General features: G+C 43.8%; 44 protein-coding genes and 1 rRNA gene (1 of these 45 running past the window's edge). 6 read left to right on the top strand and 39 right to left on the bottom strand.

Annotated features, from left to right (window positions below):
* Together SATMO3_RS00225 and gyrA are read right to left on the bottom strand one after the other, a co-directional pair.
* Nucleotides 1-805: ribosomal RNA gene (locus SATMO3_RS00225) — 16S ribosomal RNA — on the bottom strand; it reaches 852 nt to the left of the window's first position.
* A 523-nt stretch (nucleotides 806-1,328) separates the two neighbouring features.
* Nucleotides 1,329-3,782: a DNA gyrase subunit A gene (gyrA, locus tag SATMO3_RS00220; RefSeq protein ID WP_371375862.1), complete on the bottom strand. Its 2,454-nt coding sequence runs from the start codon at nucleotides 3,780-3,782 to the stop codon at nucleotides 1,329-1,331.
* Nucleotides 3,783-4,019: 237 nt separating this feature from the next.
* Between gyrA and SATMO3_RS00215 the strand changes: the two genes are divergently transcribed.
* The 3 genes from SATMO3_RS00215 (at nucleotide 4,020) to buk (ending at nucleotide 6,467) form a co-directional block, all read left to right on the top strand.
* Complete coding sequence (locus SATMO3_RS00215; protein ID WP_371375860.1) at nucleotides 4,020-4,658, top strand: manganese efflux pump; 639 nt, start codon at nucleotides 4,020-4,022, stop codon at nucleotides 4,656-4,658.
* Nucleotides 4,659-4,682: 24 nt separating this feature from the next.
* Entirely contained in the window at nucleotides 4,683-5,306 is a 624-nt protein-coding gene (gene ytaF / locus SATMO3_RS00210) for a sporulation membrane protein YtaF (RefSeq protein WP_371375857.1), read from the top strand.
* Between the two features lie 90 nt (nucleotides 5,307-5,396).
* Nucleotides 5,397-6,467, top strand: a complete 1,071-nt coding sequence (gene buk, locus SATMO3_RS00205) for a butyrate kinase (protein WP_371375855.1) — start codon at nucleotides 5,397-5,399, stop codon at nucleotides 6,465-6,467.
* 117 nt (nucleotides 6,468-6,584) lie between these two features.
* Here the strand turns inward: buk and SATMO3_RS00200 are convergent, their stop codons facing one another.
* The 4 genes from SATMO3_RS00200 to SATMO3_RS00185 form a co-directional block, all read right to left on the bottom strand.
* The gene (locus SATMO3_RS00200; protein ID WP_371375853.1) at nucleotides 6,585-7,886 is read right to left on the bottom strand and encodes a SpoVR family protein; all 1,302 of its coding nucleotides are present in this window, start codon (nucleotides 7,884-7,886) and stop codon (nucleotides 6,585-6,587) included.
* Nucleotides 7,886-9,103: a sporulation protein YhbH gene (yhbH, locus tag SATMO3_RS00195; protein ID WP_371375851.1), complete on the bottom strand. Its 1,218-nt coding sequence runs from the start codon at nucleotides 9,101-9,103 to the stop codon at nucleotides 7,886-7,888. The genes SATMO3_RS00200 and yhbH overlap by 1 nt, the downstream gene beginning before the upstream one ends.
* A 20-nt stretch (nucleotides 9,104-9,123) precedes the next feature.
* Complete coding sequence (locus tag SATMO3_RS00190; RefSeq protein ID WP_371375848.1) at nucleotides 9,124-11,049, bottom strand: serine protein kinase; 1,926 nt, start codon at nucleotides 11,047-11,049, stop codon at nucleotides 9,124-9,126.
* A 198-nt stretch (nucleotides 11,050-11,247) separates the two neighbouring features.
* The gene (locus SATMO3_RS00185) at nucleotides 11,248-12,942 is read right to left on the bottom strand and encodes a methyl-accepting chemotaxis protein (RefSeq protein ID WP_371375845.1); all 1,695 of its coding nucleotides are present in this window, start codon (nucleotides 12,940-12,942) and stop codon (nucleotides 11,248-11,250) included.
* Between the two features lie 216 nt (nucleotides 12,943-13,158).
* On the opposite strand from SATMO3_RS00185, the gene SATMO3_RS00180 reads away from it, so the two are divergent.
* Nucleotides 13,159-13,497, top strand: coding sequence for a L,D-transpeptidase (locus tag SATMO3_RS00180; RefSeq protein ID WP_371375842.1), 339 nt, complete (start codon nucleotides 13,159-13,161; stop codon nucleotides 13,495-13,497).
* Here SATMO3_RS00180 and SATMO3_RS00175 read toward each other — a convergent pair.
* From SATMO3_RS00175 to SATMO3_RS00110, 14 genes are all read right to left on the bottom strand, one after another.
* On the bottom strand, nucleotides 13,494-14,030 hold the full coding sequence (locus tag SATMO3_RS00175) for a hypothetical protein (RefSeq protein ID WP_371375839.1): 537 nt from the start codon (nucleotides 14,028-14,030) through the stop codon (nucleotides 13,494-13,496). The two genes, SATMO3_RS00180 and SATMO3_RS00175, sit on opposite strands and share 4 nt — an antisense overlap.
* 181 nt (nucleotides 14,031-14,211) lie before the next feature.
* Entirely contained in the window at nucleotides 14,212-14,913 is a 702-nt protein-coding gene (locus SATMO3_RS00170; RefSeq protein ID WP_371375836.1) for a diguanylate cyclase, read from the bottom strand.
* Between the two features lie 224 nt (nucleotides 14,914-15,137).
* Nucleotides 15,138-15,842 (bottom strand): Ni/Fe-hydrogenase, b-type cytochrome subunit, encoded by a 705-nt coding sequence (gene cybH, locus SATMO3_RS00165; protein ID WP_371375834.1) that lies wholly within the window; start codon nucleotides 15,840-15,842, stop codon nucleotides 15,138-15,140.
* A 17-nt stretch (nucleotides 15,843-15,859) separates the two neighbouring features.
* On the bottom strand, nucleotides 15,860-17,737 hold the full coding sequence (locus SATMO3_RS00160; RefSeq protein WP_371375831.1) for a nickel-dependent hydrogenase large subunit: 1,878 nt from the start codon (nucleotides 17,735-17,737) through the stop codon (nucleotides 15,860-15,862).
* Nucleotides 17,738-17,739: 2 nt separating this feature from the next.
* Nucleotides 17,740-18,858: a hydrogenase small subunit gene (locus SATMO3_RS00155; protein ID WP_371375828.1), complete on the bottom strand. Its 1,119-nt coding sequence runs from the start codon at nucleotides 18,856-18,858 to the stop codon at nucleotides 17,740-17,742.
* Between the two features lie 300 nt (nucleotides 18,859-19,158).
* On the bottom strand, nucleotides 19,159-20,172 hold the full coding sequence (locus tag SATMO3_RS00150) for a chemotaxis response regulator protein-glutamate methylesterase (RefSeq protein ID WP_371375825.1): 1,014 nt from the start codon (nucleotides 20,170-20,172) through the stop codon (nucleotides 19,159-19,161).
* Nucleotides 20,169-20,993: a protein-glutamate O-methyltransferase CheR gene (locus tag SATMO3_RS00145; protein WP_371375822.1), complete on the bottom strand. Its 825-nt coding sequence runs from the start codon at nucleotides 20,991-20,993 to the stop codon at nucleotides 20,169-20,171. The genes SATMO3_RS00150 and SATMO3_RS00145 overlap by 4 nt, the downstream gene beginning before the upstream one ends.
* Nucleotides 20,994-21,055: 62 nt before the next feature.
* Nucleotides 21,056-22,768 carry a methyl-accepting chemotaxis protein gene (locus SATMO3_RS00140; protein WP_371375819.1) on the bottom strand — a complete coding sequence of 571 codons (1,713 nt, stop codon included), beginning with the start codon at nucleotides 22,766-22,768 and terminating at the stop codon, nucleotides 21,056-21,058.
* A gap of 29 nt (nucleotides 22,769-22,797) precedes the next feature.
* The gene (locus SATMO3_RS00135) at nucleotides 22,798-23,265 is read right to left on the bottom strand and encodes a chemotaxis protein CheW (RefSeq protein ID WP_371381830.1); all 468 of its coding nucleotides are present in this window, start codon (nucleotides 23,263-23,265) and stop codon (nucleotides 22,798-22,800) included.
* 45 nt (nucleotides 23,266-23,310) lie between these two features.
* The gene (locus SATMO3_RS00130) at nucleotides 23,311-25,377 is read right to left on the bottom strand and encodes a chemotaxis protein CheW (RefSeq protein ID WP_371375816.1); all 2,067 of its coding nucleotides are present in this window, start codon (nucleotides 25,375-25,377) and stop codon (nucleotides 23,311-23,313) included.
* Nucleotides 25,378-25,442: 65 nt separating this feature from the next.
* Nucleotides 25,443-25,841: a response regulator gene (locus tag SATMO3_RS00125; protein ID WP_371375813.1), complete on the bottom strand. Its 399-nt coding sequence runs from the start codon at nucleotides 25,839-25,841 to the stop codon at nucleotides 25,443-25,445.
* A gap of 364 nt (nucleotides 25,842-26,205) precedes the next feature.
* Entirely contained in the window at nucleotides 26,206-26,547 is a 342-nt protein-coding gene (locus tag SATMO3_RS00120; protein ID WP_371375810.1) for a hypothetical protein, read from the bottom strand.
* A gap of 132 nt (nucleotides 26,548-26,679) precedes the next feature.
* Nucleotides 26,680-29,355, bottom strand: a complete 2,676-nt coding sequence (locus SATMO3_RS00115) for a PAS domain S-box protein (RefSeq protein WP_371375808.1) — start codon at nucleotides 29,353-29,355, stop codon at nucleotides 26,680-26,682.
* Nucleotides 29,356-29,357: 2 nt separating this feature from the next.
* Entirely contained in the window at nucleotides 29,358-29,882 is a 525-nt protein-coding gene (locus SATMO3_RS00110; protein ID WP_371375805.1) for a response regulator, read from the bottom strand.
* A 427-nt stretch (nucleotides 29,883-30,309) separates the two neighbouring features.
* Here SATMO3_RS00110 and SATMO3_RS00105 point away from each other — a divergent pair, with 427 nt between their 5' ends.
* Entirely contained in the window at nucleotides 30,310-31,008 is a 699-nt protein-coding gene (locus SATMO3_RS00105; protein WP_371375802.1) for a response regulator transcription factor, read from the top strand.
* 55 nt (nucleotides 31,009-31,063) lie between these two features.
* Here the strand turns inward: SATMO3_RS00105 and SATMO3_RS00100 are convergent, their stop codons facing one another.
* The 12 genes from SATMO3_RS00100 to SATMO3_RS00045 all read right to left on the bottom strand — a co-directional run bounded on the left by SATMO3_RS00100 (nucleotide 31,064) and on the right by SATMO3_RS00045 (nucleotide 48,914).
* Nucleotides 31,064-31,276 (bottom strand): hypothetical protein, encoded by a 213-nt coding sequence (locus tag SATMO3_RS00100; RefSeq protein ID WP_371375799.1) that lies wholly within the window; start codon nucleotides 31,274-31,276, stop codon nucleotides 31,064-31,066.
* A gap of 128 nt (nucleotides 31,277-31,404) precedes the next feature.
* Nucleotides 31,405-33,312 (bottom strand): ATP-binding protein, encoded by a 1,908-nt coding sequence (locus SATMO3_RS00095; protein WP_371375796.1) that lies wholly within the window; start codon nucleotides 33,310-33,312, stop codon nucleotides 31,405-31,407.
* Between the two features lie 153 nt (nucleotides 33,313-33,465).
* Nucleotides 33,466-36,741, bottom strand: coding sequence for an MASE3 domain-containing protein (locus SATMO3_RS00090; protein WP_371375792.1), 3,276 nt, complete (start codon nucleotides 36,739-36,741; stop codon nucleotides 33,466-33,468).
* 265 nt (nucleotides 36,742-37,006) lie between these two features.
* Nucleotides 37,007-37,864, bottom strand: coding sequence for a UbiA-like polyprenyltransferase (locus tag SATMO3_RS00085; RefSeq protein ID WP_371375789.1), 858 nt, complete (start codon nucleotides 37,862-37,864; stop codon nucleotides 37,007-37,009).
* Between the two features lie 327 nt (nucleotides 37,865-38,191).
* The gene (locus tag SATMO3_RS00080) at nucleotides 38,192-38,494 is read right to left on the bottom strand and encodes an STAS domain-containing protein (RefSeq protein ID WP_371375786.1); all 303 of its coding nucleotides are present in this window, start codon (nucleotides 38,492-38,494) and stop codon (nucleotides 38,192-38,194) included.
* A 150-nt stretch (nucleotides 38,495-38,644) separates the two neighbouring features.
* Nucleotides 38,645-41,398 carry a SpoIIE family protein phosphatase gene (locus tag SATMO3_RS00075; RefSeq protein WP_371375783.1) on the bottom strand — a complete coding sequence of 918 codons (2,754 nt, stop codon included), beginning with the start codon at nucleotides 41,396-41,398 and terminating at the stop codon, nucleotides 38,645-38,647.
* A gap of 88 nt (nucleotides 41,399-41,486) precedes the next feature.
* Entirely contained in the window at nucleotides 41,487-44,156 is a 2,670-nt protein-coding gene (locus tag SATMO3_RS00070) for a PAS domain S-box protein (protein ID WP_371375780.1), read from the bottom strand.
* A 25-nt stretch (nucleotides 44,157-44,181) separates the two neighbouring features.
* Nucleotides 44,182-44,661: an ATP-binding protein gene (locus tag SATMO3_RS00065; RefSeq protein ID WP_371375777.1), complete on the bottom strand. Its 480-nt coding sequence runs from the start codon at nucleotides 44,659-44,661 to the stop codon at nucleotides 44,182-44,184.
* Nucleotides 44,662-44,693: 32 nt separating this feature from the next.
* Nucleotides 44,694-45,014 carry an STAS domain-containing protein gene (locus SATMO3_RS00060; protein ID WP_371375774.1) on the bottom strand — a complete coding sequence of 107 codons (321 nt, stop codon included), beginning with the start codon at nucleotides 45,012-45,014 and terminating at the stop codon, nucleotides 44,694-44,696.
* A 662-nt stretch (nucleotides 45,015-45,676) separates the two neighbouring features.
* Nucleotides 45,677-47,383 carry a methyl-accepting chemotaxis protein gene (locus SATMO3_RS00055; RefSeq protein WP_371375771.1) on the bottom strand — a complete coding sequence of 569 codons (1,707 nt, stop codon included), beginning with the start codon at nucleotides 47,381-47,383 and terminating at the stop codon, nucleotides 45,677-45,679.
* A 205-nt stretch (nucleotides 47,384-47,588) separates the two neighbouring features.
* Nucleotides 47,589-48,581 carry a beta-ketoacyl-ACP synthase III gene (locus SATMO3_RS00050; RefSeq protein ID WP_371375768.1) on the bottom strand — a complete coding sequence of 331 codons (993 nt, stop codon included), beginning with the start codon at nucleotides 48,579-48,581 and terminating at the stop codon, nucleotides 47,589-47,591.
* A 144-nt stretch (nucleotides 48,582-48,725) separates the two neighbouring features.
* Entirely contained in the window at nucleotides 48,726-48,914 is a 189-nt protein-coding gene (locus SATMO3_RS00045; protein WP_371375766.1) for a hypothetical protein, read from the bottom strand.
* 226 nt (nucleotides 48,915-49,140) lie between these two features.
* Here SATMO3_RS00045 and SATMO3_RS00040 point away from each other — a divergent pair, with 226 nt between their 5' ends.
* A complete protein-coding gene (locus SATMO3_RS00040) occupies nucleotides 49,141-50,250 on the top strand; it encodes an aromatic acid exporter family protein (RefSeq protein ID WP_371375763.1) in 1,110 nt (369 codons plus the stop codon).
* A gap of 29 nt (nucleotides 50,251-50,279) precedes the next feature.
* On the opposite strand, the gene gyrB is transcribed toward SATMO3_RS00040, so the two are convergent.
* The 7 genes from gyrB to dnaA form a co-directional block, all read right to left on the bottom strand.
* Nucleotides 50,280-52,196 (bottom strand): DNA topoisomerase (ATP-hydrolyzing) subunit B, encoded by a 1,917-nt coding sequence (gene gyrB, locus SATMO3_RS00035; protein WP_371375760.1) that lies wholly within the window; start codon nucleotides 52,194-52,196, stop codon nucleotides 50,280-50,282.
* A gap of 15 nt (nucleotides 52,197-52,211) precedes the next feature.
* On the bottom strand, nucleotides 52,212-52,466 hold the full coding sequence (remB, locus tag SATMO3_RS00030; RefSeq protein ID WP_371375758.1) for an extracellular matrix regulator RemB: 255 nt from the start codon (nucleotides 52,464-52,466) through the stop codon (nucleotides 52,212-52,214).
* Nucleotides 52,444-53,310, bottom strand: coding sequence for a DciA family protein (locus SATMO3_RS00025; protein WP_371375755.1), 867 nt, complete (start codon nucleotides 53,308-53,310; stop codon nucleotides 52,444-52,446). Before SATMO3_RS00025 ends, remB begins: the two co-directional genes overlap by 23 nt.
* Before the next feature lie 5 nt (nucleotides 53,311-53,315).
* Nucleotides 53,316-54,413, bottom strand: coding sequence for a DNA replication/repair protein RecF (gene recF / locus SATMO3_RS00020; protein WP_371375752.1), 1,098 nt, complete (start codon nucleotides 54,411-54,413; stop codon nucleotides 53,316-53,318).
* Complete coding sequence (locus tag SATMO3_RS00015; protein ID WP_371375749.1) at nucleotides 54,410-54,631, bottom strand: RNA-binding S4 domain-containing protein; 222 nt, start codon at nucleotides 54,629-54,631, stop codon at nucleotides 54,410-54,412. Before SATMO3_RS00015 ends, recF begins: the two co-directional genes overlap by 4 nt.
* Before the next feature lie 37 nt (nucleotides 54,632-54,668).
* On the bottom strand, nucleotides 54,669-55,796 hold the full coding sequence (gene dnaN, locus SATMO3_RS00010) for a DNA polymerase III subunit beta (RefSeq protein ID WP_371375746.1): 1,128 nt from the start codon (nucleotides 55,794-55,796) through the stop codon (nucleotides 54,669-54,671).
* Between the two features lie 288 nt (nucleotides 55,797-56,084).
* Nucleotides 56,085-57,671 (bottom strand): chromosomal replication initiator protein DnaA, encoded by a 1,587-nt coding sequence (gene dnaA, locus SATMO3_RS00005; RefSeq protein WP_371375743.1) that lies wholly within the window; start codon nucleotides 57,669-57,671, stop codon nucleotides 56,085-56,087.

The following is a 57,671-nucleotide window of genomic DNA, read 5'->3' as shown; positions in this document are numbered from 1 at the left end:
CACCGCTACACTGGGAATTCCACTTTCCTCTCCTGCACTCAAGATCCCCAGTTTCCTGCGCCCATACGGAGTTGAGCTCCGCACTTAGACACAAGACTTAAAAATCCACCTACACGCCCTTTACGCCCAATAATTCCGGACAACGCTTGCCACCTACGTATTACCGCGGCTGCTGGCACGTAGTTAGCCGTGGCTTCCTCCTTTGGTACCGTCATTACCTTGCATTATTTACACAAGATACGTTCGTCCCAAACGACAGAGCTTTACGATCCGAAAACCTTCTTCACTCACGCGGCGTTGCTCCGTCAGACTTTCGTCCATTGCGGAAGATTCCCCACTGCTGCCTCCCGTAGGAGTCTGGGCCGTGTCTCAGTCCCAGTGTGGCCGTTCATCCTCTCAGACCGGCTACTGATCGTCGCCTTGGTGAGCCATTACCTCACCAACTAGCTAATCAGACGCAGACCCATCTCTAAACGGTAGCTTATATATAGAGGCCACCTTTCTTAACTCAGTCATGCAACCAAGTTACCACATTCGGTATTAGCACCACTTTCGCGGTGTTGTCCCCAGTTTAGAGGCAGGTTGTCTACGCGTTACTCACCCGTTCGCCACTATCTGCTGTCCAACACCGAAGGCTCTTGTGTTGGCACTTGTTTTTGCGTGAAGCGCTCTCTATCGTTCGCGCTTGACACTGTCGGAGTTCACATCACCAAAACTCTCGGTGTTGAACAGCAGACCGTTCGACTTGCATGTGTTAGGCACGCCGCCAGCGTTCGTCCTGAGCCAGGATCAAACTCTCCATAAAAGTTATATTTATGGAGCCTTTTGTTGGCTCATAAAATTTAAAAGAAATTATTTAATGTGCTCAAACGAGCACCGCACATCTGGCTTTTAACATTTTATATGTTATTGATGCATTACTTACATTGTTCAGTTTTCAGGGAACAGTTCTGTTTGTTTGTCATTGCCTTGCAGCGCTGACGTTTCTATATGTTATCACGTATCTTTCTCCGTGTCAACATCTTTATTTTTGGTACTTTTTGTCGTTGTTATGCATGTTATATTTCAAGAACAGCATTTTTGGACGACTTGCTTATATTATCACAAGCCTACTTGTTATGTCAATAACTATTTATCGTATTTTATTAATTAAAAAAGAAATCCCGGCTGACGCCCTGCCTTAAGGCGAATGTCATTATCCTAACATAAAGAAAGCACGGCTTGCGCCGAGCCTTTGGCGAAAGGGAAGCCGATGTTGCCCTTATCCAGGCGAAAGTTATAGTTTCTATCAGGATAAAAAAAAGCGCCCTATCAAGGGCGCGATAACGTTAATCGTTATTTGCTTTCTTTTCAACAACGGCAAGTGCCACAACCTGATCATCCGCATCGGTACGCATAAGTTTTACACCCTGGGTACTGCGGCTGGTAACAGATATCGTATCAATCTCCATCCGGATTATAATACCGTCACTAGTTATCAACATCAATTCCTGACCAGGCCGAACGACCTTAATGCCAACTACCTGGCCAATCTTCTCAGCCGAATTAGGCTTAATGTTAATAACCCCTTTGCCGCCCCGCCCGGTTATGCGATAATCCACAACCGGCGTCCGCTTACCATAACCCTCCGAGGTTACCGTCAACACTTCACCGTCTCTTTTAACTACGTCCATGCCAATAACCTGATCGCCTGATTCCAGGTTTATCCCTCTTACACCATGAGCCGTCCGCCCCATAACTCTTACGTCAGCTTCATGGAAAACGATAGCCTTACCATCCCGGGTACCCATAATAATATCATGCTCACCGGTAGTAAGTTTTACGCCAATCAAATCATCATCTTCATCAAGGGAAATGGCAATTAAACCACCTTTACGGGCCGTATCAAACTCCAACAGTTCGGATTTTTTGACGGTGCCTTTTTGGGTAGCCATGAACAAAAATCGTTTACCGCTAAACTCTTTAATAGGTATTACAGCGGTAATTTTTTCGTCCTTCTCCACCTGGAGAAGGTTAACAATGGCTGTCCCTTTAGCTGTGCGCCCTGCTTCAGGCAATTCATAGCCTTTGAGGCGGTATACCCTGCCTCTGCTGGTGAAGAACAAGAGATTATGATGAGTTGTCGCAACAAATAAATGCTCGACGAAATCTTCTTCTTTTGTTCCCATGCCGGTGACACCTCTGCCGCCCCGCCGCTGACTGCGGTAAGTATCAACAGGCAGCCGCTTAATATAGCCTTGATGCGTCAGGGTAATGACGATATCTTCCTCGGCAATGAGGTCCTCAACATCCAGTTTGGAAACATCACTGGTGATGACCGTCCGCCGTTCGTCGGCAAACCGCTTCCTGACATCGAGAAGTTCTTCTTTAATGATATTTAATACTTTACCTTCGTCTGCCAATACACTTTCCAGCCATTCGATGGTTTCCAGGATGTCCTTGTATTCCATCTCAATTTTCTCGCGTTCAAGACCGGTCAGGCGCTGGAGGCGCATATCCAGGATAGCCTGGGATTGCTTCTCACTTAAGCTAAACTTGTCCATTAACGCATTTTTGGCAATCTCCGGTGTTTGTGATTGCCTGATGGTAGTGATAACGGCATCCAAATGGTCAAGTGCTATTTTTAAGCCCTCTAAAATATGAGCCCGGGCCTTGGCTTTAGCCAGTTCAAACTGTGTACGGCGAACTATTACTTCTTTTTGATGCTCAATATAATAATGCAACACTTCGTGCAGATTAAGCACTCGGGGATGACCATTGACCAGAGCCAGCATGTTAACGCCAAAAGTTTCCTGCATCTGGGTATGTTTATAAAGCTGATTTAAAATGATGTCGGCGTTGGCATCCCGTCTAAGCTCAATGACAATCCGCATACCATTCCGGTCACTCTCGTCCCGAAGATCAGTAATACCATCAATGCTTTTGTCGCGAACCAGCGCTGCGATGTTTTCAATCAGTTTGGCTTTGTTAACCTGATAAGGCAGTTCGGACACCAAAATGCGCTGTTTGCCGCCGGACATATTTTCTACTCTGGCCTGAGCCCGCATGCGGACACTGCCCCGCCCGGTAGAATAAGCCTGTCTAATGCCTTCCCGTCCCAGTATCAAAGCACCTGTCGGAAAATCAGGCCCTTTGATGGCCATCATTAATTCATTGATGGTTACTTCAGGATTATCAATCATCATGATAAGGCCATCAACGACTTCCCCTAAATTATGCGGCGGAATGTTGGTAGCCATACCGACGGCGATCCCGGAAGAACCGTTTATTAAGAGATTAGGCACTTTAGCCGGCAGGACTGCTGGTTCTTTCAAAGATTCGTCATAGTTAGGGACAAAGTTAACGGTATCTTTTTCAATATCGGCCAACATCTCTTCCGCAATGCGCGACATACGTACTTCGGTATAACGCATGGCAGCCGCCGAGTCACCGTCGACCGAACCAAAGTTACCATGACCATCCACCTGCATATAGCGGGTGGAGAAATTCTGTGCCATTCTGACAATGGCATCATATACTGAACTGTCACCATGGGGATGGTATTTACCTAAAACTTCGCCGACAATACGCGCTGATTTTTTATACGGCTTATTGGCCGCCATCCCAGCTTCATGCATAGCGTAGAGTATTCGGCGATGCACCGGCTTGAGCCCGTCACGGACATCAGGCAATGCTCTCGTAACAATTACACTCATGGCGTAGTCAATATAAGAATTTTTCATTTCGTCTTCAATTTTGATAGGCAGTACTTTACCTAACCCAAAATCTAAACCATCTTGCACAAAACCACCTCAATAATTCTACATTCTACTATATTTTCCCCATATGTGCAAAAAAATCCTGCAAATATCTGCCTGCCTGCAAAACTATCTGCCGGGATGAGTTCACAGGCACCTGTAAATCCTCTAAGCGACAAGATAGTAGTCCCTCCCATAATAGCATCAGTAACCGAAATTCCCCCCTAACCATATACTATCGTAAAAAGACCACTACGGCATCACACAGGAGGCGTATGGTTCATGAGTATCTTTTATGTATTACTGCTCGGCATAGCCGTTAGTATCGACGGCTTTGTCGCCGGTGTCGCATATGGCTTAAAAAATATTCGGATGCCGCTTGCTTCCTTAGGCATTGTCGGCATTGTAGCCTGTCTTTGTACTGCGCTCGCCATGGGCATGGCCTATATGATCGGACGGTTTATCCATACAGATATCGCTATAGCCCTGGGCTCACTGCTACTTATACTGCTAGGATTATGGAGCTTATTTCAACAATATTTAACCAAAAATGTCGTGTCATATGAAATGGATGGCGAGATTACCGCCCGCAAACTAACCTTTTCCTTGGGCCGGTTGGTAATCAGTATTATGGCTAAACCGGAGACAGCCGATGTTGACAAACTGGGGGTAATTAGTCCACTGGAGGCCGTCTTTCTGGGGTTAGCGGTAGGCGCTGATGCAATGGTAGGCACCTTTGCTGCAGCCTTGATGGGACCGCTGCCACTGTATACGCCTTTTGTTATTGGGATTATACATATGGTGTGCATTGCCGGCGGTTACCACTCTACCAGGAAATATGTGCCGGAGAAACTAAAAAGAAAATTCCCTTACCTACCCGGAACACTGTTAATTATTCTTGGCCTAATCCGTTTAGGATAATGTAATGAATTATAGGAGGCAACTATGTTATATGTAATCTTATTAGGCTTTGCTGTCAGCCTGGATGCTTTTGCCGCCGGTACGGCCTACGGCCTTAAAGCAATAAAAGTTCCGCCCCTGTCGTTGGCGGTGGTTGGTCTCATTACCGCCGTCTGCACAGGCTTAGCCATGGCCCTATCCGGCTACTTAGGCTCCTTTCTTAACACCCACTGGGCCGTTGCCGCTGGCTCACTGCTCTTAATTGCGATCGGCACCTGGAATATCTTCCAGGAGTATATCACTAAAAGAAGCTTGTCTCTGACCGGTACGGAGGATCACCGCCTTACCTTTCGGCTGGGGCGGATAGTAATCAGCATTATGTCCGACCCGGAAACAGCAGATATCGATCATTCCCATTCCATAAGCCCTGCTGAGAGTATCCTGCTGGGTTTGGCCTTGGGTGTCGACAATATGGTTGCCACATTCGCAGCCGCTTTAATAAAACCACTGCCGCTTTACACGCCGGCGATAATGGCCTTCATTCAGATGTTTTTAATTTACGCCGGTATCCATGCCGCCTCCCGTCTGGCTACCGAAGATATAAAAAAACGGTTTCCCTATGTTCCCGGGGCCATCTTAATTATCTTGGGGCTATTGCGCTTGGTATAACCAAGTGCTTATTATTTACTTAACAATTCTTACAAATAATACTAAAATAGAATTAATATTTAAAGCCTGTAAAATGATGGAGGTCGTTTCATGCCGTATACTATTATAACCCTTAACCCCGGTTCAACTTCCACGAAAATAGCCTTATACCAGGATACTAATGAAAAACTTGTCGCCAATATCAGCCACAACGCGCAAACCATCGCAAGCTTTGCCACTATCGCCGATCAGTATGAATACCGTTTGGCGAAAATCACCGAATTCCTTGTCAGTCAGAATGTGGATATCTGTGACTTAGACGCCGTCGTTGGCCGCGGCGGCCTCTTAAAGCCAATCAATAGCGGAACTTATCTAGTAAATGAACTAATGCTGGATGATTTAAAGCATAATCGCTATGGTGCTCATGCCTCTAATTTTGGCGCCATTCTTGCGGATTCGCTGGCCAAACAAAGCGGCTGCCCAGCCTATATTGTTGATCCGGTAGTTGTGGACGAGCTGATGCCCGTTGCCCGGCTCACCGGCCGGCCCGAGATTACCCGCCGCAGTATTTTTCATGCCCTTAACCAAAAAGCTACCGCTAAACGTTTTGCCAAAAGTATCAACCGCGACTATGACCAGCTAAACTTAATTATAGCTCATTTAGGCGGAGGCATATCCATAGGGTGCCACGTCTGCGGCAAAGTAGTTGATGTCAACAATGCCTTTGACGGCGATGGTCCATTCTCGCCGGAGCGGGCCGGTACCGTACCGGCGGGACAATTTGCCGAACAGGTAATTAATAAAAACTTAGATTATGCCACCGTCAGCAAGTTGTTGGCCGGCAGGGGCGGCCTGGTAGCCTATTTAGGCACGAACGATGTCCGCGAGGTCGAGCAACGGGCTGCGACCGGCGATAGTGAGGCAGCCCTTGTCTATCAGGCCATGATTTATACCATCGCCAAAAGCATTGCCGCCGCCGCAGTGCCTGTTTGCGGCAAAGTGGATCATATTATCCTGACAGGCGGTATTGCCGCTTCCAAGCAACTGACTGCCAAGCTTGAGGAGTATATTGGTTTTATTGGCCCCATTACCGTTATACCCGGCGAAAACGAACTGCAGTCGCTGGCTGAGGGTGCCTACCGTGTGCTCACCGGCGAGGAAATTCCTCAGGAATATAAGTGACTAAACAGGGAGAGGCGGTCTTCGCCTAGCCTTCCAAGTTATGCGCCGCATTGGATTAACATACTTTATCTAAACGAAAGAGTCCCTGGAGAGGCATATCTCCAGGGGCTCTTTTTTCTATATATCCCAAACCGACACAATCTTATCCTCGGTACACCGGATAATTTTATCCCGGTCATTCAGTTTAGTTTTGAGGTCCACCCTGCCGCCCCATAATTCGGCGATATACTTAATAGTTTCTTTGGCATAGTTCATCTCGAGTTCCCGCCCGTCATAGATATGCTCCAGCACCAGCACACCGTCCTCTACGCCGCGCGGGCAGATTTCCGGCGCCATTCCCAACCCGACTGCAGTAACCAAGTCATCCCTAATGCTTTTCCATCCTTCTTCGTCAGCAACTTCGGCCACCACGATATCTACGCCGCGAATTTTGTATTTAAATAAACACAACTCTTCACATAGTTCCTGATTCAGATAGCGCCTGAGGAACGACTGATCCCGCTCTTGCTGACGGATTTCAAATATCTTCTCCTGCCCGTACTTCTTTTGCAGATACTCAAACATTTTAAAACCTATAAAGTAAGGATTAAGCTGCCCCTCATGCGGTCTGACAACCAGATTATGCCGCTGTAAAAACTCAAAGTGCAGGTTTTGCGGTAAGTTTAATTCATTGAGCAAGGTATAATGCCAGTAGCTGGCCCACCCTTCATTCATAATCTTGGTTTCTACCTGGGGCATGAAGTAAAAAGTTTCTTCACGGACAATGCTGATCAAATCCCGCTCCCAGTAGGCCAGCTTGCCCCGCTCGCTTAGAAACCACAGTAAATCGGATTGCAGGCGATCCGGAATTTCATCCGGCGATTCTTTCGCCAAATCTGCCTTTCCCGGCGGTTTGCCCTCTCCCTGCCGCCGCACCTGGAACCGTAAAGCATGGGCAGCGTCTAGTATCCGCTCGACCTTTTTCGGTCCGATACTGGGATCGGCCATATAATCCCGAACCCGGCCGGCGTGGGTTTTAAACATCTCCACAGTCAGCTCAGCCCGGGTATTCTCCTTAAACATCCGGTTATTTTTAAAAAAGTCATTATGCCCGTACACGTGGGCAATTGTCAGTATTTGCAGCAACAATGTATTGTCCCGCATCAAATACGCGATGCAGGGATCGGAATTGATCACCATTTCATAGGGTAAACCGGTCAGGTTATAACTGTAGAAAGTCTTTTGCCGCTCGTAAGCTTTGCCGTAACTCCAGTGAGGATAATGCGCGGGCATACCTACATAGGCCTCATAGCATAGCATATCCTCATAACTGCATATTTCAAATTGCTGTTCGTAGCAGGAGAGCCCTTTTTGAACAATAAGAGCTTCAATTTGTTCACTCCATTTTTCCAGATCGGACAGAACATACTCGCCTGCCATTAACTGTCACCTCCGGTATCTGCGCCTGCGTTTTCTTCAACTTCTGATTCTTTTTCCAATATCCGTTTAAGTGCAGGCCAAACATCTTCTTTACGGGCCATCGTCACAACAACAAAATTCTTATCTTTTATTTTTTGCTCAAGTTCGCGGCGTATGGTAATGCCATACCCGTAATTAGCCAGTATCTCCACATATCCCATCAGATTACTAATGCCTACCAGTTCCTGCGCTTTCTCTACAGTGCGCTGGTTATCCTCAGTCCAGTTGTCGCCGTCTGTACAGTGGAAAGCATAGATATTCCATACCGACGGGTTATAACGCTGCTCAATGATTTCCAAGGCCTTGGCATAGCCACTGGAAATCATTGTACCACCGGACTCGCCATGATGAAAAAACTCCCGCTCATTAACTTCCTTGGCTTCGGTGGTATGGGCCACAAATACTACATCCACCCGTTCATACTTCCAGCGCAGGAACTGATACAACAAAAAGTAAAAGGTCCGGGCCAAATATTTTTTACTCTGGTCCATAGAACCGGACACATCCATAATACAAAAAACCACAGCGTTTGAATGACGGCGAATGTCTTCCTTCACCCGAAAATAACGTAAGTCATCTTCGCGGAAAGGTACCCGTTCCCGTATCCGGCGGCCATCTTCGTCCCGGGTCTCAGTGCATACTTTTTCTCTGATGAGTCCCTGCTGGCGCTTAAGCTTTTCCATTACCGTACGTTTCTTGGCAAGTCTTGGCGGGATGCCTTTACGCTGGTACCCGGATTTTTTATATTTATACTCTGTTTCCTGTACGGCAAATTTCTTTCGCTCCAAATCAGGCAGACTGATGTCTTCAAACATATAACTGATAATTTCATCCATAGTGATTTCTGTTTCGTAAATGTCTTCTCCCTGCTCATTGCCCGCCTGACCAGGCCCTTTATCCTGCTGGGAATTGGTGCGGCCGACTACCTGGCCCCGCTGCTCCTCACCGGTCCCGCTGGCCGTACCGCCGTTGTTTTTTCCGTAAATAAACTGATATTCTTTCAGTCCGCGAATAGGTATCTTGATTTTCTTGTTTTTATTTTGGCCGATAATGCTTTCCTCGGCAATAATATCACCCAGATTGCGTTTAATAGCATCTTCCACAAGCTCCCGGTGGCGTTTACGGTCATATTGTGAACGGTCCGACTGGCCGGTGCGCCCTTCCTTAAATATTGCCATAGGTCACCTCCGCTCCCGCACTAATCCTTCCACAAATTATTGGCGGCGTATTTTAGTATCACATTGCAGCAATGCGGGCAGTAGCCGTTGTCTTTCATGGCTTCTACCATGGCGTTAAACTTGGTGTCCTGCTCTTTGTCACGCACTCTGGCCTGCGTAATAACCCGGGAAAGCTCTTTGACCGACGCCGTTAGCTTCTTTTCGATGGCTTCTTTGAGTGGCTCATAGCTCGAATATTCAATTTTTCCTCCATTACGCATAACAGTGAACATATAGGAGGTAACATCCTGGCGAAACCCCTGGGCGGCCGTGCCGATAATACCAATCTGCTCTTCAATGGACTGGAGAAACTTGATATCAGGCTCTAGCTCCTCGCCGGTATTTTTGTCTTTGAGCTTAGTGGCGTTTACATAGGCTTCGGCATGATCCAGATAATTGTTAAACAGGCTTTCGGCCTGCTCCTTATATCCATGAATAAAAGCCTTGGTCACTTCTTTTTCCAGTATCTTGTTGTACTCTTTCTTGATCGTATCCTGCAGGAAACCCAGATACCGTTTTTTCTCATCTTCGGCGATGGCCAGCTCTTTGGTGGCCTTGACCATGGTCTCAATGACGGCAATGGGATTGATACAATTGAATTCTGATTCTGATAACGCCGTATCCAGCACTTTCATAATAAAACGGGTGGAAATGCCTGTCATGCCTTCCCTTGGCGCTTCTTCGCGCAGTTCAAAGATATCAATCTTTTTGGTAGAGCCTTTCTCGACGATTTCCTCACCATTATATATTTTAAGCTTGGTAAACGAATCTACCTTGGAAGAAAACGACAGGCGGGTAAGAATAGCAAACATGGATGCGACCTCAATGGTATGGGGCGCAATATGAGCATTAAAGCTGCTGCTCTTTAGCACCTTGCGGTAGATCTTGACTTCTTCATCAAGTTCCAGGCAATATGGCACCTCTACTTTGACAATTCTGTCAAGAATGGCCTCATTGGTATGGTCGGATTTGAATTTATTCCACTCAGCTTCATTAGAGTGAGCCAGAATAATCCCGTCAAAATAAATCATTGCTCCCTTGCCGGGAGACGGGATAGATTTTTCCTGGGTAGCCGTAATCATGGTATGCAGGTATTCTACGTCATTTTTAAAGACCTCGATAAACTCTACTACTCCCCGGTTGCCAACATTGAAAGCGCCGTTGAGGGATAATACCCGCGGGTCATCCTCCGGGTACATATCAAGCTTGGAAATATCCACAGACCCGGATAATACCGAAGTATCCTGATTATTGGGATCAACCGGCGGCACAACACCGATGCCTTTTCGCGAGCGAATGGAAAATTCAGAAGTTGTAACCGGGAAGCGCTCAAATTCACCGTTATATTCCGTCTTCAGCCGGTAGCGGCAGATAGGGCACAAATCGCCCTCAATCTTTACGCCCAGCATTTCTTCAAACTGCGGGCGCAAATGTTTGGGAATAAGATGGAGTGGCTCTTCGCGCATCGGGCAGTCTTTGAGCATATAAATCGGCGGACTCGTTTCCAGCGCCTGTTTTAAAGCCTCCATAATGGATGATTTACCGGCCCCCACCGGCCCAACCAGGTATAACACTTGCCGGGATTCTTCGCCTTTCATGGCTGCCGAGTGAAAATACCGCATAATTTTCATGATACTCTTGTCAATACCGAAAAACTTACTCAGAAAGAAGCTATACCGTTTAAGGGTATCATTGCCATAAATCCTCTTAAGCCGCGGGTGTTCTTCGGTCTTTAATGTCTCTACGCCGGATTTGACGAGTAGCTCGTGCATCCGCTGATGAGCTAACACCGCAATCCCGGGAGACGCTTTTACGATCGTCAGGTAATCTAACATAGTACCATCAAACTTATATTGTTTATGTTCGTCACGGTCTTGCTTAATTAGCTTTTCAAAGTCATAGGACATAAAAATTGCCTCCCTTTCCTTTGTGAACTCATTAAAAAATTCCTCAATATTTAAATATGCGTATATCTTATGTCACAAAAGGCCAATAGACCTTTTTACTAATTTATTACCATGATTCAAAAATTGGGCCTGTCTGAAATAAAAAAACGCAGCAAATGTTTAAACAAACATTTGCTGCATTGGACCTGTTCGCCAGTATTATTTACTTTCACTCAGTTTTTCGCCTGCAAACAACATACCGATAATGCGGCCATTCTTATCCTTGAGCGATTCATAATTGACTATATACCATTGGCGCATAACAGTGGCCCGGCCAATATAGGCGTTATCCCGCCCAATTACGGTTTTCTCTACATAGTTGGCGGCCGTTGTGCCTGTTGCCCGGCGGCCAGCCTTAGTAGTAACCGTTGTTGCCACACGGGTATTGCCCTGAAATACCGTAAAAGCGGCGCCCACCTGCCTGGATATCTCATCAACCAACCGCTCATTGTTATTAATAACTTGATCGCCGGCCATTAACTGATTATTGCTGTTAATACAAATAGGGCCGTAGGCATTCAGTAACCCCCGCGCCTTGTCTAATTTCTCCTTAATCCGCTGTTTAGTTGCATCATCCAATGCGACAAACTGCGCCGTCATTTCCTCCATGCCTTGCGCCATACGGTCAAGTTCCTGGGCAGAGGCTGCGATTTTTTCAATTGTTGCAAACACTTCTTCGCTGGCGGCGTTGATCTCTTGGCTGGAGCCGGAAAACTGCCGGGCGATACCAGTTATCTCATCAACGTTGCCGGCTATATTTTGAATATCAGCAGATATACCGGCTGTACCGTGAGCCATAATATCAACCTGCTCGTTAAGCTTTTGACTAATAGTAATAATCCGGTTTAATGCCGTTTCCGAGCCACTGGCCATCTCTGCCCCCAGCTGGGCTTTATGCAAAGCGTCTTCAATCGCAGTTACGGTTTCGCTCGTCTCCTGCCGGACTCCCATAACCAGATTGGTTATTTCCTCAGCCGATTGCCGTGAACTTTCGGCGAGCTTACGCACTTCATCGGCCACCACTGCAAATCCCCGCCCCTGTTCACCTGCCCTGGCGGCTTCGATAGCGGCATTTAAGGCTAAGAGATTAGTCTGAGCAGCAATAGCAGTAATAACTTCAACAATCTGCCCGATTTGACTTATTCGCTCTGCCAGGCCATGAATGGCTTTGACTGACACGTCCATTTGGCTTTTTACCCCTGTTATTGTGACGATGGCTTCTTTAACCTGTGTTGCCCCCTCCACAGCGGTAACATTGGCCTGGTTGGCCAACTCGGCCGTTTGTGCCGCCAGCGTATTGATATCATACACCTGGGTACTGGCATGGGCTGTTGACCGACTGCACTGCTCAAGATCATGTACTTGCCGGGTAGAACCTGCGGTTATTTCACCTATATTTTCGGTAGTCTGTCGCATGGCTTCGGTCGTTTGAGCCGTGTATTCAGACAGATAGTGGCTGGCCTCTGATACCTTGCGGCTTATTCCGGTAATCTCGCCAACCAGGTCGGAAATTTTCTCCATGACATTATTGGTGTTTTGGGCAAGCATCCCAACTTCGTCACTGGTCTCAACCTTCAGCTTCTTTGACAGGTCCCCGCCTCCGGCCGCCATTTCCTGCATACTGACAAGCAGCTTATGTATGGGACCGGCGATACATCGGGCAATCGCCGCAGACCAAAATAGTAGAACCAGCATTGAAAATAATATATAACGTAAAATAAGTTCTTCCATACGGCCGGAGGAAAAAAACATACTAAAAAAAACTAAGCCTCCCAGAGGCACTATACCGGTAACAAACAGACAAATTGCCAGTTTCCCGTTAATTCCCTTTAGGTAGCCTACGATTTGTGTCATCAAAAATTACTCCTTTCCAGTCAACTTTGGCCGCCGGCATAATCTATTTTATAATTCGTGAAATTTCTGTCAATTCCTCCTTATATTGGTAACATTGTAAAATATAATATAATAGTGCAACACAAAAAAAGAGCTATGTCACTTTATTGCGTACATTGCTCTCATTTGCATCATATTGACTTTTTTTAGCATAGTATGGTAGCGGAGGTGATACCTATGGCATATCTGATTAAAGTCTCACTGGCCAAACGTCTTTTGTTTCTGATCAACGGTAAGACAATAATCCGGACATATCCTGTCGGCGTTGGCAAATCAGCTACCACCACACCCACAGGTACCTATCACATAGTAAGTAAAGTCCGTAACCCCGGCGGGCCGTTTGGTGCTATATGGATGGGCCTCAGTCAGCCGCATTATGGCATCCACGGTACAAATAACCCCGCTTCCATAGGCGGGGCAGTATCTAAAGGCTGTGTTCGCATGTATAATCATGATGCCCTTGAGCTGGCAAGCCTGATTGACGTCGGCACCCCGGTTTACATTCAGGCTACTTAGTCGTCTTCCTTTGCCTCTTTTTGCTCTTCCTGCGTACGCTTAAAAAAACGAGCATCAGCAGTTAATTGCTCAAAAAAATTCACATTAAATGTGCCGGGAACAGTGCCATTGGTAGTACGGTTGCTATGATAGCCGATTACTACCCCCTGAATAATGGCTTTATTTTTGCTATTTGGCAAGGGAATTCCCACCAGCGGATTAAAATCAAGCGGCGCAATATAGTAATTCAGGATACCCTCTACATTAACGACCAGCCTGTTTGGGTCATAGCCGTCTGCAGTATACACAGCATCGGTAGGGGCAGCCGGACGAAGTCCCCGGTCAGTAGAAAACCAAACTGTATAAACCCCCAGGTGAAGAAGTCCTTCTGCCGAAATGGAGATACTGCCACAGTTATCATAGCCGCAAATCTCGCCGCTGGCTGTAGCCTGTACCCAAAACCCCGCATCAATGGCTGGCGGCCGATTGGCAGGCAATATATTAAATCTCAACTGGCAACACCCTTGGCTTTTATCAATTCCTCTATAGTCCATCAAACATCCCCCTTTTCCGCAAGGTTACGTTAATTTGTATATTATATGTCGGTAGTATTAGAGGAGTTCCTTGCGGAAAGGGACATCTGCATAAGTTTGCAATAACCTTAGCAGCCCGCACAGCAATTATTCTCTTTTCTCCGGCTGCAGGCTGTAATAGGATCAAATACAGTATAATTCTTTACATAATTACCGGTACACAGCCTCCGGGGGAATGACAGGTGCCAATATACACGGTATTTCTCAATTCTTTCGCTTTATACAAAGCCTTGTCGACTTCGTGCAAAATACTGGCCGCATCATCCTTTTCCCCCACCTGAACAATGCCGATGCTCAATGTTGTGGAGTAAAAACATGTTTTTCGGCTGTCAACAGAAGTACGTATTCTCTCCGCTACGGCAAGCGCACCTGCGATATTGGTTTCCGGAAAAATAATCGCAAACTCGTCCCCGCCCCAGCGGCATGGTATGTCAAATTGCCGGGTATTGCGCCTAATGGCTATAGCAATCTTGCAAAGCAAAGTATCACCGGTTACATGACCATAGGCATCATTGACGTCTTTGAACGAATCGGTATCAATCAAAGCAATGCACAGCGGCGAATTTGTCCTTTTTAAGCGTTGAAGCTCTTCTGTCAGGCGCAATTCGAAGTATCGACGGTTCCACAAAGCTGTCAAACCGTCAATATGCGCACGCTGGTAGAGCGACCGGATAGCCATGCCTGCCGCAATCGCCAGCGCTATATAGAGCATTGTCAGCGCCGCCCAGCTAAAACTGGGTACGCCGAAAGCCCTTTGAATAATAAACAGCAAAAAACTTCCGGCTGCCCCGGCTGCAATTAGAATCATCTCCGGCTTTTTGTAAAAAAATTCTCTAATAAACATATCATATATACCTCTATTGCTGTTTACTGGTTACTAATTTTATCGTTTAATATGTAAACTTAATAACCGGGAATTTTAACCACTAGCCAATATCGCATATAGACATTTAGCTTATATAAGTTAAATCACTACAACATCGCATATCAATATGTAAAGTTATTATATGAAACAACAAAACCCTCTGAAAGCGGCTTTCCCGCTACCAGAGGGTTTTTGCTTGGTCATTACCCTGATTTGGCTTCGACACGCAGACCTGGCTTGGCATCTGCGGGCTGTTCAGAGAAATTCTTCCTCCCGGACACTATAGACGATAGTTCGCCGCTTCGCTCTACAATGTCATTATAGAAGACCATGTATACATGCCCTAGCAGGAAGAGAAAAAAGACCCAGGCAATAACATGATGGACAATATGGGTCATATATTCATTGCCCAGCCAGTTATTCACTGGTCCGAACAGGCCTGCCAGCCAGGAATTGGGCTTGATCATAGCGTACATTGCCAGCCCGGTAACAGCTTCCACAAACATTAAAAAATATATGCCAAGATAGGCGGTTGCCGCCAGCGGGTTGCGGATATACGTCTTATGGTGCCGGCGTAAAAAGGCGTAATAGGCCATAACCTCAACCAAACCTTGCCAATATCCGGTTGAACGAAAATTAGGAAACAGCCGGTCGCCCGGATAAGAAAAAACCAGAAACAGGCGAAATAACAGCGCCCCGCAAAATACAAAGGCGGCGGCAAAGTGAATATAACGGATGGTCTCCATGGAAAACAGGTTGGCAACCGCCATAGTCGGTTCGGTTCCCTGCGTACCAATAAACGCAGGGTTGCCAATATAGAGGCCTGTGCAGAACAATATCACCATACAGCCGGCTATCAGCCAGTGGCAAAACCGACCGCCGGCGCTCAGAGTCTTGTATACATACATGATTATCCACCTCCAGCCTATAGGTATGGATCGGTAAATACCATTGATACTTCCTTTCCACTGGCGTCAAACAAATGCGCCGCACAGGCCAGACAGGGATCAAACGAATGAATGGACCGTAGAATTTCCAGTGGCTTATCAGCCACTTTCACCGGGGTATCTATCATTGACTGTTCAAATGCACCGTGCTGCCCATCGGCATCCCGCGGACAGGCATTCCAGGTTGTCGGCACGACAGCCTGATAGTTTTTGATCCGGCCATTCTCAATGACCACCCAGTGTCCCAAAGACCCCCGCGGAACTTCATGCGCGCCAACCCCCTGCGCTTTCTTCGGCCAGGTGGACGGTTCCCATTTTTCATTATTCATTACCGTGGTGTCACCGTTTTTAATATTCTCAATCAGCTTATCGAAAAAATACCGTTCCAGCGCGACGCAAACCTGACTCTCCAAGGCCCGGGCTACAGTCCGGCCAACCGTTGTGAGCAGCCAGACTTCCGGCGGCAACGCAAATAGCTTGGATGCGGCTTCAATCTGCTGCACTATCATAGTCTCTACCCAATTAGGCTGAATGATATTTTGTTTAACTTTAGTATACACAATGATGTAGCGGGCCAACGGGCCAACCTCGGCCGTCTTGCCGCGCCAGGTAGGTGTCTTCAGCCAGGAGTACTTGCCATTTTCATCAAGCTCCTGCCACTGTTTCCCGGACATCTTGCCGCTGAACTGATAGTTGGGTTCAGTAACTCCCTGCCAGGGATGCAGAGTCTTGCTGCCATCGGGGTATTTGTACCAGGAATGGTCAATGGCTTCGGTAATAACCGATAAATCCGTCAGATCCTGAGCCCCGAAGGCGTGGAATTTAGCTTTTTGTACACCGGCGGCGAAGTTTTCGACAATACCGTTGGAGCGCATCAAAATCCGCTCATAGAATTCGCCAATCCCCTTAAAAGTATTATCCGGATAATCGCCATAACCAAGCACCCGCTCTTTAGCCAAACCTCCGCCGCCCAATTGTCCTTTAGCCAGATGAATCTGTGCAATGGCCAGCACATCAGCTACATAATACTGATCAACAAGCGATCTTGTCATACTGATGGCGTTATCCACCATAGCCAGACGGTTGCTATTGACCGGCGCATTCATATCATTCATAGAGATGGCACAGGGCATTCCGCCAACCGCATAATGCGGGTGCGGATTTTTACCGCCGAATACGATATGCGGCACCATGATATCCCGCTGCGCATCCAAAGTAGCCAGATAATGGGCTATCCCAATCAAATGCACTTCCGGCGGCAGCAGTTCATAATCCGGATGGTCCCACCAGTGTGCAGCAAAAATGCCCAGCCGGCCGCTGTCAACAATCTCCTTGACTTTGGCCTGAATCTCCTGAAAGTATGCCGGGCTGGCCGCCGGTGTTTCCTTGGAATACGCGTCAAACTCATGAGCAGGTGTATCCAGCTTAATTTGGTAATTAGCCAGGATGGTCTGCTGCAGATTCGCAGCAGCAACCGGATCGGCTTTTAGCGCCGCCACAGGACTAACCCAATCTAAAGCGTGCAGGTGATAAAAATGCACCAGGTGATCATGCGTCATGATGGCTCCGGCCATTATGTTCCGGATATAATTGGCATTCTTGGGAATTTCAATGTCCAGGGCATCCTCAACTGCACGCAGGGAAACATTGGAATGCTCCGAGGTGCATACACCGCAGATTCTTCCGGCGAAAGCCCAGGCGTCACGGGGATCACGGTCTTTGAGCACCACTTCAATTCCCCGCCAGGCAGTACCGCTTGATAAAGCATCCTGAACTTTGCCGTTGTCATCAAGCACCAGTTCCAGGCGTAAATGGCCTTCTATACGGGTAATCGGATCAACTACAATGCGTTTCATGATTATTTGCCACCTCCGGGAGTAACATTGTTGTCCTGCTGATGCGGCTTTTCAGGCGTTTCCTGCCGGTTATGGCGCAGCACACTGGCCGCCGCATGCACGGCAATGCCGGCGGCAACAGCTCCGGCCGCAGTCAGGCCGACTTGATCGGCATTACTGATTGTATTGGAAGTGGCCACATTGGGTAAGCGTTCAAAAAACGGATCATTGTCCCAAAAGCCATTGGAGCTGCAGCCAATACAGGGGGAACCGGACTGAATCGGATAGGACAACCCCTGCCACCAGCGCATATTGCCACAGGAGTTATACGTCATAGGTCCCCGGCACCCCATTTTGTATAAACACCACCCAGCCTTGGAACCGGCATCGTCCAGGCGTTCGACAAACATGCCGGAATCAAAGAAAGGCCGGCGGTAACAGGTATCATGAATGCGGTTGCCGAAAAATTGTTTGGGACGTCCCTTACTATCTAGCGGCGGCAATTGTCCAAAGAGGATAAAATGCATAACCACTCCGGTCATAACTTCAGGAATAGGCGGACAGCCGGGAACTTTTACTATGGGTTTGCCAGGCACCAGTGCACTGACAGAGGTACACTGCGTCGGGTTTGGTTTGGCAGCCTGAACTCCGCCCCAGGAAGCGCAAGAACCAAATTCCAAAACAGCGGCAGCTGCCTGGGCGGTTTCTTTCAGAATATCCACATAAGGAAGGCCTCCAACCGTACAGTAATAGCCATTATTACCTGTCGGTACCCCTCCCTCGGCGACCATTAAAAATTTACCGGCATATTCTTTCATTATTTTTTCCCGGTGATGTTCGAGATCAGCTCCTGATGCCGCCGACAATGTATCACTGTATTCAAGACTAATCATCGTAAGCAAGACATCAGATGCAAGCGGTGCCTTGGAGCGAATAAACGACTCCGAACAACCGGTGCATTCCAGACCGTGCATCCAGATAACCGGGACAAGCGGCCGTTTTTCGGCCCTGGCAATAACCTCAGGCACCAATGCCGTCGACAAGCCCATCATACCGGTTACGGCAACACAGGTTTTGATAAAGTCGCGCCGGGAAAAGTTTTTCTTTTGGAACAGATCCCACAGTGACTCACCGCTGAACATATTTACCCCCCCAGTCTGCTAAAGAAAAAAGTATTACTGCAGATTTCATTGCTCTTGATATTTTCTATTTGGTAAATTCGCTATTTTCTGCAGCATGTCCTGCCGATATATAATTAAATATAGAAATATATGTAAGAATAAAGTCTTACATTTTTGTCATATTTTTGGCTTTAACACGCATGGCCACTTCTTCGTCGGCCTCCTCAATCTCCAGGCTGCGTCTTCCTCCGTATTACCGCTGATTTAAAATTACGCGTACTGCCATTCTTACATTGTGTGGCAAAATGTACGCCTAACTGATTAATTTAAGAAAGTACTTATCAGATGCGGAATATTTTCCAGGGCTGCTTGCTTCTCAACGGCGCCAAGATTATAGGCTACTTTCGGCATACCATAAACAACTGAAGATGCCTCATCCTGACCGATTGTCCTCGCTCCGGCCCGGCGCATAGCCAACAGCCCCTTAGCGCCGTCAGCCCCCATGCCTGTCAGAAGCACCCCGACAGCCCGGGGACAGGCCTGCTCGGCCACTGACTCAAACAAGACATCAACAGAAGGGCAATGGCCATTTACTTTCTCTCCCAGGTAAGAAACTACTTTAAGCCGGTCGCCTTGCTGCTTAACTTTAATATGCTGATTGCCAGGGGCCACTAAAACCTGTCCGGCTTCAAGCCACGCTTCGCCCTGTATCTCCTTGACCACAAAAACAGTTTCCCTGTTAAGACGTTCCGCAAACAGCCGGGAAAACAACGGCGGAATATGCTGAACAACGACAATTCCCGGCACAGAGTTCGGCAAGCTCTTAATTACATTAAGCACAGCCTCGGTGCCGCCGGTTGAGGCGCCAATAGCTATTATTCTGGCATTACTCATGGCGGGCGTACTGCCTGGTTTCTCAACGAATGTAGGCTGCCGGCGCATTATCCTGGCCACCGAGGCGATTTTAATTTTATATATTAAATCAGTAATAAAGGTATCTAAGCCCTGAGCAGTGGCAGCTTCGGGTTTTGCCACGAAATCAACTGCTCCGGCCTCAAGTGCATCAAATACAGTATGATTGACGGCAGATATAACAATGACCGGCAGCGGATACTGAGGAATCAACTTGCGAATAAACTCAATGCCGTTCATTTTGGGCATTTCGACATCGCAAGTCATCACGTCGGGCCGGTATTCAATAATCTTGTCTCTGGCCTCAAAAGGATTGGCGGCCGTAGCCACCACTTCAATGCGGGCGTCTGAGGCTATTCCCCGTGCCAGTAACTCACGGTAAAAAAGTGAGTCATCCACGACCATTACTTTTATCTTTTTCATTGCTTCCTTTCCTTTCGGTAAATACCCGGCCTAATATAGGTATATTGAGCCGTATCTCGGTCCAGAGACTCAGAATGGCTAATAAAAAGATACCCGTTGTCTGCAGTCGCCTCATAGAATTTTCTTACCAGGTTTTCTCTTGTCTTTCTGTCAAAATAGATCATAACATTCCGGCAAAAAATGCAGTGAAATTTTTTCTTAAAGGGAAAACGTTCTTCCATCAGATTGAAACGCCGAAAGATAATTTCACTTTTAATCTTTTCCTGGAGACAATACGACCCGTTCGGCAGTTTTGTAAAATAGGGCATAAGCCAACGGCGCGGCAATAGAGCGATTTCCTTGGGGCCATAAAGGCCCCTCCGGGCGATTGCCAGAGCCTGTTCAGAGATATCGGTTGCCAGCAGCCTGGCGTCCCAATTCACTTTTTGTACTCCAAAATACTCGTCAATCATCATGGCCAGGGTATATGGCTCATTACCTGTGGAACAGCCGGCGCTCCATATACGGATATCCTTCTCGCGAAGCGTTTTTGTCAGAAATGGCAGTACTACCTTGACAAAATACTCAAAATGCTCTGCTTCACGCATAAAGTAAGTATGATTCGTGGTAATTGCATCAATTAATGCGGCCGTTTCCCCACCCGTACGGTCAGCCACAACGTAGTCATAATAATCGGAAAAACTGGTAAAGCCGTTTTTTTTCAGTTTATTGCCCAAACGCCCTAGTATCAGGGTTTTCTTCCCCTGTCCTAGTTTAATTCCGCAATATCTATAAATGTATTGCGCTAACTTATCAAATTCTTCAGTGGTAATCTGCAGCATTAACATCACCTGCGTAAAATGGCTGAACCATATAATTTCATAGGGTTCAGCCTGAAATTTAATTAGTATTTGCCGAACTCATCATCGCTTAAGGCAATCTTAAGTTTGGCGGCAGCCGCTTTTTGGGTTTCGTCAACATAAGCGCCGCCACTCTTTTTGTTTGCTAAATTATCCAGCATGGCCAGTATCTCCGGACTCAAGCTGCCTGTTGACGAATCAGATCCAAGACTGCTATTTAATTTAAAACGGCTGGCCAGGTTCCGCAGTACTTCCGCCTGGCCGGTAAGCTCCTCGCTGGCGGCGGCGCTTTCTTCCGCGGTTGCCGAATTCGTCTGGACAACCTGTGTTACCTGGCTAATCCCCTGGTTTATCTGTTCAATACCAGCCGCCTGCTCAGTGGAAGCAGTGGCAATCTTGCTGACAAGCAGCGATACCTCCGCCACTTGTTCGACAATATGGTTCAATGCCCGGGCAGTATCGTTGGCAATTTTAGTGCCGCCGGACACTTTTTGAATCGAGCCTTCGATCATAGCCGTTGTTTCTTTGGCCGCATTGGCTGAGCGGGCTGCTAAATTGCGTACCTCTTCGGCCACAACGGCAAAACCCTTGCCGTGTTGACCGGCGCGGGCCGCTTCTACGGCGGCGTTTAAGGCCAGGATATTGGTCTGAAAGGCGATTTCGTCAATAACTTTGATAATGCGCGAAATATTGCCTGACGCCACGTTAATTTCCTCCATGGCCTGAAGCATTTCCCGCATCTGGCTATTGCCTGTCACCGCATTATTTTTGGCCGTGGCTGCCGCCAGATTAGCTTGATCGGCAAACTGAGCATTAAGTTCAGTCTGCTTGGCGATTTCTTCTATAGAGGCGGATAATTCCTCGATGGCGCTGGCTTGCTCGGTAGCTCCCTGGGAAAGACTCATACTGGAAGAAGCTAACTGTTTCGCACCAGTGGCCACCTGCCCGGCCGAAGTATTAATATTATGCATGACTTCATTCAGGTTGTCGGCCATTTTACGAAAAGAGGTCGCCAAGTTTCCTAATTCATCCCTCCCATTTATTTCTATGGAAATGTTAAGATCCCCATCAGCAATTTTATCAGCGGCTATAACAAGCTCGTCAAGAGGCTTGCTGATCCTGCGGGCTAAAAATAGCCCAAGTCCAATGGCCGCCAGCATGGCAATGACAATAATGACCAGCATGGTTTCCACGGCCAGGCTTGCAGCCTTGCTATTATCACTGGCACTGGCTTTCCCTGACGAAATGTTAAATTCAACTATCTTTTCAATATCATCGTTAATATCATTCGCATTGGCTAGGCTGTCCCGCATAACTGCGGCCGCCTGGTCGTCCTGCCCGCTTAGTGCTAACTTTATAATTTTGTCACGCGGTGTATCGTATCTATCAATATCGGCTTTCAGTTTGTTATACAAACGGCGTTCATCTTCTGTCACAATACCCTTCTCATATGCATTCAGCGATTGTTCCACGGCTTTGTCAAAACCCTTGATTTTGTCTGCAAGCGCCGGCTTGGCTGCCTGATCTTTCTCTATGATGATATCGCGCAAGACAACTCTTGTCCGTTGATAGTTGGTACTCACTCTGGTAATGTCGCCCAGCGGTATGCCGTAGCTATGATACATTTGTGTATAACCGAAATCAATTGCTTTGAGACTGCCAATCCCTACAGCGCCAACAAGCCCTGCAATACAGGCTACCACTAAGAAACCGGCGATTAGTTTGCGCGATATCTTCATATCATTGAACCATTTCATTCTTATTACCCCTTTCTTAACCTGTTATGCTAATATTGCCTGTCCACATCTTGGTCCAGCAACAGCCGCCGGCAATCAAGCAGCAGTTTGACGTCATCTTCAACTTTACCAATTCCTTTTGTATAACGGTTATGCGCGCTTTTTAACTCCTGAGGCGTAACGATATCGGCATCGTCTATGGACAGCACTTCTGACACCCTGTCTACAATCAAGCCGGCAGCCATATCATTAATATCAACCACAATAATACACGTTCTGTCATTATATTCCTGAAAAGGCTTCTTAAAGCGCAGGCGAACGTCAATAACCGGAATAATTTTGCCGCGTAAATTAATGATGCCGCAGACATACTCAGGCAAATGGGGCACTTCGGTGATAGGCTGCATGCCAATAATTTCAGTAACATGAGAGATTTCCAGACCATAACACTCATTCCCCAGACAAAAAGTCAGGTATCTTCCGTTTTGCGTATCCTCGTCGAGTTCTTCATTTACCATTTCAGCCACTTCTGACTCTCCTTTCTTAAGCAGATACGGCTAAGGCTACATAAGCTCAATAACATTAAGTATTAAACTAATGCTGCCATCCCCCAAAAGGGTACAGCCGGCCACACCATTTACAGGACTTATGGCCTTCAAATATGGAGGTAGCGCTTTTATGACAACAGGTTGCTCACCGACAAGATGATCAGCAAACAAACAAATCGTGCGGGTATTATTTTCGACCATTATCAGAATACCTTCCGTAAACTTTGTAATCTCCGTCTGTACTCCAAACGTACGGTGCAGGCGCAATATTGGATGGCATTGGCCCCGCAGCATAATCATTTCATTGCCGTCCGGATCTGTAATAATAGCCTTTTCCTTTGGCCGGAAGGATTCGCGAATTGATGTAATGGGCAGCGTATAGCGCGCCCTGCCAACTTCAAAAATCATTCCGTCAATTATAGCCAGCGATAAAGGAATTTTAAGCGTTATGGTACTGCCTGCACCGGGAACAGAATCAATAGCTACTGTCCCCCCGATGTTATGGATATTTTTAGCTACAACATCCATCCCCACGCCTCTGCCGGAGAATTCAGTGACATTCTCTTTTGTTGAAAAGCCGGGAAGAAAAATAAAAGAAAAAATATCCTTATCGGTCAACTCCGATTCCGGTTTACAGATTAAGTTATTGATTCTGGCCCGCTCTAAAATCTTTTCCTTGTTTAGGCCCCGCCCATCGTCTTTGATGAGAATCAGCACATCACTGCCGGCATGACGGGCCTCCAGCGTAATCGTTCCATAAGCCGGTTTCCCCGCCAAGGAACGTTCCTCCTGGATCTCAATACCGTGATCAATGGCATTGCGGATTAAGTGCATGAGTGGGTCTGAAATATTTTCAATAACGTTTTTTTCCACTTCCGTTTGTTCGCCGATTAATTCCAGGCGGACTTCACGGTTTAATTTCTTGGACATGTCCCGGACAATCCGGTGCATTTTTTGAAAAGTAGTTGCCAGCGGTACCATGCGGATGGACATAACCATATCCTGCAGCTCGCCTGTCATCTTCTCAAGATGCCTGGCGGTTTTGTGGAAGCTTTCCAGCTTAAGTCCCTGCAAATCCGTATTCTGTGTTACCATCGCCTGCGTAATTACCAATTCTCCCACTAAATCCATTAGGCCATCCAGCTTGGCAACATTTACACTGATAAAGCAGGATTGCGCGTTCCCTGTTTCCTTCTCACGCCCATTGTTCGCGTTAATTATTGGTATTTTGACCGGTTGCTCTTCCAGTGACGCAGATTTACTTTTATCTTGTACCTGTTCGTTCTCTGTGTCACTAAGTACCTCAAGTTGCAGGGTACGCAGAAATAACGTTTGCTTAAGCAGGTCCTCCACCTCAGTAGGCGATTTGGCTGTAGAAAACACGATCTGAAATCCGGCCTGTTGAATCAGCTCAACCGCAGCCTCATTGCTAATAATATCTTCCGGGACATGTGAGATGATATCGGCAAACTCCTTTAGATTATGAACAACAGTAAAGGCCCTGATATTTTCCATCTCACAACCCTGATCAAAAAAAATAACCGCCCTGAAATATGCTGTTTTCTCTGCTAAAACCGTTTTATTCTGGCTTATATAATATTGCTCCTGCCCTCCGGGCACAGCCTGCTCTAAAGCTGTCTTACACTTATTTTCCTGGTCATTTCCGGTGTCACAGGCGGTTAAGGACTGCAGATACCCTTTTATTTCGGTTAATAACTCACCTGTATCACCGTCAGTATCGCTCCTGTTCTTGATTTTTTCTAACTCACTTTTTATAAAGTCAACACCGGCTAACACCAGATCCGCCAATTTGTTATAATTTATTTCTTCTTCCGGGTGCTCACGCAGATAATAGAATACATCTTCCAAAGAATGTGCCAGGGCAGCAATATTATCAAACAGCATCATGGCTGATGAGCCTTTGATAGTATGCATAATCCGGAATATGCCGTTTACCTGTTCAAGACTGTAATCACCGGACTTTTCACTGCTTAAAACAAGCTGCTCCAGCTGTTCAACTAACTGATCCGCTTCAAAAAGATACATATCGAGCATCGGTTCGAGGCTAAGATTACCCGACATTATAATCACTCCTTCGGGCCTGTATCGTAAACATAATTAATTGCGACACTAAAAAGCAACACTGTTCAAAATTCTGCCAGCCCCAACTTTTTCATTACTTCCAAAAACTTTTCTGTATCTACCGGTTTAGCCGCATATGCGTCGCAACCGCTTGCGAAAGCTTGCTTAATATACTCCGTGTCTGCCAGGGCTGTTGTCATGATAATCTTGAGCCGCTGCTCAAACAACACTCCATTTTGTTGTTCCAGATTACGAATGGTTTTTAGTACTTTTAAGCCATCTACTTTCGGCATCATAATGTCCAGACAGGCCAGCTGATATGGATTGCTTTCCCTCCAGGCCAGCAAATAAGCTTCAAGCGCTTCCGAGCCGTCTACCGTAATATCACACTCTCCGTACATCGCCAGAAACTTAGATAAAAATTTCCTGCTTATTAGATCATCTTCGGCTATCAATATTCTCACACTGCCGCCTCCGTTAACGAGTTTCTATTATTTTTAAACATAGGCTACGATAAGGGAATTTAGCATGGTCTCTGCCAACCGCCTTTACTACTATAATAGAATGTAAATCTGTCACTGGACTGACTAAAGTGTGACAAAGGTCTTACAATTCCTGATTTTTTGATTTTATAAAGAAAACACGGCTTGCGCCGAGCCTTTGGCGAAAGCGGAAGCCGATCTTGCCTTTATCCAGGCGAAAGTTATACTTTCTATCAGGATAAAAAAATAAACCTCACGCTCACATTAATGTGAAGCTGAGGCGCTAGAGTTTGTTATTATATATCATTAAGTACCTAAATCAAATAATTCTTGGGAACAGCGGCTTCTACTGCAGGTATCTGCCATTTCCCTTATGTTCAGTATGCCTGATGCCATGGGCCAAACTGTCCAAAAGATGTCCTGTCATTGTTATCGACAAAGAATAATTTTCATGTTGCACATTAACCAGCAATTCATTTGCTTTTTTAACAAGGCTTTTGGCGCGGCTGTTTTCACAGTCAGCATTATGGCCACTAAGTAGCGATTGTACAAACTGAGATGCCAGCAAGCGCATGATCTTTTTATCCCGCCGGCCACGAATTTCCCGGTGCAATTGGCAAAGAATCAGCATGCTGTCCATTTTATTCTGGTCATTCTCTATACAAACCTGGCTAGATTGTATTGACATGTTAACTCCTCCACACTTAGTAGTTGTATCTAATTACCCAATAAACCCTGTTATATTAAATCCTAGCATGAAATTATGTCGAAAAACTGACCAAATAATGACAAAAATCTTACAAAATTATATCTTCTTTTTTTACGTCATAAGACTGAGAACATATTCCCTCATTTTAGCGACGTATAGAAGTACTTCATCTAAGTTTTTCCGGCGTGCGGCCAATTGGCTCTTAAACGCCATTGTTCTTAACTCGTCTAATTCCTCTTTTCCCGCCAGTTCCTTAAGTTGGTGAGCATAATGCTCGACACGCGCCACATCATTACCCTGAACAGCCGCTTCTAGTTTTCTAAGTAATTCATTCATAGCTTTCTCAGCCCCAGCATCTAATACGAGCCTTTTTAATCTTGCAGCCGCCAGCTTCCCCCTATCGTCTATTTTTTCAATAGCCTTATCTGCAGCTATTGCCTGAAAGGCCACTATTTTTTCCAGCTTTTCAAACAACTCAGCCAGACGAAACGGTTTTGCCAAATAGTCATCCATCCCTGCCAACAAAAACTTTTCCTTATCACCATGCAGCGCATGTGCTGTAAGAGCGACGATTGGTATATGGCGCTCCGTTCCGGCCTCGGTTTCTCTTATCCTGAAAGTTGTTTCAATCCCATCAAGTTCAGGCATCTGAATATCCAGCAGGACGCAATCATACCTAGTCTGGTTTAAAAAAGTTAATGCTAACACTCCATTTTCCGCACAATCTGCATAATGCCCCATTTCTTTTAACATCCGTTTGATTACTGTGCGATTAACAGGATCATCTTCTACCACTAACACGCACATAGGCGTTAGCGTAATCAGTTTTTCCCCTGATTCTGCCGCCCCTTGTACTGCGGCCTTCTCCGCTAGTACAAACGGAATTGTAAAACTAAACTCACTGCCATATCCTAATCTGCTGCTGACAGAGATTTGGCCTCCCATCATCTCCACCAACCGTTTTGAAATGGCTAAACCCAATCCATTGCCGCCATATTTTCTGGTAATGGAGCCGTCTACCTGACTGAAGGTCTGAAAAAGCTTATCCATATCCCCCGGCGCAATACCTATACCGGTATCAGTAACTCGAAACGCCAGTGTAATGAATTTGTTATCTTGACATTCGTTTTTAACCTCCAAAGATACCGATCCCTGTTCTGTGAATTTTATGGCGTTGCTAAGTAAATTAGTCAACACTTGCCGTAATCGATTCGGATCTCCTTTTATCCTCTGGGGGATAACGGCGGCCAACGTATAAGAAAAATCCAAACCTTTGTGCATAACCTGACTGGTATTGGCCCTGACAATTTCATCAATTAGCTCCCTTATATCAAAATCCATATTCTCAATCGTCAGTTTATCAGCCTCTATCTTGGAGAAATCCAGAATGTCATTGATTATTCCCAGTAATGAGGCGGCGCAAGTTTTGGCAATATTTAGGTTTTCTTTCTGTTCTGTTGTTAATTCAGTCAATAAGGTTAAATCAATCATTCCCATAATTCCATTAATCGGGGTTCTTACCTCATGACTCATATTTGCCAGAAACTGGCTTTTAGCCATATTGGCTGCCTCGGCCCTCTCTTTGGCAATTTGTATATCTCTTTCCGCCAGCTTTCGGTCTGTAATATCTATACCCATTCCCAAATAGCCATCCTGCTGACCGTCGACGTGATAAAAGGGACGGTTAAACCAATATAGCCAGCGGTATTCACCGTCACAATTTAAAATACGTATTTCGTGATCAAAGCCAATGGAAGGAAACGTCTGTCCGTCATGGCAACGTGCACGGTCCTCCGGATGCACTCTGTCCAGCCAGCCATAACCCTTAGCCTGTTCGGCAGTCTGACCGGTGAGTTCATACCAGACTTTATTTATGTACTGACACTCATATTGAGAACTTGTCCGCCAAATTATCGTTGGAAAACTTTCAAACATAGACAGAAAAAAATCTCTTGACTGTAAAATGGCAAATTCCTTTTCCTTGGTACTTGTTATATCAGCCAAAGAAATCAGTACATTCTGCCTGCTTTCGACCTTAATTGCCGCCATGGAAGCTTGAAACCACATACGGACACTATTTTCCTCATACTGGATTAACTGGCAGCAATCAAACGCCGTTACCATAGAGCTACCCGCAAGAGTATCGCGAACCGCCTTTCTAAACTCGCAGTAGCGGAATTTCTTGCCATAACCACACTGAATTACAGGCTTAGAACCTCGCTTGGAACAAAAAAAATCACCATAAAACCGGCCTTCAATTTCATATCTTTCCACTTTAAAAATCTTCAGTATTTCTTCATTAACCTGTACGATTCGTTCCGTACTATTTATGATGATCATTCCTACCGGTGCTGAATTGAAAATAGTTCTTAATTTTGTCTCTTCATCTTTTAGCTTATCTTCTAATAGCCGGTACGGAGTCACATCCCTAATAACAGCCACCACACCGTAAAAACCTTCTTCACCTTTTTCAACAGGTGCAAAAGTTGCCAATACGTATTTTACAGAGCCGTCTTTGGCTACTAAATAGGTACGATCTGATAAGCCTGTCATTTCCCAAGTATTTAATACTGTAACAATTGGACTATCCTCTTTATCCTGTGTCTGGCTGTTAAAAAGACGGAAAACAGCGTCAAAATCACGCCCTACAGCTTCCTTACCTGCCCAGCCGGTTATTCGTTCAGCCGCAACATTAAAAAACACGATCGTGCCAATATAGTTGATGACAATTACGCCATCGCCAATAGCCGCCAAGGTGTTTGCAATTGCTTCACTACCATAGTTCACCTCTATATCAGCCTCCTAACCACAGTTAACAAATCCTTCTGTCTAAAGTTCTCTTTAATCAAATAGTCATTGACTCCGGCCGCTATTCCCCGTTGCCTGTCCTCAGCAGTTTGCAACCCGCTTAGCAGTACTACCGGCAAATGCTGCAGATGTTCCCGGGAACGAATATAGTTAATAAGCGCCCATCCGTCTACCCGAGGCATGTCAATATCAGAAAGAACAATGTCTACCTTGTATGAGTCGAGAACCTGCTGGCCCTCCAAGCCGTCATTGGCCGTCTTAACCTGGTAGCCGGCAGCAACTAATACATATTCGAGCATAGTCCGGGCCGTAATTGAATCTTCCACAATCAGCACCGTCTGCTGCTGGTTTATTGCCGATAAATTAGTATTATTAGTTGACATGTTCTTTTTGCAGGTAGTTTTTACTCTGGTCGCATTTTTTTTTGTGTCGATATTTTCATTGCTGCAAATGGCGGCATCGTTAAACCTTTTGAGGCGCAGCTGCCGTTTTTCAAGCCTTTTCATAAATACCTCCTGCCACCGACTTTTGTTGTATAAATTACCAGCTATATAACCTTATTCTAGAAAACAAACATGTCACACGCCTGACAAATTGCTGACATATGTCTTACATATAAAGTAGACTAACCTTATCCCGGGACTTAGGCGCACGCCTGTGCCCGTACTTGTAGAAGCGGGAGTCTTCGAGCGGGTTAGTCGTCGGATAAATAAAAAAGGAGAATAGGGTTATACGCTATTCTCCACACGCCATGATTCACGATTAGTCGTTCTCCGGTCAATCAATTCGATACAATAATTGGATAAGTAGGAATTTCTTACAAAAATCTTACAATTACTACTATAAATATTTGCCAGGAAAGGGAATCCAGAAACTGTGTCGTATAATAAATAATATTATAATTTTTTTACTACTTTTCTGGAGGTTACGTCCATGGCTGACAAAATTCTTGTTGTCGACGACGATCCTGTCCTTTGTGAACTAATTTCTGCCTATTTAAAAAATGATGGCTTTGACGTTGTTGTTGCAAGTTCCGGTCAACAGGCTCTCCATTTATTATCCACTGCTACTTATGACCTGCTATTGCTCGATGTTGTTTTGCCTGACACTGACGGTAATCAACTCGCCCAGCAAATGCGTACCCTCACCAATATTCCGATTTTATTCATTTCTACAAGGGATTCCGAAGTTGATAAAGCAATCGGCCTTGGCGTAGGCGGCGATGATTATCTGACCAAACCTTTATCCCGGATTGAGTTAGTGGCACGCATCAAAGCCCATCTTCGGCGCTATCGCCAGATACAGACCAAGCCTTTTGATTCGGTAAGCACAAGTGTCGGTCCGATAAGAATTGACATCTCACAGCGCCGAATCTGGATTCACGACAAAGAAGTTACTTTAACCACGCGCGAGTTTAATCTCTTACGAGTGTTTACCCAGAATCCAGGTCAGGTGCTTACCAAAGAGCAGTTGTTTGAACTGGTATGGGGCGATGAGTTTTTTGATGACAATACACTTATGGTAGCTGTGCGGCGACTTCGTTCCAAGATTGAAAGTAATCCGACTGAACCCAAGCTAATTGAGACCGTTTGGGGGGTAGGTTATCGTCTAAGTCTAAAAAAATCCTGCTAGCTGATAGCCAACCACAGGCTTGCTTTGTTACTTCTCCGCGCAGGAAAAATATATCTTAAACCTGCTTGCTAACTTTTGACAAATTGGTCACTACATAATGCAATAACTTTTCTAATTCCTGAGAAGGCTCCAAAAATAAATAGGGATCAATCTCCTCATGACAATACTTGCGTTTGTTTCTTAAGATAGACAAGTTGCGTCTGGTAATCGCATAGCGTTTTCCTTTTAATATATAAACATGATCGCAAAGCTGAATTATCGTTTCCATTTCTAGCCCCCCGACTCTATTAAATCATTACACTCCGTTTTGTACTTATTCATATTATATCTCTATAACCTGACCAGATAATGACAAAAAAATTACAGTATTCTTACAAAATAAAAACAGCCGACAGGTTATCGGCTGTTTTTTATATTATTGTTTTTCAGGACGTTTCGTAAAGCTTCACAGGCGTTTTGATACTCAGCTTCCAGTTGAGCTATACAGGTATCCAAGCCACCAAGCGTGTCCAGCCTAGCTTGCGTTTCAATCCTGCCGCAAATAGTTGCCAACCTTTTGGCGCCAATACTGGCGCTGCTTGATTTTAAACTATGTGCTGTTTTTATCAGTGCTGATATATCCCGGTCTTGCGCGGCCCGGCAAATCGCTTGCTGTATTGATGGTGTGCTGGAAAAAAATATTCCTATTACCCGCTCAAGTACCGGTTGCCCGGTTTGTTGCTGCAATTCAAGCAGGTCATCCATAATCAGGTCATCCAGGACATCCTCTACACCCATTTTTTCAGGGATATTTGCCTTATTTCTAACCAGATCGGCATCTGTCAAACGCAATAAGAGCTGACGAATATGTTCCGTTTTGACAGGTTTACTAAGGTAATAATCCATGCCTGCCTGCTTACATTTTTCGATATCGCCAGGCATGGCATTGGCAGTCACCGCAATAATCAGAGCGGCTTTTTTATCTTGGGTTCTCTCTAAGTAGCGAATTTGCCTGGCTGCCTCATATCCGTCCATAACCGGCATATAACAATCCATAAGAATGAAGAGATAGTCATTCTTTTTCACCTTTTCCAGAGCATGCTGGCCGTTATCGGCAAGATGCACTGTCAAAAACCCCATATGCTCTAACTGGAGAGTTAGTAAATCCCGGTTAACAATATTATCTTCAACTACAAGCACCGGCTGCTGCAATACTTCATCCGGTATTGCCAATGTATGCTGGCAAGTGGTAGTACTGGCCGCCGCCAGGCTCGGGTTGACAGACAGTTCAAACGGGATGGTAAACCAAAAAGTAGAACCAGAACCTTTTTGGCTTTTTACTGCAATGATTCCTCCCATAAGTTCAACCATTCGTTTCGAGATAGCCAACCCCAGCCCTGTTCCGCTATAATTACCGCCACCATAATGACTAATTTGGGAAAACGGCTGAAACAGCTTCTGCAAATGTTCTTCCGAAATTCCTATCCCGGTGTCGTTAACTGCCAAATAAATATATCTCAAACCGGCTTGCGTTTTTGCCGAAACATAAATATTGACGCTACCTGCTGCGGTAAACTTTACAGCATTATCCACTAAATTCATAAGAACTTGTTTTATTCTGATCCGGTCGCCATAACATATTTTATTTTGGATAACCGGATCGATAGTAAAATCAAGCACAATATTCTTTTTCTCCGCCTTTTTCGCATAAAGGCGAACCACATCAATTACAACATCCGTCACGCTAAAATCTGATTTTTGTACATCCATTTTTCCTGCGTCGATTTTAGTATAATCTAACACATCATTGATTAAAATCAATAAGCCATCGGTAGCATCCTGCAGGAGATGGAGATAACTCCATTGCTGTTCTGAAAGATCGGTTGCCAGCAGGAGGTCCACCATTCCCACAATAATATTCATGGGAGTTCTGATTTCATGGCTGATGGTTGCGAGAAACTCGTGTTTGGTACTGTTTAATTGATCAATATTACCATAATCTTGCATATAATCATTTACATAAATTAAAAAAAAAGATCGGTTGTCATCAGAATCTGTTACTTTGACAAATTCCCAGCAAAGAGTTCTCGTGCCGCCATTTGCGTTCTGAATATCACTTTGGGTTCTGTAAACTGGCTGATCTAAACTGACATACGGCAAAAATTGTCGTATTGTACTATTTATCAGTGATTTCGCGTTACTATTCAACATACGAAAAAAACGATCGTTTGCTTTTATAATGGTTCCAGTGTTGTCTAGTATTGCCACACCTGTTATTTGTGTAGTCAATACTTTATCAAGTAACTGCCAGTCCCTTTCGTTCATATAGTATCTCCTCCGCGGATAACCTTATATATTTAAATTTTTTTACTACTAAAATCCCTGTATTAATAGAGAAAGACTGGCGAGAGTCAGCCAATCTTCCCTATTTTTAATTTGGCGCCTTACATAAATGCCGGATATCGTAAAGCACATACACTAGGCAATTTTCTCATATACAGCTTTTGTATTTCTAAAACATTGCTGGATTGCTTTTAGGAAATCGCCTACATTCTCGACGTTCCCCTCTGACGCCTGTGCTTCCATAGCGGCACATAGCTTCACCAGCTCTTGCGCACCAATTGCCGCACTGCCTGATTTTAGACTGTGACTGATATTCTTAATAGTGATTGTATCTTTTGTCTTAGCAGCTGACGCTATCTGTTCACATTTTTTGGGGAATTCATCAGCAAATAGCTCAACCAGACGCACAAGCATATTACAGCCTTTTAAGCGGCTTAGCTCCAGAATGTCTTCTACCACATCCATATCCACCAATTCCTGAATTGGTTTTTGATCTGTAGACTCAGGCAATGATATTAATTCCCCGGAGACTTTCGCGTTTGCTTTGCTAACGGTATATTGCTGCAATACCTCGGTCAACCGGTTTAAGGTCACGGGTTTACTAAGAAACCCATCCATACCGGCTTCTTTACATTTGGCGCGATAGTAATCTTCAACATGAGAGGTTAATGCTACAATCGGTGTATAGCGCCCTTTAGCCTGCTCAAACTGACGAATGATACGGGTGGCCTCAAATCCATCCATCCATGGCATACAACAATCCATTAGAATAATCGAATATTCATGAGCTTCTACAGACTTGACAGCCTCTTTGCCGTCAATCGCCACGTGAACATCAATTACATTAAGCTTGGCTAACTGCATCAGCACTAGTTCGCGGTTAACAGGATTGTCCTCGACAACAAGTATTGAGCCCGCAGCAGACACGCTTTGCCTATATTCCTGCCTTACGGTTTGCGATTCCCGTTCTTCCAGAAATACCGGCATAGGTACGGAAAACCAGAAAGTACAACCCGCTCCTTTTTTACTGCTGACACCGATTGTTCCCCCCATTAGTTCTACTAAATGCTTGCAAATTGCCAAACCAAGGCCAGAACCTTCGCTTTTTTGTTCTATTGACGAACTAACCTGATAAAAGGGGGTGAATAATTGATCTTGGACAGATTCCTTAATACCGCAGCCGGAATCGCTTACTTCACAATGAAAAATAACTGTGTCATTTTGCCCGGGAATAGTCCAGCCCCGGATAACGACAGCACCATTGGGAGTAAATTTGACCGCATTACTTACAAGATTAATCAGAATTTGCCTGAGACGAACAGGATCACCCATTACGATCGGCGTATCCGCAGCAAACTCCAAATATATGTCTGTCCTGTTTTGTTTGGCTTTAACGCTAAACAAACTAATGACACCTTCAATAAGAGGCCGTATCTGCAGCGGGATAATCTGCAAGTCAATTTTTTGAGCTCCCATTTTTCCCAAGTCCAGAATGTCATTTAGGATGATATTAAGTGAGCTGGCCGACTCATAAACTACCGTTGCGTATTTTCTTTGTTGCTCATTCAACTGAGTATCCAGCAACATCTCCATCATACCGATAATGCCAGTCATTGGTGTCCGCAGATCATGACTTACTTTAGCAATAAATTCAATTTTCGACCACAGGGCTTTTTCGGCTACCTGTTTCATTTCCTGCGCAGTTTTCTCCGCTTTCCGTCGCTCATTATCGGCGTAAATAACTTCAAGCAGTATACCGGCCGTAGAAATAAAAGGCCGCAGTATTTTTAGCTTTTCCTCATCATAATCTGAACCCAGGCGAGCCAGTACCAACACGCCAAAAGAGACCTCACCGGAAGTAATTGGAATACCAATGAGCGACGGCAGCGTTTCACCGGCTTTGTCCTGCAAAATAGTCTCCTGTCGCTGTAAAACTTGATCGGCATGACAGCGTACAACTTTAGCCAACATATCCCTCTGCTCCACGAATTCATCTGAAATACATTCCCAGGATAAGAAGACGGAATCTTTTTCATTCTGCCCGGCTTTTTCTCCTTCCAGGAACGCGTAATCACTGCCGGTAACATGTAACAGGCGGTCAAGCATCGCCCCAAAGACAGTACTGGAATGATTCTTGCGGATAAACTCCGCCGTTCCCCAATGTAAAACATCCAGCAGATTGGTTTGTTTCATCAATCGCTTTTCCGTACTTTTTAGAGTCGTTATATCATGGCTGACAATTAAGACCGTATCCGTATCAAACTCACCTTGTTCCAGCGGAGTCAAAGTTGTATGAAAATGCTTTAGTCCATCAGAAAATGCATAACTCCATTCAAAGGAAACCTCTTGTCCGGCATACGCCTTCTCAAGGTTTTCCAGATAGAATGTCTTTACCGGCCCTACCAAAATATCATCCACCCGCGAGCCCATAAGACTCTCTACAGCAATTCCCTGCTGGCGATACCAAGCTCCGTAAATACTGGTAAAACGGTGCTGCCTATCCAGTGTAGCAATAAAATCATCCATAGAGTTGACCAAAGTCCGGAACCGGTTCTCACTGACGGTCAGTTGCCCCTGGGCAGTCCTCAGTGCCTGCAAGGCGGCCTGTTTTTGTTCAAAAGGTTTTACTATTGACGATATACACAAACTGCGAAGTAAAAAAGAAAATCCGCATAGGCGATAAGCATGCGCCGTAAGAATATCAATTGAATTAATGCTTGCAAAAAAGGTTCCTATACTCTGTCCCCCTATAAGAAATACATAACCAAGCATTAAATTCAAACCTTCCGGTGTACGCTCAATACGGTATACTTTATAGATGGACCAGAGAGTTGCACAAAAACCGACAATTATTATATTTTCCAGAAGGATTTTAAGCGGAGTCCCGCCCTGGCCCGCTATAAACAGAACCGGTAATTTTGAAGCCTGCGTTATAAAAAGCCATATTACGGCAATAGTAATAATACCGCTGATAGAGTAATAAAAAAGGCATGATTTTTTCAAGGGCATATCTGGTTTCCGCCAAACTAGCCACAAACCAATACTCTGGACAAGGCGGGCAGTTATGCTTGTCCAGGCGGGCAATTGACCATTTTCTATATTTTTCGCTGCTAATAATGCCTTTATTGGCATGCCAGGATATGACATTACATGAACAAAAGTTACGCTGCCAATAAAGAGAAAAATACAACCTGGCAATATTCGATAGAGGGACGTATTATGGTTATATAAAACAATTCCCTGGAAGGAAATACCCGTAGCTACGGCAACTACGCCGAGCGCCATCGTAATATGATATAAAAACGCCGATTCTCTGCTTATCTGGACATCGCCTATCATGGAAATTAACGCCAATACCACTAAGGAGAGGCACGCGACCAGCATATATAATTTTTCTGTTTTACTACTCATTACGTTGACCTCCCGTAAAGCTAAAAAGGCGGACTTATCGATAACTAAAATAAAAAATCATCATAACCTATCTAAAATTATACTATGGCTCATTTACTCACAATTGAATTATACTGCAAGACCATAAACTAAATTCTTACGTAATTCTTACATTTTTTAAAATCCGTTAAGACAATAATACCAGCTTATTATCTGGAAGTAAAAAAGAATCCGGTACATTTATGCACCGGATTCTTTTTTGGTAAGGATAAGCTTTCATAAATATCTATCGGATTCCCATATCCAGAATAGTTGCCAAAAACATAACTATACTAAGCGTACCGTTAAGATTAAAAAAAGCAAAATTAATTTTTGAAAGATTAATAGGGGATATTGCCGCATGCTGCTTAAACATCAAAATTCCAGCCAAAATTAAGCCTATCCAATAGCTTACACCTAACATTAATATAATACCTGTTAAAATAAAAAACACCATGGCTCCCACATGGGTTATCGCCGAAACCGTAAGTGCACGCGCAACTCCGAATCGGGCAGGAATAGAGAACAAACCTGTAGTACGGTCAAAATCAAAATCATCACAGGCATAAATAATATCAAAACCGGCTACCCACAAAGCAACCCCCAAACTAAGTAAGACAATACCGGTGTCAATGGCATTACTAATTGCAATCCAGGCAGACAGCGGCGCAAACCCGATTGTTAATCCCAGCACATAATGCGACAGCCAGGTAAACCGCTTTGTATACGAGTAAAAAACAAAAGCAAGCACACACACCGGCGATATTTTAAAGGCTAAGGGACTTAGTTGGTAGGCTGAAACTATGAATAAAGCCGTAAATCCGATTGTATATAACCAGGCTTCTACCAGGCTTATCAATCCTTTTGGCAAGGCTCTGCTTCTGGTTCGAGGATTTTCGGCATCAATATACCGGTCAATAATTCGGTTCAAAGACATCGCTGTTGTTCTGGCGCCAACCATAGCCAGCGTGATCCAGATCAGATTGTGATTGATAATTAATTGTCCTTCTGCTAAAAAGACCGCCATATAGACAAACGGCAAGGCAAAGATAGTATGTTCAAATTTAATCATTTCCAAAAAAACCGTAATTTTACCTAATGGCATTATTTCACCGTCACTTTCAAATAAAATATACTCCCTTTGCCGCAATCGGCGATAAAACTAAATTTATTGTACAAAATAAACATGACTGTGTCCTTACATAATTCTTACACCTTCCTTACTTTACTTGGAAAGATGTAGATGAATAAACATATAAAAACCTATATTTCATCCGTAGTCTTCAACAGGGTCTGGGATATAACAGTTGCTCATTTAACAATATAATCTCGGCTATCCCGCCTAAATAACAACCGAACGAGAAATGCCGGCATAAAGGTTATACTTTTACTATGTAAACATTTCCCGAGACGAACATAAAATCCTTTATAATTACTGCATTTCAAAAACTTCTGTCAGGAGAGTTATTTCAAAAAGCTCCTTAACAAGCCCGTTTACTCCCCGCAGCGTAACCCTGCCCCCTTGCCTGCCTGCTCCTTTATGCAAGGCAATAAGCGTCGCAATACCGGCACTGTCCAGATAATCGACTTGCTCCATATCAATAAGAAAGCGGCTATATCCCTGTGCTAAATATTCCTGTAATTCTCCGCGCAGTTTTTCAGCGTCTTCCGTATAGATAGCTCCCGCTAACTGAACCATAATATGTCCATTTTCAATTTGAAGTTCATAATTCACGCAATTCCCTCCTATGCAGATCTCTTAACCTATATATTTCGCAGTAAAGAATTTGCCGAGGCAGGCGACTGGTCGGTGACTGCCTCTTTTGCCGTCATGCCCCCCACCTGCCAAGCTTTAGTGCATCATATGGAAAGACTTGCTATCCGGTTACTGACTAATATGATTAATTATCATTACCTCATTGCCTAGCCGGTTATAAAGCACTTTGTCACTCCAGGCAAGCATGAGAGGAATACCCCTGCCCCTTTCACTGTCGATCATATTTTTAAATATCTGTCTGGTGCCGGTAGCTGCAAGGTTGGCAAGCTTATCATTACCATTAAAACCGTTCCCGCTGTTTCTTACTCTGATAATTAACCAGCTGCCGATTTTATTAATTTTTACCCTAATGCTGTCGCCGTGCTGCCGGGCATTCATGATAGCTTCCCCTACCGCTACGTCAATTTTTTTAGCTCGATTACCGGCTAGATTCTGTAATAGATGATTGATGCGTCCCCGCACTGATCGATTTTCTTTCCGGCTGGAGTATTCAAAAAGTATTGGGAACGGTTTTAACCCCTTTATTTCAATACATAATGCTGAACAATCATCTTTCATATTCCCTGCCGTTAAATCTGTAAGCAATTCATAAGCTTCATCAAATCTTCCAATACTATCAACTGCTTTGGGCGGCAATTGCTCTAATATACCGTCCGAGAATATAAAAAATGTATCGCCGTTTTGAATTGGCAAAGTAATTGTCCCAAATTTCGGTGTCTCGGTGACCCCGAGAAAAATTCCGGGAATTGTAACTTGGCCGCTTTCCGTTCGCGTACTTACCAATGCCTGGTTAATTCCAGCCGTCCAATATGTTATTCGTTTTTGACGAAAATCAATGGAGAAGGCTATGAGCGCAACAAAGATATTATCTTGCAAATTGTCGCATAAATAACGATTGAGCTCACCCAGTCTTGCTAAAGACCAGGGCTGTTCCCGATCCATCATTTCATTAAGCATAGTGCTGACAGCCGAAGTATAAAGAGCTGTGGCAACACCGTGCCCCGAAACATCAATCAGATAACCGTGAAACATATTCTGATCATGCGTCCAGCGATATCCGTAGAAATCGCCGCTGACAATTGTTAAAGGCCGGAAGATAGTACGAATAGCCAGCTTTTCATTCAGATAATCATTGGGCAGTAAGGATCGCTGTACAGCGCCCGCAACTTCCACCTGACTTTGAATTTCACTCTGCAGTTTCCGGCGTTCGGATATATCACGGATAACGCTGAAAACAATTCCCTTACTGCCGATTTGTTCACCAATCGAGTTAACCTCAACAGGAAACTTACTGCCATCTTTCCGGCGATGCATAATCTCAAATGTAATTCCTCGCTTGAAGGCAAGATTAATATGTTCACGGAGAAACTCGTCCTCTTGTTCTATCCTAAGGTCTGTAATACGCATGTTAAGAAGTTCATCCCGCATATAACCGTATGCTTTTTCAGCAGCAGGGTTCGCTTCAATAATCCTGCCACTGTTTATATCAATAAAAAGCATAATATCGCGACTATGAATAAAAAATAACCGATATTTCTGAAGTTCTACCTGCGCCAACTGACGCTCCATTATCTCTTCTTCCAGTGTAGCATTAATTTCTTCTAATTCAACAGTTCGTTCGGCAACCTTGCTTTCCAGTTCAGAATTCAGCCGGTACAAAGCAGCCTGTGCCTCTTGCCTTTCCATAATTTCTTCTTCCAATGCGGCGTTTATATCCTGAATTTGAATTACTTTTTGATTAAGCAGTAATTCTTTATCTTTAAGCAAATTGATAGTTTGTTTTATTTTATCGCCCATACGGCCAAAGGTTTCACCCAGCAGATTAAATTCGTAAAAAGTTGCTAATTGCTGGTCGGTCTTCAACATATTGTAATTTTCCGCCGCGATATAATTTGACTGATTTATTAACCAGTCTATCGGCTTTTTAATACGATTGGTAAACCAGGTGGCGCAAGGGAGAATAAGCAAAACAATTAGCAAGGTAGTGCCAGCCATCATGGCTAACTGGTTATAAATCGGATTAAGAATTTCCTTTTCACTGATACTGCCGATTAACGTCCAGCCATATTCAGGCATAAATTGATAAGCGCCCATAACCTTGTTACCCAGATAATCACTCCAGTTGGCAATGCCGCTTTCACCAAGCTGAATATGCTGCAATGCATCGTCGGAAAGCTTAAGTTTCATTCTCGCTTTAGGATCAATCATTCCCTTGTCAATCAGGATATTAGTGTATCGCGGCTCAGAAATCATGATGCCTTCCCGGTTGACAAGCAGAATTTCTCCCGTGTGGCCAATCCAGTTGTCCCTCAGTAATTTCTCAATTGTTGTTGTGTGGACAGATCCCAGCACAACCCCCTGAAAAATTCCCTGCTTATCAAATATTGGCGAAGAGAAATTAATAAGCGGCAATCCGCTGTTGCGGCCAATCACAATATCGGAGATATAGTCTTGTCCTGCCGCCGCAGCCTGGTAATAAGGCTGAGCAACAACAGAAGCGACACGAATACCGCCACTAAAAGTGGATATTTTAAATAAACCATCTTTGTTTATATACGATAAGGAATCAAAGCTGTGATTCCCTTCTTGCATAAGGCCAAGTATATTTTTTATTTCAGTTTCGTCTGCCTCCTGAAATTCTTTCAAGCGACTAATTTTGCGGACATCTTCCCGCCGCTCGTCTATCCAGTTTTCAATGAGTATTTTCTGAAGCTCGACCCGCTGGCCAATCATTTCCAGACTTTTTTGCTGAACAACGCTAATTTGCACAAAAGTGTATAAAGTCATAATCATTACACTCGGAATAACAATAAGCAGCACTGTCCATATCCTTAACTGACGATGCAAAGTCTGATGCTTCATAGCGCAACTCCTTTGGTATTTGCTTTAACCAAGGCAACGTAGTCACAATATCAGCCCAGCACAAAATTACCGAAATAACCACTCCGGACTATAAGATCATTTTTAAATGGCGTTTCATTATGCCATATAACAAATTGAGTTTAACAGGTTTGGTGATATAATCATCCATGCCTGCTTCGATACAACGCTCAAAATCCCCGGTCATAGCCAGAGCAGTCATTGCAATAATAGGAGTTTTCCTTGCCTGACCTTCCCTTAACCGGATGAAACGGGTGGTTTCAAAACCGTCCATGTCCGGCATATGGCAATCCATAAAAATAAGATCATACCGGTATTTATCAAACAGTGTTATTGCTTCCTGTCCATCTGCAGCAATATGAACCGAGGCTCCCACTGCTTCCAGTTGTGCCTGCGCAACCTGCTGATTAACCGGATTGTCCTCAACAACCAGCACCAACAGGTTTTGTGAATGGAAACTCGTTTTAGCATCCATATTTTTTTGTAAAAACATCTGGTTCTTGTTACCTTTTTTTACCGGCACGGAAAACCAAAAAATCGAGCCTTTTGCCGGTATACTGCTGAAGCCAATTGTCCCTTCCATTAGTTCCACTAGGCGTTTGGATATAGCCAGCCCCAAGCCGGTTCCGCCAAATCGTCGTGAAGTACTGCCGTCTGCTTGCTGAAAAGGCCGGAACAGCGACTCATGCATTTCTTTAGGAATACCGATACCTGTATCAGAAACCTGAAACTTTACCCTGACATATTCCGGTGTCTCAAACTCTTTCCAGACATCAACATCAATTTTACCTTCCCAGGTAAACTTAACCGCATTGCTTACTAAATTTAATAATACCTGACTTATACGATTCACATCGCCCATAAATATGCCGGCTAAAGCAGCATCAATTTGCACCGACATTTGTACCTGCTCTGCGTTCAGTTTTGTTCGGCATAGTCCTTCTATGTCATGAATAAGCGACATTAACTGGAAAGGAACTGTTTCAATCTCCATCTTGCCAGCCTCTATTTTTGATAAATCCAGCACGTCGTTAATAATGGCAAGCAAAAGATCGGCCGAGTTGGTAATAGCCGCCAGGCATTCCTGCTGCCGTGCATCCATACTGGTTTTCTGCAATATTTCTGTCATACCGATGATACCGTTTAGCGGGGTACGAATTTCGTGACTAATAGTCGCCAAAAAGTTGCTTTTAGCCTCACTTGCATCCTCGGCAGCAGATTTAGCCGCCTTTAATTCTTCTTCCTGTAGCTTTCTGGCTGTAATTTCCATTATCATGCCATCAATTCTTTCAATTTTCCCATTCGGGCCAATCGCAGGTATCCGATAATCGCGAATCCAGCGCAATTCGCCTGATCTATGGTAGATACGGTAATCATTTACGCCAACGTTCCCTGCCAGATTTTCGGCATTTAAATTCTCAAAAATGCAGACATCGTCAGGATGAATAATCTGCCGCCACATATCGGGATTATTGAGAAATTCTTTGGGCTCAAAACCAAATACATCCTGACACCCTTTTGAGAGAAGATATAAATTGTCCTTGTACATGTCTTTGGACCAAAATAACAAATCAAGACTGCTTAAAATATTTTGCAGCCTTTCATTTGCTCTGGACAACGCACGTTCTGTATTAATCAAACTGGTAATATCGTTAAAAGTAATTATTACCCGCTGCGGCAATGCATTTTCTAAGCCGCCGATACCTTCCGCGTTAACCAAAATCCAGGTTATATTCCCAGCTCTTTTCCTAAGACCCATAATCACATTATTACATGATTTTCCGGTTAGTAATGTTATAATACCCGGGCAATCTTCGGCAGAAAACACTGTACCGTCTTCCCGTAGAAATTGTATCTCCGGTTCCAATGTTGATTTTCCATTCATTTGTTCAAAAGTTACGCCGAATAATTTTTCCGCTTGTCTATTAGCGGCTATTATCTTTTTTTCTTGACTTAATATTAATAAACCTTCGGCCATAGCATTTACAATTTGCTGAAATTGCTCTTCACTTTGCGCTAAAGCATCATCGATGATTTTATCTGTCGTAATATCCAAAGTGGTACCGCGAAAACCCGTTAATTTTTTATCCTTATTATACTTAGGAATACCATTATTGCTTAGCCAGACTACTTGTCCATTTTTAGAAATTGCCTGGAAAATAAAATTTTTAAATACACTCGGATTATACCGCGCTTCTTCCATTAATCTAAGAAACTCCGTCTTGCTGCTGGCCGTGAGAATTTGATACACCGGTTTTCCGATTAGTTCTGCAGGGTAGTATCCTAAAATATCAGATATCCGGTCTGATAAAAAGATATTAGTCCCATCTAAATCAAATTCCCATAGATACCGTTCAAGTGAGTGCACAATATCTACGGGACATTCAGCTATACTGTCAGCAACAGGCTTTTGTTCCTTTTTGCAGTCTATAACAGCTTCTCTTATTGAACAAACATAATATTGTCCAACGGGTTTTGGAGCCTGCACTACTGACAACTCAATATTTCTAAAACCCAGAGGTGTTGCTATTTGAGCCTCAATTAGTGAGTCGGAGGATAATTTATCATTTTTCAGTACAATAAGATTATGCAAAGATCTGCCTTTATAATCTTCTGCCGCACAACCGCAAAGCTGCTGTCCAACATAGTTAATATCAATAATATTCAATATTTCATCACAGATAATAATTGCTTCAGGCAAAGCATGAAATATAGTTACATATATTGAAGTATCCTTCATGAAAAGATCCCCCGCTAAAGATTTTTCAACAGTGAAGAGGATTCCTATTTGTAGCAATTTCCTTTACAAGCAGTACTTCATTACCTTGTTTATTGTACGTAACTAGATTAGTCCATAATAACATAATCTTTATGCCACGGCCATGTTCCTCATAGATACCTGAGTTGAATATTTTCTCTTTTCCTTCTGCTAAATACTTTTCAATAAGACTGTTTCCATCGAAACCGGGTCCGTCATCTTTAACCCGTATCACCAGTTTATTCCCAATCACATTGATTTTTATTCTTATACTGATTCCGTACCGAAGTGCATTAATTATGGCTTCGCCCAAAGCTACCCGGAGCATAGCTACTTCATCACCGGCAATCTTATAGATACATAAAAAGATTTCTTTTAAAATAGTGCGCCTCTCGCATTGCAGCGATAAGTAAAAATTAAGGGGAAGTGACGTTGAACCATTCGTGGTCCCATAACTATTGTTGTAGTTGGTATCGTCCTTAACCATCTACTTGCACCGCCTTATCTTTTTAACTCATCTTAGCCATTCTCAGAATCAGATCTGACATCGAAAACAGTTATTAAATGTGTTATAGTGAATAATTCTTTAACTACCCCCTTTAAATGTTTTAGCACAATATGGCCCCTTATTGACTCCAGACGTTTATTAACTGAAATTAAGACAGCAATTCCTGAACTGTCAATATAATCTAATTCCCCCATATCCAAAATATAAGTGTTATATCCCTGATCTATATAAGCTGACAGCTTTGCCCTTAAATCTGCTGCATCTTCGTCAAACATTTGCCCAATAAGCTTTATATTTACCTGGCTGCCGTCAATACTGAAATGTTGCTTCATAATAACTCACTCCCAATAATATGTATAAACATCTGTTCCTCTTTTACTTTATTCGACATTCTACTGTAATTATAGGCCGGAGATACCCTTTTTTCCTGACGAATAAATGACAAGATTCTTACTTTTTTCTTACATTTTTAGATTGGGTAGTATTGTATTAAAATTAAGCAGCACAGTCTTAATAAACAGAACTGTGCTGCTTGTGTTTGGCTTGCTTATATAGTACTGTAATTGCTTGTGTACCTTTTTTATAACGAATCACCCGGCTCACCAGAATTAACGCTGTTAGCGCAATGTATGCACAAAAATATCAATAAAAACCAGGTAAAGCAGAATATTGACGGAGTACTTAAAAATTTCCTGCGACATACCTGTTGACATTCTTCCCGCCTCCTTCTTTTTTAATGGATATATACTCATAGTATAGCAAGCGAGTCTTTCCATTTCATGACAACATTATTACGAAATTCTTACATATTTATGAATAAAAACATTCCTGGAAGCTAACTTCTCCAGGAATGTCTAATTTATAAGTACACTAACCTTCAGACGGGGTTTTAATCCCAGCTGAAGGTAGTCGCCCTTAGGGACTCAGTAGCTCGCCTGTGTCCGGCCCGTAGGGGTAAAACTACCACTTGTAGAAGCGGAAGCTCTAAAGCAGGTTAATCGTCGGATAAATTAAAACGCTTTACCGCTATATCCAGGTTCCTGGCCATTTCAGCCAGGGTCTGACTTAAATCAAAAATTTCTTCCATCGACGCAGATTGCTCTTGTGTCGCAGCTGATACCGACTGAGTTTCACCGGCGGTTTTTTTACTTATATTCTCGATTTCATAGACTGAATTGATAACCTGATTACTGCCGCTTGCAAGCCGCTGCGCTGCAACTGCTATTTCGCCAACCTGGACGGATACCTGCTCAACCATGCCGATAATCTCCCTAAAGGCGCCACCGGCTTCTTCCACAAGCTTTGCCCCGTTTTCTACTTCCCTTTTGCCGCTCTGCATAGAAATAACCGCCTTACCGGTATCGTCCTGAATCCCGGAGATTATCCCGGCTATCTGTTTTGCAGCCTCTTGAGACTGTTCTGCCAGCTTGCGTACCTCATCGGCCACTACCGCAAATCCCCGCCCCTGTTCTCCGGCCCGAGCGGCTTCGATGGCTGCATTAAGCGCCAATAGATTGGTTTGCCCGGCGATCCCTGCAATAGTATCAACAATTTTGCCAATCTCCTGCGACCTATTTCCCAGCTCTGATACCGCTTGAGTGGAATCAGCGACTGTTTTCTCCGCATTTTTTATTTGATTAACCGCCGTCTCAATAGATTTGCCACCAGATTTTGCTACCTTAGTTGTATTTTCCGAAGCATTAGCAACAGAGCCTGTACTTGCAGCAACCTGTTGAATACTCTCTGACATATCTTCCACTGCTCTTACAGTGGATTGAACAGCATTCACCTGTTGTTCCGCCCCGCTGGCAACACTTTCTATTGATACAGCAACCTGGTTCGAAGCTTCTGCCGATTGCTTGGTACTTTCCGATAGAATACCCGAAGAGTTGGCAACATTCTGAGAAGATTCCATAACATCTTTTACAAGCTGACGCAAATTATCTTCCATAGTGTGAAAAGCTCTTATTAGATCACCTAATTCATCGTTGCCCTGATAGTTAAATTGTTGCTTCCTTAAATCTCCTTGGGCAATTTTATTTGCTGACTCCAAAGCAGCTTTTATCGGCCTGGCAATGCTGCGGGCTATTAACAGGGCAATAAGAATCGCAACACATAAAATAGCAAAATCTAAGACAATAATGCTTCTTTTAATAGATTTCTCAACCTGTTGATTTTGCTCAACCCGGAGATCCATACGCTCAGACAGGAATTTAACAAAATCATCCATTTGTTCTTCCACATTACGGCTAATTGTATCGGCCGTGCGCATGTACTCTAGCGATGCCTCAACGCCTTTTTCCTGTCTTATCTGCATTGTTTTTTCGGTAACTTCCTGATAACGTACAATCGACTGTCGTAAATCTGTAGTTTTTTGCTTCCCTTCCGGCGTAATCAACTTCTGTTCCAAGCTTTTCAGGATATTCTCCATTTTTTCACGGGAAGCATTATAATCCTGAATATATTGTGGGTTACCTGATAAGAGAAACCCGCGGGCATGATATCCCTGGCTTCTAAGTTCAATATTTAAATCTTTTACTTCGACAACCAGCGGCACACTGCGCTTTAAAAGAGAAGTATACCCCTCTTCGATTTGAATTATTTGTGCATATGTATAAAGACTTAAACCTGCGAAAGCCATTACAACCAATAGAAATCCCGCAAGTATTCGCGCACTGATAGTAATTCTTTTATTTTTCAATAAAATCACTTCCTAAAAAAAACTTTTTGTTGTTATTTTTTTGTAATTAAATATTATTTTTTGTTAATTTTATTTTACTAGTAAATTATTAATATGTCTAGTTTATGATAATTTACCTAATCTTTTCACAATAAAAAACCGCCAAACCATAGTTTGGCGGCACTTGATTATTTAATTATATATAATTTTATTTCGCAAATACAATTTATTTTAGCCATCTAAGAACACAGGATCCCCAGGTCAGTCCTCCACCGAAGCCTACCAATGCAATTACATCGCCATTTTTAATGCGGTTGCTTTTTATACCTTCATCAAGAGCGATCGGAATGGATGCAGCTGATGTATTACCATATTTATCAACATTAACAATAACTTTCTCCATAGGCAAACCCAGGCGCTTAGCGGCTGACTGAATGATTCGCAAATTTGCCTGATGGGGCACAAGACAGGTAACATCTGACGCTGCAAGTTTTGCCTCAGCCAGTGCCTTATTTACGGTCTCGCCCATAACTTTGATAGCGAATTTAAATACCTCATTACCATCCATATGGATATAATGGAGTTTATTATTGATCAATTCCTCAGTAATCGGCTGCCTTGAACCGCCTGCCGGTACTTTTAACAGATCGCCGCCGGCGCCTTCCGCGCCTAAATTAGTACCAAGAATGCCATAGCCTGGCTCAGTTTCACCCAAGACCACAGCGCCGGCGCCGTCACCAAATAATATGGCTGTATTCCGGTCATTCCAGTCGGTAATTGTCGATAAAGTTTCAGCACCAATCACCAAAATTTTCTTGTAGGTGCCGGTTTTTATGAAAGCGCTGCCTGTAATCAGCCCGTAAATAAAACCGGAACAAACGGCTGTCAGGTCAAAAGCCGCTGCTTTGTGTGCCTTGAGATTTTCCTGCACTAAACAGGCCACTGAAGGGAAAAACATATCAGGGGTCACAGTGCCGACGATGATTAGATCTATTTCTTCAGCACTTACGCCGGCGTCCTGCAAAGCCCTTTCAGCAGCTTTAGTAGCTAAATCGGAAGTCGCCTGCCCGGGTTCAACAATGCGGCGCTCACGAATACCGGTGCGTTCAACAATCCATTGATCTGATGTATCAATAACTTTTTCCAGCTCATGATTTGTAACAACTTTATCAGGCACAAAGGAGCCAACCCCCAAAATACCTACCGCTTTTTCAATCATATCAGAACCCCCTCATTATCATATCTGATTTCACTGTATTTGAATAAACATAATCTCATTTTTTAATTAATTGCTAATTTAGTTAGAGCATTAAATTTAGCAGCGAGAAAAAAACACAACCCCCTAGCTAACGAGTTGCGTTTTTTAATATATCCATAAAATGCCATAAACATTCAGCCTGCCCAGACTATTTGTTTGGGAGTCCGTCAAATTTTCAGTCACTCGGATATCGGATTGATCAGGATCAAAATTGACCCAGTTGCCAGATTGTATAACTTTTACTGTCTTTTCAGAACTGCGCAGCTTAGTATGATATTGGGCAATAAAGTTCACTTTCCAGCTCCTCTACAACATTTTTCCGTTCCAGATAGTCAATACAATATTTTTTCCGGATATAAATACTTCGACAAAACAAATACTATTCCCTTCCAATCCGCACCAGAGATACTTTACATCTATATGTATATTTTTAAATACATGGCAAAACCATTGGAAATCATCTATAATTTGGTTAATATAAAGCAAATAAAACAATTGCAAAAAAAGAGGTGGCAGACAAATGAAATTAGGCGCCCGCATTATAAAAACAGGCATTGCAGTAACCATCACAATGTATATTTGTAAGTATTTTAATCTTGAGCCCGCCTTTTTCGGCGCCGTCTCGGCGGTTATTAATATGCAGCCCTCTATATTTTTATCAATAGAAACTGCCAAAGATCAAATTATGGTCCACATTCTAGGAGTAATCACCGGACTGGCCTTTGGCTATATTCTGGGAAATAGTCCGCTTGTAATGGGCATTATTACAATTTTACTCATATCCTTGCATATAAGATTTAAATTCCAGAGTACAGTTACCATGGGAATCATAGCTGCCCTATTTGTTCTAAGCTCAAATGCCGATCAGTTTTTGACCCATGCACTCACCAGATCAGCTGTCATATTTGTCGGACTTAGTGTCGCTATGATTATTAATGTCTTGCTCTGGCCTCCCCGTTACCAGCAGCAATTTAAAGAAAAACTCCTGGAAAGCAATCAGCAGGCTGTTCTTTACTTTTGCCAGGCCATTCACGACTATGTTGAGCTCGAAAATACCAAACCGCCTCTTCGCCGGGAACAAAAAGAAAAAGTACATAAACTCAACAAAGAGTCCCGTAAATTATTAGAATTTCTAAAACGGGAAGGTGACTCGCAAACAACCGGCAGAGCAGGGCAAACAGACTGGTTTTTAGCCGTCGAAAAGTTCATTGATTATAATCAGTCCCTAATTGGTAAAGCAGACCGTATTTATGAACTTTTACCAGGTAGATTCGACCGCCGTCACCAATCCGGGTCTCCGCCTATCAGTGGGGAATTTAGAACAATTCTGGATTTATTGTCAAGCGGTTGTGTGACCATCGGCAGGGTTAATAGTAAGCTAAGGGATATAATTATTGACGGATTACCGGCCGAACCGGAAGAAATCAGTGAAGAATACTGGGAAAGGTTAACGCAGGCCATTGATGAGTGGCATCCCAAGCTCACAGGCAGTTATTATCTACATGCCCTCCTGGATGTAGCTGTTACCGCCAATGAAATCAAGTGGGCCTCCCGGCAGGCAAAGAACCTGCTATATGAAAGCATGGTTGAAAAGCAAATGATTGTTGATAATGAAAAATCACCCGGTTAAGGGTGATTTTTTTAACGTATAGGCTGTGTTTATATATCCAGATTCCTTACTTTGCTGGCATTCTCTTCGATAAACTTACGCCGGGGCTCAACTTTGTCGCCCATCAGCACGGAGAATATCTCATCGGCAGCCATAGCATCCTCCAGTTCAACCCTGAGAACGGTTCTAGTTTCCGGATTCATGGTTGTTTCCCACAATTGCTCGGGATTCATTTCTCCCAGGCCTTTATACCGCTGGACATTGATGCCGTCGCGTCCGATTCTGGCCAGCAGACTGTCCATTTCTGCGTCATTATAAAGATACCAGCTCTCCCGTCCTTTTTTAACAAGATATAACGGCGGCTGAGCAATATATACATGCCCACTCTGAATCAGCGGCTGCATGTGACGATAAAAGAAGGTTAAAAGCAGTGTCCGGATATGGGATCCGTCGACATCAGCATCTGTCATGATAATAATCTTGCCGTACCGGCGTTTCTCAATATCGAAATCTTCACCGATGCCATTGCCAAAAGCGGTAATCATAGCCCGAATTTCTTCGTTATTAAGAATCTTATCCATCCGGGCTTTTTCAACATTTAAAATTTTGCCCCTTAAGGGCAGGATAGCCTGAAAACGGCGGTCCCGTCCCTGTTTTGCCGATCCGCCGGCACTGTCACCTTCTACAAGATAGATTTCAGCCTGATCAGGATCCTTAATTGAACAATCGGCTAATTTACCAGGCAGCGAGCTGGATTCAAGCGCACTTTTACGTCGGGTAAGCTCGCGGGCTTTTCTGGCGGCTTCCCGGGCCCGGGAGGCCATAACGGCTTTTTCAATAATCTTTTTGGTAACAGCAGGATTTTCCTCAAAAAATTCATTAAGGCCATCGGACACTATATTATCAATAACCCCGCGGACTTCGCTGTTGCCTAGTTTAGTTTTGGTCTGACCCTCAAACTGAGGTTCCTGAATCTTAACGCTAATAACAGCGGTCAGACCTTCCCGGACATCTTCACCGCTTAAGTTTTCATCATTATCTTTTAATAAATTGAGTTTACGGCCAAAGTCATTTATCGCCCGGGTTAAGGCGATTTTAAAACCACTGAGATGGGTGCCGCCTTCCTGGGTATTAATGTTATTGACGAAGGAAAATATATTCTCCGCATAACTGTCATTATATTGAATAGCTATTTCAGCAAGCGTAGTATCTTTAGATCCGCTTAAAAAAATCGGCTTGGAATGAACGACATCTTTGCTTTTGTTAAGATGCTCAACAAAAGAAGTTATACCACCCTCATAGTAGAACTCCTTTTTTTCTTCGGTACGTTCATCTTCGATAACAATGGTTATAGTCCTGTTTAAAAATGCCAGTTCCCGTAACCGGCTTTTAAGAGTATCAAAGCTATATTCTGTTTCCTCAAAAATTTCCGGATCAGGCTTAAAACAAACTTTTGTTCCAGTTTCCTCGGTTTCACCGACTACTTTCAGGCTGCTTACCGTATTGCCGCGTTCAAATCGGATCTGATAAATTTTACCGTTTCTTTTTACTTCAACTTCCATCCATTCAGACAGAGCATTAACTACCGATACACCAACACCATGCAGGCCGCCGGAGACTTTATAACCTTCGCCGCCGAATTTTCCGCCGGCATGTAAGATAGTAAGTACAACCTCAACCGCCGGTTTGCCTGTTTCATGCATATCAACAGGAATACCGCGGCCATTGTCAATAACAGTAATACTATTATCCTTATGTATTTTCACTATCACCCGGTTGCAAAAACCGGCTAAGGCCTCATCAATACTGTTATCGACTACCTCATATACCAGATGATGCAGCCCTTTAGACGATGTACTGCCGATATACATGCCAGGACGCTTGCGAACAGCCTCCAGGCCCTCAAGCACCTGAATCTGTTGCGCGCCATAGCTGCCGTTAACTGTTGTGTCACTCATATCTACCATATTGCCAAACCCCCGTTATTCCTCTTCTCCAACCGGAATATAGCCAGCCCGCTTCTTAAGTGTTTGCGAAGATATAGCTGAAAAATAAATATTCTGATCGGTAACAATAAAACTTTTTACATTGTCATCAGATATATCGATTACTTTGTTCTTTGCTTTAACATTTTTCATATACTGATCGGTAATTGCCGAGCCGGTTATTTTTAAGTCAAAAATAGCAATTATACTGCGTAAAGGAATAACAGTATCAGCGCCTAGGTGCAGAAACATGGCTTTTCCTCCTGACTTTTTCCGCAAGCCGCATTTTTATTTTGCCAATAACAGTATCGACTAAGGTTTGATTAATCCTGGCCGGTTTTATTCCTGTCATAAGCATAACTAAAGTAGCTTCATTCAGTTTGTCCCAGCCAGGGTCAAACAAACTATGAATAAGTTTATGAACCAAGCGTTTTTTTGCCGTATGGAATTCGCGCGCATTGCATGGCACATATTGAAGCATTTCCTGATAGGTAAGCCATGGCGCTTCTGTCAATAGTTTAGTAATAGCTTCTGTTTTTTCTTTTTTAAACTCCATGCTGCATACTGTGCAGAGGCCTTGACCTGGTGGCACTAATATATTGCAGCGCTTACAGGATTGCCAGCCATCGTTTTGTTTGGCTTTAGTAAGTGCTGTTTGCTTTATTAAAACATAATAACATTTTTTCCGTAAACTGTCATCCTGTATAGCTTCTGTTTGCTGCCAGACAGCCGCTAATTCATCTGAAGTAAGCTTGGCAGGCCGCAATTTTGTACTATTTTCCTCATCCTCTTCTTGATTCTGGTACTTTTGCAAATTTCCTGCCTGAAAACGAATATCATATACCAGTTTTTCATTTAAGAATTTATTGATCTTCTCGATAATTACCGGTTTTAACATCATAAGATGATGACTCCATACCGGATTATTGACCGCCAGCAGCAATACGCCCCGTTGAATGGATATAGGCCAGGCATGGCTGGCAATTTCATCACCGGCAATTTCCTGCCAATGAACAATAACGGACTGAGCATTATATTGCTTAGTTATTCCCATCGATTTTAGCGTTCCCGACAAGACATCCTTTACACGAAACATATTGATCACTCCGTTATCGTGCCATTTAGGATACGGTAGAATTTCCCTACCTTGGCCTGTGAAAAGTATTGTTCATCGGCAGCTGTAATAAAAGTCTGGATACGTTCCCTAATAAATAAGAGTAATTCAGAACGCCGGGCAGAGTCAAGTTCACTCATAACATCATCTAACAGAAGAATAGGATATTCCCCTGTTTCTGATTTAATAAACTCTAACTCTGCCAGTTTTAAAGCCAGTACACCGGTACGCTGCTGCCCTTGAGAACCAAAATTCCGTAAATTTTTTCCATTTACAAAAAAATTAAGATCATCCCGGTGAGGTCCTATGCCGGTACTGCCGCTTAAGATATCCTGGCGGCGCTGACGGTTAAGCTGATCCTGATACCAATTATGTAAATCACCGAATTTATCCTGCTCTAAACCGTGTATGGCATAGGAAACAGTCAAACTCTCCCTGTTGCCGGTTATTTTGCGGTTATGCAGATTAGCCAGCATGGAAAGTTTTTTAACTGCTTCTGTGCGTTTCTGGGTAATAATAGCAGCCGCGGCAGAGAGCTGATTGTCCCATGGCTCTAAAAGATCAGCGCCGGCCTTGCCTTCCCGGATTTTTTTCAACAGATTGTTGCGCTGATGAATCATCCGGTTATAGTTTAGCAGTTGCCGGTAATAGGGAGGGTTGGCCTGTGATATTTCATTATCCAAAAAGCGCCGACGTAAGGCCGGCGCTCCTTTAATCAACAGCAAATCTTCTGGTGAAAACAATATTGCGTTTAGGGATCCAATAATTTCTTTCGCCGGCAAAGGATGACTATTGTATAGTATCTCCTTATTCTGGTTGGTTATCAATTTAATTTTTAAGGAGTTTTCTACTTCCTGACGGGCGAAATTAACTTCCACACTGGCGGCAGACTGATCCCATCGAATCAATTCCTGCTCGGTATTAGTGCGGTGTGAACGGCCCATTGCCGCAAGATATAATGCTTCCAGAAGATTGGTCTTTCCCTGGGCATTAGGGCCAACAAAAACATTGATATTGGCTGTAAATTCAAGATTTATGTTTACATAATTACGAAAATTACGTAGTATAAGCCGATTTACTCTCATGCTTCACCTGTAATAATTCTCCAGCAGCCAACACCTGAAATGTCGATTATGTCACCAGGACGGACCTTTTTGCGGCGTTCTGTAACAAGATTGCCATTAAGTTTGATTAGCTTCTCTTCAATAAGTGGTTTGATTTGCGCTCCGTTATCAATAATCCCGGCCCACTTTAGCAGCTGGTCTATATTAATTTCCGGGGTATATATTTCAATATCTTCCATGGTAAATCCTCCTGGCAGGGGGGATATTTTACTATCTTTAGCTGGTACGAACCGGAGTAATGATATAGGTATAGTATTCGTCGTTAGAAGGACGGATACTGGCCGGACTTAGTGGTGTATTCAAAGAAAAGAGCAGCTCGGAGGCGCCAATATTTTTAAGGATATCTGTTACATATTTAGCATTAAATGCAATTTCGATTTCAGTACCGTCTGTATTTATCGGGATTGTTTCGTAAGCCTTACCTATATCGGGATTATTAGAGGTAATAATTATCTGGTCGGCATTAAACTGGAATTTTATTATATTATACTCACCGTCTTTAGCCATCAGGGAAACACGCTCAACCGCATCCATAAACAAAGCAGTATTAATAGTGGCTGTTGTAGCAAATTCTTTCGGAATAACCCTGTGGTAATCAGGGTATTGTCCTTCAATTAGCCGGGATTCCAGGTAAACATTATCGAAGTTAAAGGCTACCTTGCTTTTCTCCCAGCAGATATTAACATCCACAGGCAGTTCTGAGGTTAACAGGCGGGCCAGTTCATTAAGGACTTTAGAGGGAATGATGATTTTAACATTATTGTTTACCGTAGTGCTTTCCGTAATACTCTGTTTTAATGCCAGCCGGTGAGTATTTGTGGCTATCATTCTTACATCGGTTTCGGTAAGTTCTAATAATGCACCGGTGAAAATAGGCCTGCTTTCTTCTGTGGCACAGGCAAATACCGTTCTTTTGATGAGGTCCCGTAATACGTTATCTTTTATAGTTAGAGCACTAATGCCGACGGTTTTATCAAATAACGGCTTCAGGACAGGAAATTCATCAGCAGGCAAACTCAGCAGGTTAAATTGCGAGGCTCCTGCTGTTATTTTTATGGTTCTATCCTCGGTGGAGGAGGCAATCTCAACTGTTTCACCAGGCAGTCGTTTAACTAATTCCTGAAAATAGCGGCCCGATAAGACAATTTTACCGGGAACAGCCACTTGGGCATCAATTGTGCAGCTAATACCAATTTCATAATCAGTGGCTTGCAGTGTAAGTTTGTTATCCTGAGCAGATAAATAAATGCCTGACAAAATTGGCAGGGTCGCTTTGGCTGCCACTGCTTTTTGAACTGTTTGTACAGCGTAATTCAGCCTGTCTCTGGCGCAGGTAATATTCATCAGAAAAAGCCTCCTTGCATTTTGCATAATCGATAAAATTTGTTTAGGCAAACTGTAATATTATTATTATTTAATACATATAGTAATAAAATAGCCGTAATAGTAGTAGGGGCTGTAGATATGTTGATAAATATGTCGAATGCAGGCTGGGTGTGGATATCTGGTGTTAATAATATGTCGATAAGTATTAGGGCAGTTATTAACATATTCACAGAAAAAACTCTGCTTAAAGTTATCAACATTTTGTGTACAGTTTAACCGTGTGGTTATAAACAAAGTTATAAACAGCTAGGATTCAATTCGTTTGATAAGTTCTTTTATGGTGTTATTTAACTTAGCATCGGCATGACGCTCACGGTCAATTTTATCGTGGGCATGAATTACGGTAGTATGGTCGCGGCCGCCAAATATTTCACCGATTTTAGGTAAAGAAGTCTCTGTGAGTTCCCGGCAGAGGTACATAGCAATTTGCCGTGGATAAGCCACATTACGGGTGCGTTTTTTGGCAGAAAGATCGTCTAATTTAATTTTGAAATGGCCCGCAACAATTTCCTGAATGATTTCTATGGTAATTTGTTTGGGACGACCATTGGGGAATATGTCTTTCAGGGCCTCAGTGGCTAAATCAATATCTATTGGCTGGTTATTGAGAGAAGCATAGGCAATTACCCTGATGAGCGCGCCTTCAAGTTCGCGGATGTTGTTTTCGATCCGGCTGGCTATATAGACGACAACCTCGTTAGGCACATTCAGACTTTCCATCATGGCTTTTTTCCGGAGTACGGCTATGCGTGTTTCTAAGTCTGGTGGCTGGATATCGGTAATTAAGCCCCATTCAAAACGGGAACGCAGCCTGTCTTCCAAGGTCTGAATTTCCCGTGGTGGCCGGTCACTGGAGATAATGATTTGTTTGTTAGCCTCATGCAGAGTATTAAAGGTGTGGAAAAATTCCTCCTGCGTATGCTCTTTTTTAGATAAAAACTGAATATCGTCAACTAAAAGAACGTCGATATTCCGATAGCGCTGGCGGAAGCTTTCCGGATTGCCGCTGATAATGGAATTAATCAGTTCATTGGTGAATTTTTCGCTGGAGATATAAACTACTTTTATATTAGGATTATTTTCTTTTATACGATGGCCAATGGCATGCATAAGATGTGTTTTTCCCAGACCAACGCCGCCATAGATAAAGAAGGGGTTGTACACCTGGGCAGGGGCTTCGGATACAGCCAAAGAAGCGGCATGTGCTAAACGGTTTGAATTACCGATAACAAAAGTGGAAAAAATATACTTAGGATTAAGATTAAAATCTTCGGTTGCCGGGATAATGGTATTTTGCTGGCTTTGGACAGGACGCTTCTCTTTTTGCAGACTGCTTTTGGGGGCAGGAGGGGGTTCCGGAGAGGCTGCGGCCGCTTCCGGTATATCATGAATATCGTCCAGATATGTTAGGTAATCAAGGGAATGAATACCGGTTTCCTCGGGATGAACAGTTGCTGATATTGGACCAGAAATATTTTTTTCCGGTTCTTCGACAATTATTTCAGGAACAGAATTAGCTTTAGGAATAACGTCTATATCAAAGAGCGGGTCCTCTTCGATGCCGTCCATCTCAATATCCATATTAATAAAAACGATTTCAAAATCTTTATTGGCGGCAGCTTTCAGGGCAGCCTTAATAACAGGCACGTAGCGGCTTTCCAGCCACTCTTTTACAAATTGCTTGGGAGTGCCAATTTCAATTACATTGTCATTTATTGAAAGTGGCATGGTAGATTTGATCCATGTTTCAAAAAGCGGCTTGATAAACGCTTTTTTCATATGTATTAAAGCCTGTTGCCAAATGCTTGCCATATAAGCGGTATCCGCACTCAT

This window comes from Sporomusa aerivorans (genome assembly GCF_041428895.1).
In the GTDB taxonomy this organism is placed as follows: domain Bacteria; phylum Bacillota; class Negativicutes; order Sporomusales; family Sporomusaceae; genus Sporomusa; species Sporomusa aerivorans.
The sequence above is the reverse complement of the archived record's forward strand: the minus strand, read 5'-3'. Positions and strand labels throughout refer to the sequence as shown.

What these genes read in the sequence shown, in the direction of transcription:
- SATMO3_RS00215 (WP_371375860.1), top strand. Translation starts at nt 4,020, where the DNA reads ATGAGTATCTTTTATGTATTACTGCTCGGCATAGCCGTTAGTATCGAC.
- ytaF (WP_371375857.1), top strand. Translation starts at nt 4,683, where the DNA reads ATGTTATATGTAATCTTATTAGGCTTTGCTGTCAGCCTGGATGCTTTT.
- buk (WP_371375855.1), top strand. Translation starts at nt 5,397, where the DNA reads ATGCCGTATACTATTATAACCCTTAACCCCGGTTCAACTTCCACGAAA.
- SATMO3_RS00200 (WP_371375853.1), bottom strand. Translation starts at nt 7,886, where the DNA reads ATGGCAGGCGAGTATGTTCTGTCCGATCTGGAAAAATGGAGTGAACAA.
- yhbH (WP_371375851.1), bottom strand. Translation starts at nt 9,103, where the DNA reads ATGGCAATATTTAAGGAAGGGCGCACCGGCCAGTCGGACCGTTCACAA.
- SATMO3_RS00190 (WP_371375848.1), bottom strand. Translation starts at nt 11,049, where the DNA reads ATGTCCTATGACTTTGAAAAGCTAATTAAGCAAGACCGTGACGAACAT.
- SATMO3_RS00185 (WP_371375845.1), bottom strand. Translation starts at nt 12,942, where the DNA reads ATGACACAAATCGTAGGCTACCTAAAGGGAATTAACGGGAAACTGGCA.
- SATMO3_RS00180 (WP_371375842.1), top strand. Translation starts at nt 13,159, where the DNA reads ATGGCATATCTGATTAAAGTCTCACTGGCCAAACGTCTTTTGTTTCTG.
- SATMO3_RS00175 (WP_371375839.1), bottom strand. Translation starts at nt 14,030, where the DNA reads ATGGACTATAGAGGAATTGATAAAAGCCAAGGGTGTTGCCAGTTGAGA.
- SATMO3_RS00170 (WP_371375836.1), bottom strand. Translation starts at nt 14,913, where the DNA reads ATGTTTATTAGAGAATTTTTTTACAAAAAGCCGGAGATGATTCTAATT.
- cybH (WP_371375834.1), bottom strand. Translation starts at nt 15,842, where the DNA reads ATGTATGTATACAAGACTCTGAGCGCCGGCGGTCGGTTTTGCCACTGG.
- SATMO3_RS00160 (WP_371375831.1), bottom strand. Translation starts at nt 17,737, where the DNA reads ATGAAACGCATTGTAGTTGATCCGATTACCCGTATAGAAGGCCATTTA.
- SATMO3_RS00155 (WP_371375828.1), bottom strand. Translation starts at nt 18,858, where the DNA reads ATGTTCAGCGGTGAGTCACTGTGGGATCTGTTCCAAAAGAAAAACTTT.
- SATMO3_RS00150 (WP_371375825.1), bottom strand. Translation starts at nt 20,172, where the DNA reads ATGAAAAAGATAAAAGTAATGGTCGTGGATGACTCACTTTTTTACCGT.
- SATMO3_RS00145 (WP_371375822.1), bottom strand. Translation starts at nt 20,993, where the DNA reads ATGCTGCAGATTACCACTGAAGAATTTGATAAGTTAGCGCAATACATT.
- SATMO3_RS00140 (WP_371375819.1), bottom strand. Translation starts at nt 22,768, where the DNA reads ATGAAATGGTTCAATGATATGAAGATATCGCGCAAACTAATCGCCGGT.
- SATMO3_RS00135 (WP_371381830.1), bottom strand. Translation starts at nt 23,265, where the DNA reads ATGGTAAATGAAGAACTCGACGAGGATACGCAAAACGGAAGATACCTG.
- SATMO3_RS00130 (WP_371375816.1), bottom strand. Translation starts at nt 25,377, where the DNA reads ATGTCGGGTAATCTTAGCCTCGAACCGATGCTCGATATGTATCTTTTT.
- SATMO3_RS00120 (WP_371375810.1), bottom strand. Translation starts at nt 26,547, where the DNA reads ATGTCAATACAATCTAGCCAGGTTTGTATAGAGAATGACCAGAATAAA.
- SATMO3_RS00110 (WP_371375805.1), bottom strand. Translation starts at nt 29,882, where the DNA reads ATGAAAAGGCTTGAAAAACGGCAGCTGCGCCTCAAAAGGTTTAACGAT.
- SATMO3_RS00105 (WP_371375802.1), top strand. Translation starts at nt 30,310, where the DNA reads ATGGCTGACAAAATTCTTGTTGTCGACGACGATCCTGTCCTTTGTGAA.
- SATMO3_RS00100 (WP_371375799.1), bottom strand. Translation starts at nt 31,276, where the DNA reads ATGGAAACGATAATTCAGCTTTGCGATCATGTTTATATATTAAAAGGA.
- SATMO3_RS00095 (WP_371375796.1), bottom strand. Translation starts at nt 33,312, where the DNA reads ATGAACGAAAGGGACTGGCAGTTACTTGATAAAGTATTGACTACACAA.
- SATMO3_RS00090 (WP_371375792.1), bottom strand. Translation starts at nt 36,741, where the DNA reads ATGAGTAGTAAAACAGAAAAATTATATATGCTGGTCGCGTGCCTCTCC.
- SATMO3_RS00085 (WP_371375789.1), bottom strand. Translation starts at nt 37,864, where the DNA reads ATGCCATTAGGTAAAATTACGGTTTTTTTGGAAATGATTAAATTTGAA.
- SATMO3_RS00075 (WP_371375783.1), bottom strand. Translation starts at nt 41,398, where the DNA reads ATGAAGCATCAGACTTTGCATCGTCAGTTAAGGATATGGACAGTGCTG.
- SATMO3_RS00070 (WP_371375780.1), bottom strand. Translation starts at nt 44,156, where the DNA reads ATGAAGGATACTTCAATATATGTAACTATATTTCATGCTTTGCCTGAA.
- SATMO3_RS00065 (WP_371375777.1), bottom strand. Translation starts at nt 44,661, where the DNA reads ATGGTTAAGGACGATACCAACTACAACAATAGTTATGGGACCACGAAT.
- SATMO3_RS00060 (WP_371375774.1), bottom strand. Translation starts at nt 45,014, where the DNA reads ATGAAGCAACATTTCAGTATTGACGGCAGCCAGGTAAATATAAAGCTT.
- SATMO3_RS00050 (WP_371375768.1), bottom strand. Translation starts at nt 48,581, where the DNA reads ATGATTGAAAAAGCGGTAGGTATTTTGGGGGTTGGCTCCTTTGTGCCT.
- SATMO3_RS00040 (WP_371375763.1), top strand. Translation starts at nt 49,141, where the DNA reads ATGAAATTAGGCGCCCGCATTATAAAAACAGGCATTGCAGTAACCATC.
- gyrB (WP_371375760.1), bottom strand. Translation starts at nt 52,196, where the DNA reads ATGGTAGATATGAGTGACACAACAGTTAACGGCAGCTATGGCGCGCAA.
- remB (WP_371375758.1), bottom strand. Translation starts at nt 52,466, where the DNA reads ATGTTTCTGCACCTAGGCGCTGATACTGTTATTCCTTTACGCAGTATA.
- SATMO3_RS00025 (WP_371375755.1), bottom strand. Translation starts at nt 53,310, where the DNA reads ATGTTTCGTGTAAAGGATGTCTTGTCGGGAACGCTAAAATCGATGGGA.
- recF (WP_371375752.1), bottom strand. Translation starts at nt 54,413, where the DNA reads ATGAGAGTAAATCGGCTTATACTACGTAATTTTCGTAATTATGTAAAC.
- SATMO3_RS00015 (WP_371375749.1), bottom strand. Translation starts at nt 54,631, where the DNA reads ATGGAAGATATTGAAATATATACCCCGGAAATTAATATAGACCAGCTG.
- dnaN (WP_371375746.1), bottom strand. Translation starts at nt 55,796, where the DNA reads ATGAATATTACCTGCGCCAGAGACAGGCTGAATTACGCTGTACAAACA.
- dnaA (WP_371375743.1), bottom strand. Translation starts at nt 57,671, where the DNA reads ATGAGTGCGGATACCGCTTATATGGCAAGCATTTGGCAACAGGCTTTA.